At 70.9% G+C, this 55,401-nt stretch carries 55 protein-coding genes and 5 pseudogenes (2 of these 60 cut by a window edge); 27 read left to right on the top strand and 33 right to left on the bottom strand.

The window, feature by feature from the left end:
• A pseudogene (locus tag BMW85_RS52410) lies at positions 1-65 on the bottom strand (alpha/beta fold hydrolase) (its annotated part extends 190 nt beyond the left edge of the window); the annotation flags it as partial.
• 267 nt (positions 66-332) lie between these two features.
• On the bottom strand, positions 333-1,334 hold the full coding sequence (locus BMW85_RS42445) for an NADP-dependent oxidoreductase (RefSeq protein ID WP_091093024.1): 1,002 nt from the start codon (positions 1,332-1,334) through the stop codon (positions 333-335).
• 166 nt (positions 1,335-1,500) lie between these two features.
• Between BMW85_RS42445 and BMW85_RS42450 the strand changes: the two genes are divergently transcribed.
• Both BMW85_RS42450 and BMW85_RS42455 read left to right on the top strand, forming a co-directional pair.
• Positions 1,501-4,536, top strand: coding sequence for an AfsR/SARP family transcriptional regulator (locus BMW85_RS42450; RefSeq protein WP_245775391.1), 3,036 nt, complete (start codon positions 1,501-1,503; stop codon positions 4,534-4,536).
• A gap of 67 nt (positions 4,537-4,603) precedes the next feature.
• A complete protein-coding gene (locus tag BMW85_RS42455; protein WP_091093030.1) occupies positions 4,604-5,503 on the top strand; it encodes a zinc-binding dehydrogenase in 900 nt (299 codons plus the stop codon).
• Positions 5,504-5,793: 290 nt separating this feature from the next.
• On the opposite strand, the gene BMW85_RS42460 is transcribed toward BMW85_RS42455, so the two are convergent.
• Genes BMW85_RS42460 through BMW85_RS42475 form a run of 4 tightly spaced genes read right to left on the bottom strand, consistent with a single transcriptional unit; the run spans position 5,794 to position 9,274 of the window.
• Positions 5,794-6,543: an SDR family oxidoreductase gene (locus BMW85_RS42460; RefSeq protein WP_091093138.1), complete on the bottom strand. Its 750-nt coding sequence runs from the start codon at positions 6,541-6,543 to the stop codon at positions 5,794-5,796.
• 17 nt (positions 6,544-6,560) lie between these two features.
• Positions 6,561-7,148 (bottom strand): NADPH-dependent FMN reductase, encoded by a 588-nt coding sequence (locus tag BMW85_RS42465; protein WP_091093032.1) that lies wholly within the window; start codon positions 7,146-7,148, stop codon positions 6,561-6,563.
• Positions 7,138-7,770, bottom strand: a complete 633-nt coding sequence (locus tag BMW85_RS42470) for a DsbA family oxidoreductase (protein WP_177241161.1) — start codon at positions 7,768-7,770, stop codon at positions 7,138-7,140. Before BMW85_RS42470 ends, BMW85_RS42465 begins: the two co-directional genes overlap by 11 nt.
• A 10-nt stretch (positions 7,771-7,780) precedes the next feature.
• Positions 7,781-9,274, bottom strand: coding sequence for an MDR family MFS transporter (locus BMW85_RS42475; protein WP_245775392.1), 1,494 nt, complete (start codon positions 9,272-9,274; stop codon positions 7,781-7,783).
• Positions 9,275-9,357: 83 nt separating this feature from the next.
• Here BMW85_RS42475 and BMW85_RS42480 point away from each other — a divergent pair, with 83 nt between their 5' ends.
• Complete coding sequence (locus BMW85_RS42480; protein WP_177241162.1) at positions 9,358-10,134, top strand: TetR/AcrR family transcriptional regulator; 777 nt, start codon at positions 9,358-9,360, stop codon at positions 10,132-10,134.
• A 257-nt stretch (positions 10,135-10,391) separates the two neighbouring features.
• On the opposite strand, the gene BMW85_RS42490 is transcribed toward BMW85_RS42480, so the two are convergent.
• Entirely contained in the window at positions 10,392-11,072 is a 681-nt protein-coding gene (locus BMW85_RS42490) for a helix-turn-helix domain-containing protein (protein WP_091093040.1), read from the bottom strand.
• 84 nt (positions 11,073-11,156) lie between these two features.
• On the opposite strand from BMW85_RS42490, the gene BMW85_RS42495 reads away from it, so the two are divergent.
• Both BMW85_RS42495 and BMW85_RS42500 read left to right on the top strand, forming a co-directional pair.
• Positions 11,157-11,882: an SDR family oxidoreductase gene (locus tag BMW85_RS42495; protein WP_091093042.1), complete on the top strand. Its 726-nt coding sequence runs from the start codon at positions 11,157-11,159 to the stop codon at positions 11,880-11,882.
• An 8-nt stretch (positions 11,883-11,890) separates the two neighbouring features.
• Positions 11,891-12,262, top strand: a complete 372-nt coding sequence (locus BMW85_RS42500; RefSeq protein WP_091093043.1) for a hypothetical protein — start codon at positions 11,891-11,893, stop codon at positions 12,260-12,262.
• Between the two features lie 130 nt (positions 12,263-12,392).
• Here BMW85_RS42500 and BMW85_RS42505 read toward each other — a convergent pair whose 3' ends face one another.
• The 3 genes from BMW85_RS42505 to BMW85_RS42515 form a co-directional block, all read right to left on the bottom strand.
• Positions 12,393-13,013, bottom strand: a complete 621-nt coding sequence (locus BMW85_RS42505; protein WP_091093045.1) for a DsbA family oxidoreductase — start codon at positions 13,011-13,013, stop codon at positions 12,393-12,395.
• Positions 13,014-13,028: 15 nt separating this feature from the next.
• Entirely contained in the window at positions 13,029-14,540 is a 1,512-nt protein-coding gene (locus BMW85_RS42510) for an MFS transporter (RefSeq protein WP_245775393.1), read from the bottom strand.
• A 61-nt stretch (positions 14,541-14,601) separates the two neighbouring features.
• Positions 14,602-15,585 (bottom strand): zinc-binding dehydrogenase, encoded by a 984-nt coding sequence (locus BMW85_RS42515; RefSeq protein WP_091093049.1) that lies wholly within the window; start codon positions 15,583-15,585, stop codon positions 14,602-14,604.
• 83 nt (positions 15,586-15,668) lie between these two features.
• Between BMW85_RS42515 and BMW85_RS42520 the strand changes: the two genes are divergently transcribed.
• Positions 15,669-16,352: a TetR/AcrR family transcriptional regulator gene (locus tag BMW85_RS42520; protein WP_091093051.1), complete on the top strand. Its 684-nt coding sequence runs from the start codon at positions 15,669-15,671 to the stop codon at positions 16,350-16,352.
• Between the two features lie 107 nt (positions 16,353-16,459).
• Here the strand turns inward: BMW85_RS42520 and BMW85_RS52695 are convergent.
• Together BMW85_RS52695 and BMW85_RS42530 are read right to left on the bottom strand one after the other, a co-directional pair.
• A pseudogene (locus BMW85_RS52695) lies at positions 16,460-16,559 on the bottom strand (Clp protease N-terminal domain-containing protein); the annotation flags it as partial.
• Between the two features lie 12 nt (positions 16,560-16,571).
• Positions 16,572-17,036 (bottom strand): MarR family winged helix-turn-helix transcriptional regulator, encoded by a 465-nt coding sequence (locus tag BMW85_RS42530; protein ID WP_091093054.1) that lies wholly within the window; start codon positions 17,034-17,036, stop codon positions 16,572-16,574.
• A gap of 30 nt (positions 17,037-17,066) precedes the next feature.
• On the opposite strand from BMW85_RS42530, the gene BMW85_RS42535 reads away from it, so the two are divergent.
• Positions 17,067-18,188, top strand: a complete 1,122-nt coding sequence (locus BMW85_RS42535; protein ID WP_091093056.1) for a bifunctional NAD(P)H-dependent oxidoreductase/GNAT family N-acetyltransferase — start codon at positions 17,067-17,069, stop codon at positions 18,186-18,188.
• Positions 18,189-18,580: 392 nt separating this feature from the next.
• Here BMW85_RS42535 and BMW85_RS42540 read toward each other — a convergent pair whose 3' ends face one another.
• A complete protein-coding gene (locus BMW85_RS42540; RefSeq protein ID WP_091093057.1) occupies positions 18,581-18,952 on the bottom strand; it encodes a hypothetical protein in 372 nt (123 codons plus the stop codon).
• Positions 18,953-19,147: 195 nt separating this feature from the next.
• On the opposite strand from BMW85_RS42540, the gene BMW85_RS52205 reads away from it, so the two are divergent.
• Positions 19,148-19,750: an ATP-binding protein gene (locus BMW85_RS52205; protein WP_091093059.1), complete on the top strand. Its 603-nt coding sequence runs from the start codon at positions 19,148-19,150 to the stop codon at positions 19,748-19,750.
• A 99-nt stretch (positions 19,751-19,849) separates the two neighbouring features.
• On the opposite strand, the gene BMW85_RS42550 is transcribed toward BMW85_RS52205, so the two are convergent.
• On the bottom strand, positions 19,850-20,425 hold the full coding sequence (locus tag BMW85_RS42550) for a TetR/AcrR family transcriptional regulator (protein ID WP_177241163.1): 576 nt from the start codon (positions 20,423-20,425) through the stop codon (positions 19,850-19,852).
• 155 nt (positions 20,426-20,580) lie between these two features.
• Between BMW85_RS42550 and BMW85_RS42555 the strand changes: the two genes are divergently transcribed.
• Positions 20,581-21,411: an SDR family NAD(P)-dependent oxidoreductase gene (locus BMW85_RS42555; protein ID WP_091093062.1), complete on the top strand. Its 831-nt coding sequence runs from the start codon at positions 20,581-20,583 to the stop codon at positions 21,409-21,411.
• A gap of 255 nt (positions 21,412-21,666) precedes the next feature.
• Positions 21,667-23,184, top strand: coding sequence for an apolipoprotein N-acyltransferase (locus BMW85_RS42560; RefSeq protein WP_091093064.1), 1,518 nt, complete (start codon positions 21,667-21,669; stop codon positions 23,182-23,184).
• A gap of 112 nt (positions 23,185-23,296) precedes the next feature.
• Here the strand turns inward: BMW85_RS42560 and BMW85_RS42565 are convergent, their stop codons facing one another.
• From BMW85_RS42565 to BMW85_RS42585, 5 genes are all read right to left on the bottom strand, one after another.
• Entirely contained in the window at positions 23,297-23,665 is a 369-nt protein-coding gene (locus BMW85_RS42565) for a ribonuclease E inhibitor RraB (protein ID WP_177241164.1), read from the bottom strand.
• 75 nt (positions 23,666-23,740) lie between these two features.
• Positions 23,741-23,959 carry a hypothetical protein gene (locus BMW85_RS42570; protein WP_218156188.1) on the bottom strand — a complete coding sequence of 73 codons (219 nt, stop codon included), beginning with the start codon at positions 23,957-23,959 and terminating at the stop codon, positions 23,741-23,743.
• 200 nt (positions 23,960-24,159) lie between these two features.
• Entirely contained in the window at positions 24,160-25,293 is a 1,134-nt protein-coding gene (locus BMW85_RS42575) for a serine hydrolase domain-containing protein (RefSeq protein WP_091093068.1), read from the bottom strand.
• A gap of 49 nt (positions 25,294-25,342) precedes the next feature.
• On the bottom strand, positions 25,343-25,600 hold the full coding sequence (locus BMW85_RS52700) for a 2-phosphosulfolactate phosphatase (RefSeq protein WP_218156178.1): 258 nt from the start codon (positions 25,598-25,600) through the stop codon (positions 25,343-25,345).
• A 57-nt stretch (positions 25,601-25,657) separates the two neighbouring features.
• Positions 25,658-28,441 (bottom strand): ATP-binding protein, encoded by a 2,784-nt coding sequence (locus BMW85_RS42585; protein WP_245775395.1) that lies wholly within the window; start codon positions 28,439-28,441, stop codon positions 25,658-25,660.
• Positions 28,442-28,559: 118 nt separating this feature from the next.
• On the opposite strand from BMW85_RS42585, the gene BMW85_RS50060 reads away from it, so the two are divergent.
• The gene (locus tag BMW85_RS50060) at positions 28,560-28,706 is read left to right on the top strand and encodes a hypothetical protein (protein ID WP_177241165.1); all 147 of its coding nucleotides are present in this window, start codon (positions 28,560-28,562) and stop codon (positions 28,704-28,706) included.
• A gap of 332 nt (positions 28,707-29,038) precedes the next feature.
• On the opposite strand, the gene BMW85_RS42590 is transcribed toward BMW85_RS50060, so the two are convergent.
• Complete coding sequence (locus BMW85_RS42590; RefSeq protein ID WP_091093071.1) at positions 29,039-30,259, bottom strand: glycosyltransferase; 1,221 nt, start codon at positions 30,257-30,259, stop codon at positions 29,039-29,041.
• Positions 30,256-30,708, bottom strand: coding sequence for a GbsR/MarR family transcriptional regulator (locus BMW85_RS42595; RefSeq protein ID WP_091093073.1), 453 nt, complete (start codon positions 30,706-30,708; stop codon positions 30,256-30,258). Before BMW85_RS42595 ends, BMW85_RS42590 begins: the two co-directional genes overlap by 4 nt.
• Positions 30,709-30,929: 221 nt before the next feature.
• Between BMW85_RS42595 and BMW85_RS42600 the strand changes: the two genes are divergently transcribed.
• Positions 30,930-31,334, top strand: a complete 405-nt coding sequence (locus BMW85_RS42600) for a MerR family transcriptional regulator (RefSeq protein ID WP_091093074.1) — start codon at positions 30,930-30,932, stop codon at positions 31,332-31,334.
• 34 nt (positions 31,335-31,368) lie between these two features.
• On the opposite strand, the gene BMW85_RS42605 is transcribed toward BMW85_RS42600, so the two are convergent.
• Entirely contained in the window at positions 31,369-32,778 is a 1,410-nt protein-coding gene (locus BMW85_RS42605; RefSeq protein WP_281249687.1) for an MFS transporter, read from the bottom strand.
• A 98-nt stretch (positions 32,779-32,876) separates the two neighbouring features.
• Here BMW85_RS42605 and BMW85_RS42610 point away from each other — a divergent pair, with 98 nt between their 5' ends.
• A complete protein-coding gene (locus BMW85_RS42610) occupies positions 32,877-33,479 on the top strand; it encodes a TetR/AcrR family transcriptional regulator (RefSeq protein WP_091093075.1) in 603 nt (200 codons plus the stop codon).
• A 310-nt stretch (positions 33,480-33,789) separates the two neighbouring features.
• Here BMW85_RS42610 and BMW85_RS52705 read toward each other — a convergent pair.
• The 3 genes and pseudogenes from BMW85_RS52705 to BMW85_RS42625 all read right to left on the bottom strand — a co-directional run.
• Positions 33,790-34,244: pseudogene (locus BMW85_RS52705) on the bottom strand (Tn3 family transposase); the annotation flags it as partial.
• 4 nt (positions 34,245-34,248) lie between these two features.
• On the bottom strand, positions 34,249-35,289 hold the full coding sequence (locus tag BMW85_RS42620) for a zinc-dependent alcohol dehydrogenase family protein (protein ID WP_091093077.1): 1,041 nt from the start codon (positions 35,287-35,289) through the stop codon (positions 34,249-34,251).
• Positions 35,286-35,708 (bottom strand): hypothetical protein, encoded by a 423-nt coding sequence (locus BMW85_RS42625; RefSeq protein ID WP_091093078.1) that lies wholly within the window; start codon positions 35,706-35,708, stop codon positions 35,286-35,288. Before BMW85_RS42625 ends, BMW85_RS42620 begins: the two co-directional genes overlap by 4 nt.
• 209 nt (positions 35,709-35,917) lie before the next feature.
• On the opposite strand from BMW85_RS42625, the pseudogene BMW85_RS52210 reads away from it, so the two are divergent.
• Positions 35,918-36,103: pseudogene (locus BMW85_RS52210) on the top strand (MmyB family transcriptional regulator); the annotation flags it as partial.
• 14 nt (positions 36,104-36,117) lie between these two features.
• Here the strand turns inward: BMW85_RS52210 and BMW85_RS51670 are convergent.
• A complete protein-coding gene (locus BMW85_RS51670; protein WP_245775403.1) occupies positions 36,118-36,285 on the bottom strand; it encodes a hypothetical protein in 168 nt (55 codons plus the stop codon).
• A 96-nt stretch (positions 36,286-36,381) separates the two neighbouring features.
• On the opposite strand from BMW85_RS51670, the gene BMW85_RS42635 reads away from it, so the two are divergent.
• The 3 genes from BMW85_RS42635 to BMW85_RS42645 are packed head-to-tail and all read left to right on the top strand — an operon-like array spanning position 36,382 to position 38,600.
• A complete protein-coding gene (locus BMW85_RS42635) occupies positions 36,382-36,993 on the top strand; it encodes a dihydrofolate reductase family protein (RefSeq protein ID WP_091093079.1) in 612 nt (203 codons plus the stop codon).
• A 54-nt stretch (positions 36,994-37,047) separates the two neighbouring features.
• Entirely contained in the window at positions 37,048-37,371 is a 324-nt protein-coding gene (locus tag BMW85_RS42640; RefSeq protein ID WP_091093081.1) for a YciI family protein, read from the top strand.
• Positions 37,368-38,600, top strand: coding sequence for an RNA polymerase sigma factor (locus tag BMW85_RS42645; protein WP_091093082.1), 1,233 nt, complete (start codon positions 37,368-37,370; stop codon positions 38,598-38,600). The genes BMW85_RS42640 and BMW85_RS42645 overlap by 4 nt, the downstream gene beginning before the upstream one ends.
• Positions 38,601-38,800: 200 nt before the next feature.
• Here the strand turns inward: BMW85_RS42645 and BMW85_RS42650 are convergent, their stop codons facing one another.
• Positions 38,801-39,967 (bottom strand): hypothetical protein, encoded by a 1,167-nt coding sequence (locus tag BMW85_RS42650; RefSeq protein ID WP_091093084.1) that lies wholly within the window; start codon positions 39,965-39,967, stop codon positions 38,801-38,803.
• Positions 39,968-40,191: 224 nt separating this feature from the next.
• On the opposite strand from BMW85_RS42650, the gene BMW85_RS52710 reads away from it, so the two are divergent.
• The 5 genes from BMW85_RS52710 to BMW85_RS50650 all read left to right on the top strand — a co-directional run bounded on the left by BMW85_RS52710 (position 40,192) and on the right by BMW85_RS50650 (position 45,991).
• Entirely contained in the window at positions 40,192-42,309 is a 2,118-nt protein-coding gene (locus BMW85_RS52710) for an AfsR/SARP family transcriptional regulator (RefSeq protein ID WP_425434418.1), read from the top strand.
• The gene (locus BMW85_RS42660; protein WP_091093087.1) at positions 42,203-42,979 is read left to right on the top strand and encodes a tetratricopeptide repeat protein; all 777 of its coding nucleotides are present in this window, start codon (positions 42,203-42,205) and stop codon (positions 42,977-42,979) included. Before BMW85_RS52710 ends, BMW85_RS42660 begins: the two co-directional genes overlap by 107 nt.
• Positions 42,980-43,125: 146 nt before the next feature.
• The gene (locus BMW85_RS42665; RefSeq protein ID WP_177241166.1) at positions 43,126-44,361 is read left to right on the top strand and encodes an MFS transporter; all 1,236 of its coding nucleotides are present in this window, start codon (positions 43,126-43,128) and stop codon (positions 44,359-44,361) included.
• Between the two features lie 79 nt (positions 44,362-44,440).
• Entirely contained in the window at positions 44,441-44,776 is a 336-nt protein-coding gene (locus BMW85_RS42670; protein WP_091093090.1) for an ArsR/SmtB family transcription factor, read from the top strand.
• A 9-nt stretch (positions 44,777-44,785) separates the two neighbouring features.
• Positions 44,786-45,991: a GNAT family N-acetyltransferase gene (locus BMW85_RS50650; protein WP_218156180.1), complete on the top strand. Its 1,206-nt coding sequence runs from the start codon at positions 44,786-44,788 to the stop codon at positions 45,989-45,991.
• 107 nt (positions 45,992-46,098) lie between these two features.
• Here BMW85_RS50650 and BMW85_RS42685 read toward each other — a convergent pair whose 3' ends face one another.
• Together BMW85_RS42685 and BMW85_RS42690 are read right to left on the bottom strand one after the other, a co-directional pair.
• Entirely contained in the window at positions 46,099-46,725 is a 627-nt protein-coding gene (locus BMW85_RS42685) for a TetR/AcrR family transcriptional regulator (protein WP_091093092.1), read from the bottom strand.
• Positions 46,722-48,212 (bottom strand): FAD-dependent oxidoreductase, encoded by a 1,491-nt coding sequence (locus tag BMW85_RS42690; protein WP_091093093.1) that lies wholly within the window; start codon positions 48,210-48,212, stop codon positions 46,722-46,724. Before BMW85_RS42690 ends, BMW85_RS42685 begins: the two co-directional genes overlap by 4 nt.
• Positions 48,213-48,496: 284 nt before the next feature.
• Between BMW85_RS42690 and BMW85_RS42695 the strand changes: the two genes are divergently transcribed.
• On the top strand, positions 48,497-49,729 hold the full coding sequence (locus BMW85_RS42695) for a cation:proton antiporter (protein ID WP_091093095.1): 1,233 nt from the start codon (positions 48,497-48,499) through the stop codon (positions 49,727-49,729).
• 106 nt (positions 49,730-49,835) lie between these two features.
• Here the strand turns inward: BMW85_RS42695 and BMW85_RS42700 are convergent.
• A pseudogene (locus BMW85_RS42700) lies at positions 49,836-50,036 on the bottom strand (class I SAM-dependent methyltransferase); the annotation flags it as partial.
• A 98-nt stretch (positions 50,037-50,134) separates the two neighbouring features.
• On the opposite strand from BMW85_RS42700, the gene BMW85_RS42705 reads away from it, so the two are divergent.
• From BMW85_RS42705 to BMW85_RS42715, 3 genes are read left to right on the top strand one after another with little or no spacing between them, the layout of a single operon-like run.
• Positions 50,135-50,476 (top strand): ArsR/SmtB family transcription factor, encoded by a 342-nt coding sequence (locus BMW85_RS42705; RefSeq protein ID WP_091093096.1) that lies wholly within the window; start codon positions 50,135-50,137, stop codon positions 50,474-50,476.
• 12 nt (positions 50,477-50,488) lie between these two features.
• On the top strand, positions 50,489-51,559 hold the full coding sequence (arsB, locus tag BMW85_RS42710) for an ACR3 family arsenite efflux transporter (protein ID WP_091093098.1): 1,071 nt from the start codon (positions 50,489-50,491) through the stop codon (positions 51,557-51,559).
• Positions 51,552-51,953, top strand: a complete 402-nt coding sequence (locus tag BMW85_RS42715; RefSeq protein ID WP_091093099.1) for an arsenate reductase ArsC — start codon at positions 51,552-51,554, stop codon at positions 51,951-51,953. Before arsB ends, BMW85_RS42715 begins: the two co-directional genes overlap by 8 nt.
• Before the next feature lie 10 nt (positions 51,954-51,963).
• On the opposite strand, the gene BMW85_RS42720 is transcribed toward BMW85_RS42715, so the two are convergent.
• Together BMW85_RS42720 and BMW85_RS42725 are read right to left on the bottom strand one after the other, a co-directional pair.
• Positions 51,964-53,358 carry an FAD-dependent oxidoreductase gene (locus tag BMW85_RS42720; RefSeq protein WP_091093101.1) on the bottom strand — a complete coding sequence of 465 codons (1,395 nt, stop codon included), beginning with the start codon at positions 53,356-53,358 and terminating at the stop codon, positions 51,964-51,966.
• Between the two features lie 115 nt (positions 53,359-53,473).
• Positions 53,474-54,523, bottom strand: a complete 1,050-nt coding sequence (locus BMW85_RS42725; protein ID WP_245775398.1) for a flavin-containing monooxygenase — start codon at positions 54,521-54,523, stop codon at positions 53,474-53,476.
• A gap of 80 nt (positions 54,524-54,603) precedes the next feature.
• On the opposite strand from BMW85_RS42725, the gene BMW85_RS42730 reads away from it, so the two are divergent.
• Positions 54,604-54,951 (top strand): ArsR/SmtB family transcription factor, encoded by a 348-nt coding sequence (locus tag BMW85_RS42730; protein WP_091093102.1) that lies wholly within the window; start codon positions 54,604-54,606, stop codon positions 54,949-54,951.
• Between the two features lie 13 nt (positions 54,952-54,964).
• Here the strand turns inward: BMW85_RS42730 and BMW85_RS42735 are convergent, their stop codons facing one another.
• Positions 54,965-55,401: the 3' portion of an alpha/beta fold hydrolase gene (locus BMW85_RS42735; protein ID WP_091093104.1), read on the bottom strand. 1,774 nt of this gene lie beyond the right edge of the window; only the last 437 of its 2,211 coding nucleotides appear in the window; the start codon falls outside the window, past its right edge; it ends in the stop codon at positions 54,965-54,967.

The raw sequence follows: 55,401 nt of genomic DNA on the forward strand, positions 1-55,401 counted from the left end.
CCGAGCAGCGTGCTGAGCAGGAACGCCAGGCCGCCGCCGCGCTCGAGGCGGCCCCAGCTCCAGTATGACCATCTTGCCCGTGGCGTTCTGGATCAGCGCCTGGTCAACCGCAGCCCGATTTCCTCACCCGGTCGCATCTCTCCACGGCCAGGGGGAGCCGATCAATTTCCTGGTCAGATTCAACGGAGACCCACCGCCTCCGAACAGCCCGTGTCTGTCCGGGCGGGCCACGCCCGTAACCATGCTTGGTGGGCTGTTAGCGGCTGATGGGCTGGGGTAGCCGCGCTGGTAGGCACGGACATCGGAAAGCTGCTGGCGAGGCGCGATGTGTCTCAGAGCCTCACCAGCATCTTGCCGACGTTGCCGCCGCGCATCATGTCGAGAAAGGCCGAGGGCGCCCGCTCGATGCCCTCGGCCACGGTCACTTCGGTGTGCAGGGAGCCGTCGGCCAGCCAACCGGCCGCCTTCGCGATCCATTCCGGGAACAGGTGGAAGTAGGAGTTGATCAGCATTCCGCGCAGGGTGGCGTCCTTGGCGGCCAGGGTGAACAGGTTGCTCGGGCCGGGGACCGGCTCGGTCGCGTTGTAGGAGCTGATCGCGCCCACCATCGCGATCCTGCCGCCGTGACGCAGTGCGTCGATCGCCGCCACCAGGTGGTCGCCGCCGACGTGGTCGACGTAGACGTCGATGCCGTCGGGCGCGGCCTTGGCCAGTTGTCCGGCGACGGAACCGGCACGGTAGTCGATCGCGGCGTCGTAGCCGAAGTCCTGCACGAGCTTCTTCGCCTTCGGCGTCCCGCCGGCGGAACCGATCACGCGAGAGGCGCCGAGCTTGCGGGCGAGTTGCCCGGCGACGGTGCCCACCGCCCCGGCTGCCGCCGAGACGAGGACCACGTCGCCCTCCCGCACGGGGGCCACGTGTGTCAGGGCCGTGTAGGCGGTCAGCCCCGTCGTGCCCATCACGCCGAGCCATGCCTCGGCGGGGGCCAGGGTGAGGTCGGCGACGGTTGCGGCCGCGGCGTCCACCGCGGCGTACTCGCGCCACCCCAGGAAGTGCACGACGGTCGCGCCCACCGGGAGGTCGTCCGATCGCGAGGCCACGACCTCGCCGATCGCCGAGCCGTCCAGGGGCCGGCCGAGCTGGAACGGCGGCAGGTAGGACTCGGCGTCGTGCATCCGCTCGCGCATGTAGGGATCGACCGACATCCAGGTGTTGCGGACCAGGACCTGGCCCTCGGCCAGGTCGGGCAGCGCGGTGGTGACCAGTTCGAAGTTCTCTGTGCCGGGCTCGCCGAAGGGGCGGGCGGCCAGGTGGATCTCGCGGTTGACGGTCATGGGGTGCTCCTCGTTCGTGGTGCTCTCTGCTTCGGGCTCCACTCTGGAGGGGGTCGCGCACGATCGGCTGGGGGTTCGCTGCGGGTACGGTGACCGCGTGCGATTCGGTGTGCTTGGCCCCCTTTGCGTATGGACCGACGATGGGCGGCCTGTGCGAGTCCCCGAGGTGAAGGTCCGAGCACTGCTCGCCGACCTGCTGGTCCACGAGGGACGTCCGGTGTCTGCCGACCGCCTGGCCGAAGACCTGTGGGGGGACGACCCACCGGGCAACCCCGTCAACACGCTGCAGACCAAGGTGTCCCAGCTGCGCCGCGCCCTGGAGCAGGGGGAGCCGGGAGGTCGCGAGCTGGTGGTCTTCCATGCGCGGGGCTATGTCCTGCGCGCCGCCGATGTGGATGCCGCCCGTTTCGTCGCGCTGCTCGAGCGGGCCCGCGCCGCCACCGACCCGCGGGCGAAGGCGGGGCTGCTGGGGGATGCGCTGGCCCTGTGGCGGGGTCCCGCGTACGCCGACTTCGGCGATGAGGAGTTCGCCCGTGCCGCCGCCACCCGGCTGGAGGAGCAGCGCCTGACCGCGATGGAGGAGTGGGCGGAGGTACGGCTGGAGCTGGGCGAGCACAGCCTGGTGACCGACGAGCTGGGCGAGCTGGTGGCCGCGCACCCGCTGCGCGAACGCCTGCGCGCCGCGCACCTGCACGCGCTCTACCGGTCGGGACGGCAGGCTGAGGCGCTGGCCGGGTACGACGAGCTGCGGCACCGGCTGGCCGACGAGCTGGGCCTGGACCCCGGACCCGAGCTGGCCGCCCTCCACCAGGCGATGCTGCGCCAGGATCCGTCGCTCGCGCCGGCGCGCCCGCGTACGAACCTCCCCGTCCCTCTGACCGGACTGATCGGCCGCGAGCAGGCCGTGGCCGAGGTCGGCGCGCTGCTCGGCTCGGCGCGTCTGGTCACGCTGACCGGTCCGGGCGGCGTCGGCAAGACCAGGCTCGCCCTGGCGGTCGCCGGCCTCGCCATCGACGCCTTTCCCGACGGGGTGTGGTTGGTCGAGCTGTCGGGCACCTCGGGCACCTCGGGCGAGAGGGCGACCGTGGCCGAGGTGGTGGCCGCCGAGCTGGACGTCCGTGACGACACGGCGACCGGTTCGCGTCCCGGTGTGCGCCCGGCCGGCCTTGCGCGCCGGCTCGCCGACGCCTTGCGCGGCCGGCGGCTGCTGCTCGTCCTGGACAACTGCGAGCACGTGGTCGAACCGGTCGCCGAGCTGGTGGACCTGCTCCTGCGGGCCGCCCCGGACCTGCGCGTGCTGACCACGAGCCAGGAGCCGCTGGCGCTCGCTGGGGAGACGCTGTACGTGGTGCCTCCGCTCGGGCTTCCGGTGCCCGGAGCGGATCCGGCGCAGGCCGCCTCCGTGCAGCTGTTCGTGGCCCGTGCCGCGGCCGGTGCGCCCGGGTTCGTGCTGGACGAGGTCAGCGCGCCCTCAGTGGCGGCGATCTGCAGGAGGCTGGACGGCCTGCCACTCGCGCTGGAACTGGCCGCCGCCCGGGTACGCGCGCTGGGGGTGCGCGGTGTTGCCGACCGGCTGGACGACCGCTTCCACCTGCTCACCGTGTCGGGCCGGGGACGGCCCGCCCGCCAGCAGACCCTGCGCGCGATGATCGACTGGAGCTGGGAGCAGCTCACCGAGCAACAGCGGCTGATCCTGCTCCGGCTGGCCGTTCACCCAGGAGGCTGCACGCTGGAGGCGGCCGAGGTGGTGTGCGCGGGCTCCGGACTGGACCCTGCGGCGGACGTCGCCGATGTGCTGGATCAGCTGGTGGCCAGGTCGATGGTCGAGTCCTCCGGCGGGATCCGTTATCGGCTGCTGGAGTCGATCGCCGCTTACTGTCTGGAACGGCTCGCCGACGGCGACCCCGTCTTCCAGCGCCGCGACCTCTACTACACCGAGCTGGCCGAACGGGCCAGACCTCACCTCCACGGTCACGCCCAGCGCGAATGGCTGGAGCGCTTGGACATCGAGGCTCCCAACCTGCGGGCCACGCTCGAGCACATCACCGACCCCACGCTGGCGCTGCGCCTGGCCGACGCCCTGGCGTGGTACTGGTATCTGCGCGGCAGACACCGCGAGGCCCGCGCCTCCATCGCCGCGGCCTTGGCGCTGCCCGGCGCGGAGTGCTCCAGGACGGCGGCGTGGGAGACCGGGTTCGCGATGCTGACCGGCGACGGCACCGACTTGCTGCTGCGTAGCCGTGCCGCAGCGCAGACGCTGGACGCCCGCGACGCACGGTCACGCTGGTTCCTGGCACTCGCGCATCTGAGCTTCGGGGACGCCGCCACGGCCGAGGGCCTGCTGACGGAGGCACTGGCCGGATTCCGCGCCGCCGGCGACCGCTGGGGCGAGGCAGCGGCGCTGGCGGGCCGCGCCAAGCAAGCGATGTTCCAGGGTGACCACGCCCTCGCCGAACGGTCCGGCACCCAGAGTCTGACGATCTTCGGTGACCTCGGCGACGGCTGGGGGCTACTGCAGGCATCCGACATGCTCGGCTACCTCGCCGAGATCACCGGCGACTATGAGCGGGCCGCCCGCCTGCACCGCGAGGGCCTGCGCATCGCCGAGGACCTGAGGCTGTGGACCGACGCGTCCTACCGGCTTTCCAGCCTCGGGCGGCTCGCCCTGCTGACCGGGCACCTGGACGTATCACGGGAGCTGCATGAGCGGGGGATGCGCCGGGCAGCCGAGCAGTCCGACAACTTCGCCGAGGAGTTCGCCCGGGTCGGCCTCGGCCTCGTGGCCCGCCGCGCCGGCGACCTCGACACCGCCGAGCGGCTCTTCCAACAGTCGCTGGCCTGGAACCGCCGCCTGGAAGCCGACTACGGCGTGCCCTTCTACGGCATGACGCTACTGCTGGCCGAGCTCGGCTTCATCGCCGAACAGCGCGGCGACCCTGCCACGGCCAGATCGCTGCACCTGGAAGGGCTCGCCACGGCCCGCGAAGCCGGCGATCCTCGCGCCATCGCCCTGGCCCAGGAGGGGCTGGCCGGGGTCGCGGCGGCCGAGGGCGCCTACGAGGAGGCGGCGGCCCTGCTGGAGGAAGCCGCCGCGCTCAGGGCGTCGGTCGGCGCACCCCTGCCGGCCGCGGAACGCGGCGACGTCGACCGGATCGCCGCCGCCGTCCGCAAGGCGCTGGGCGGGAAGGCGTCCGTGCGCTGACCCCCAGCCGCTCGTGCGCGCGTTCCGTCAGGGTCATGCCGTCAACCACTGACGGAGGAGTAACGCGATGCGAGCCCTGACCTTCAACCCGGGCCTCTCCTTGCATGTCGTGCCCGACCCGGTGCCCACGCCCTCCGAGGCGCTGGTCCAGGTTGCGGCATTTTCGCTCAACTTCGGCGAGATCGCCTACACAAGCGCGAACGTCCGGGCCGGGCACGTCCCGGGATGGGATGCTGCCGGGGTGGTCGTCCAGGCCGCCGCCGACGGTTCGGGCCCTGCCGCCGGCACCCGTGTGGTCACGTTCGGCTGGTCGGGGGCCTGGGCGGAGATGCGCGCCGTGGACACCGCCGAGCTGGCCGTCGTTCCTGCCGCCGTCGACCTGGGGCCGGCCAGCGCCCTACCGGTCGCCGGAGTCACGGCGCTGCAGGCCCTCCGCCGGCTCGGCCCGGTGGCGGGCCGCCGGGCCCTGGTCACCGGGGCGTCCGGCGGCGTCGGCCGCTTCGCCGTACAGCTCGCCGCCCGTGCTGGAGCGCGTGTCGTGGCCTCCGCCGGCAGTCCCGCCCGCGCGCAGGGCCTGCGCGAACTGGGCGCCACGGAGATCGTCATCGGTCCGGAGAACCTGGAGGGCCGCCTGTATGGCGTGCTGGACAACGTGGGCGGGCACCAGCTCGCGCAGGCGTTCTATCGGCTTGAGGACGACGGCGTGGTGATGGCCATCGGACGGGCGGCCCGCGAGGCCACGGTCATCGACTTCGAGCTCGCGGGCACGCGATCGGCGCGGGGGCGGATCGAGAACTTCAACGTGACCACGCCGTTCGGCGCCGACCTTGCTCACCTGATCGGGCTACTGGCTGCCGGCGAGCTGGATGCGCAGATCGGCTGGCGCGGGCCGTGGAATAGGGCGATGGAGGCCGCCGACGCGCTGCTCGCTCGCCGCGTCGCCGGAAAAGCGGTCCTCGACGTATGACCGACGGAGCCGTGCCGGGCGACGCGCGCCGGCGCCGGTGCCGGCGATGGTGCCCGCCGCCAAATCGCGCTTGAACGGGGGATTTCGACAGTGTGCTTCCGAGGCCGAGTGTCGTGATGGAGGAGCGATCGGAGGCTGCTCGAGCGTGGGACGAACCATCCGCACCGGCCACGGTGATCAATGCTCCGGCGTTCAGATTCCGGTTTTCTCGAAGGTCAGCGCGACAGGCGCTCGTCTGCTCGCCGAGTCGGAGCGAGCAGACGAGCGTGGGGCCGCTCGGTGGCGTGGGTCTACATGGTCGTCCCGCCTGAGACGTCGAGCCGGTGTCCGGTGACGTAGCGGCTGTCGTCGGAGGCCAGGAAGGCGACGGTGTCGGCCACGTCCTGCGGCGTGCCGAGCCGGCCGAGGGGCGTCTGTGACGACAGCCAGGCCAGGGCTTCGCCGACCAGGCGTCCTTGGTGCATGTCGGTGTCGATGACGCCGGGGGCCACGAGGTTGACCGTGATGCCGCGCGGCCCGAGCTGCTTGGCCAGGGCGACGGTCATGACGTCGAGCGGGGCCTTGGACATGGCGTAGTCGATCGCCCTGGGCATGGCCGCCCCGCGGGTCAGCATGGTGCCCACGGTGATGATCCGCCCGCCGTCGCGCAGTCGTGGCAGGGCTTGCTGGGTGATGAGGAACGGTGCGGTGGTGTTGACCGCGAGCAGGCGCTCAAGGCCCTGCCGGGTGACGCCGTCGATCTCGCTCTGGCCGCCGAGGATGCCCGCGTTGTTGACCAGGACGTCCAGCCCGTCGGCGTGCGCGTCGAAGGCGGTCCACAGGGCTTCGGCGTCGCCGGGCGCGCCCAGCTCGGCCTGGACGGCGAAGGCCCGCCCGCCGGACGCTTCGATGGCGGCGACGGTGTCCTTGGCGGCGGCGTGGCTGCCGCCGTAGTGCACGGCGACGCGGGCGCCTTCGCGGGCCAGCCGGGTGGCGATCGCGCGGCCGATGCCCCGGCTCGCGCCGGTCACCAGCGCCGTCTTGCCGGTCAATGTCGTCATGATCATGCCTTTCTGCTTCATGCGGTGTAGGGGGTGGTGGCCTTGGCGTCGCGCAGGATGCGCGCCCACCAGGTCACCTGGTCCAGCAGGGCCTTGGCGGCCGCGGCCGGGCCGACCGGGTCCTTCGGCTGTCCGTTGCCGTCGAAGCACTCCCAGGCGCCGTGGAAGCTGACGGTGTCGCGGGTGGTGACGGCGTGCAGTTCGGCGAAGACGGCACGCAGGTGCTCCACCGCGCGCAGGCCTCCGGAGATGCCGCCGTAGGAGACGAACGCCACTGGCTTGGCGTGGAACTGCTGGTTGTGCCAGTCGATGACGTTCTTCAGGCCGGCCGGGTAGCTGTGGTTGTACTCGGGGGTCACCACCACGAACGCGTCGGCGGCCGCCAGCCGCGGGGTCAATTCGCCCAGGGCCTCCAGCACCGGCGCGGGCGCGGGCATCGACGGGGCGACCCCGCCGATCGGCACCTCGGCCAGGTCGATCACATCGATGTCGAGGTCCGGGCGGGCTGCGGCCTGGCTGGCGAACCAGCCGGCCACGGTCGGGCCGAAGCGGCCGTCGCGGACGCTGCCGATAACGACGGCCAGCCTCAGCGGGTCAGTGGTCACGGTGTTCTCCCTTCGTGCCGGCGGCCTGTCGCAGGGCTGCCAGGAGTGTTGTCTCGGTCTGGGATCCGGTGAGCGGGGGCAGGTTCTCGATGAGGAAGACCGGCACGCCGGTGATGCCGAGGCGGCGCACGCGGTCGAGCCGGGCGCGCACTTCCCGGGAAGGCACGTGGCCGGGGGTGACACCGACCTCGGCGGCCAGTCGGGCGAGCGTGGCGGGGTCGCCGATGTGCAGCCCGTCGGTGAAGTGGGCGCGAAAGAGGCGCTCTGCCATGGGCTCGGCTCTGTCCTGGTGCCCAGCGTCGGCGATGAGGCGGTGGGCGTCGAAGGTGCCGGTGGCGATCGCCTTGCCGTACTCGAACCGGATGCCTTCGCGGGCGGCGCGTTCGGCGAAGGCGAGCGCGCCGGCGGCCGCTTGCGGGCCGAAGGTCTGTTCCAGGACCACCAGGAGCGGCTGCCCGCCGGCCGGGGCGCCTGGGGCGAGCTCGAAGGGCAGGAACGTCACCGTCACCTGCACGCCCTCGGCCCTGAGCAGGTCGGCGGCACGGGCGAAGCGGGTGTAGCCGAGGTAGGAATGCGCGCAGATGACGTCCATGACGAGCTGGACTTTCACACTCTGTGGCATGGGTGCCCCCTCACGCGGCCGCGGTGGCCGGCTCGGCCGCCGGGGCGCCATCACGCAGGGGGACCTCGCGGATGAACCAGGCCAGCACGAAGGCGAGGGCGCCCAGCGCGGCGGCGCCGAGGGCCATGACGTGGATGCCGTCGGAGACGGCGGAGCGAACCGCCTCCCGTGCGGCGGGCGTGAGCCGGATTTGCGCTTCGGGCGTCAAGGCGATCCGGGTGGCGCTCTCCGCGCCGAGGCGGTCGATGAGGGTGTCCTGCATCCGGGTGGTGTACAGGGCGCCCAGGGCGGCCACTCCCAGCGAGGCGCCCATGGTGTGCCAGAGGGTGACCGAGCCGCTGGCCGCCCCCATGTCGCGGGGTTCGGCGCTGTTGACGGTGATGATCGTGGTGGACTGCATGAGCAGGCCCACCCCGAGGCCGCCGATCAGCGTCAGGGCGGAGGCGAGCGCCAGGTTGACGCCGGGGCGCAGGAGGAGCAGCGCGAGCATGCCGGCCGTCACGGTGGCGCCGCCGAGGATCGGGTAGATCCGGTAGCGGCCGTTGCGGCTGATCAGCCGTCCGGTGCCGATCAGTACGGCGACCATGCCGAGCATCGCGGGCAGGATCAGCAGGCCACTGGCGATCGGTGAGGCGCCGTGGACGAGTTGCATGTACTGGGGCAGGAAGGTGGCGGCCACCACCATGCCGACGCCGCCGAGGAAGCGGATGACCTGGGCGAGGGTGAAGTTGCGGTCGGCGAACAGCCGCAGCGGGACGATCGGCTCGCTCGCGCGCCTCTCCACGACCAGCAGGACGCCCAGCGCCGCAAGCCCGATCAGGACCAGGGCCAGGATCGCAGGCGAACTCCAGGCGTACCGGGTGCCGCCCCAGCTGGCGACCAGGCTCAGCGCGACCAGGACCACTGTCAGCAGCAGCGCCCCGAGACAGTCGATCCGGGCCCTGATCCGGCGCCGCTCCAGCCGCACGGCGGCACCGATGAGCAGCAGGGCGACCGCGCCGATCGGCAGGTTGACGAAGAACGCCCACCGCCAGCCCACGTCGGCGAACAGGCCACCGAGCAACGGCCCGGCGATGAACGCGATCGGCATCATCACCCCGAACAGCCCCATCAGCCTGCCGCTGTGCCGGGGCGGCACCAGCTCGCTGATCAGCGCCAGAGCACCGGTCATCAGCCCGCCCGCGCCCAGTCCCTGCACCATCCGGAAGCCGACGAGCTGGATCATGTCCTGCGCGGTTCCCGACAGCCCGGACCCCAGCAGGAACACCGCGATCGCGGCCATGTAGACCGCCTTGCGGCCGTACAGGTCGCCGAGTTTCCCCCAGATCGGCGTCGAGGCGGCCATGCAGATCAGGTAGGCCGTCGCCACCCAGGAGAAGTACTCCAGGCCGCCGAGGTCTTTCACGATCGCCGGCAATGCGGGCCCGAGCATCATGCCGTCCAAGGGCGCTGTGATCATGCCCAGCATCACGCCGATCACGCCCATGCGAAGAGATCGATCCACGCTTCCTCCATTTCGCGTACTTCGTACGTGAAATGGACCATAGCTATTCAGGTACCATGTACGCAAATGGAAGGGAGATACGCATGGCCGACGCGGACGCGACCAGCATCTGGATGCGGCCGGAGGGGCACGAGCGCTCCGGCCCGGGACGGCGCCCCGGCTACAGCCGTGAGCAGATCACCCGGACGGCCGTCCGGATCGCCGACGCCGAAGGAGCTGAGGCCGCCACCATGCGGCGGATCGCGGGCGAGCTGGGCACCGGCGCCATGTCGCTCTACCGCTACGTACCCCGGCGCGACGACCTGTTCGACCTCATGATCGACCTGGCGATGAGCGAGATCGAGCTCCCCGACGGCCCGTCCGGTGACTGGCGCGGCGACCTGACGCTGCTGGCCCGGCGGACCCGGGCCGCCGGCCTACGCCATCCCTGGCTGATCGCGCTGCTCACCAGCCGGCCCACGCTGGGCCCCAACCTGCTGCGCGTGCACGAGTTCGCACTCAGCGCCTTCAACGGGACCGGGCTCGACATCGACGACATCACCGGCTTCGTCGGCATGCTGAACGACTACCTACACAGCGCGATCCGCCGCGAGATCGGCTGGCTGGAGGAGGCCCGCCGCACCGGCCTGGACCCCGAACGCTGGAAGCGGGACTACATGGGGCCGTACGTCCGCCAGGTCGTCGCATCCAACGCCTTCCCCCTGTTCAACCGCTCGGTTCTCGACTCCCGCACCGCCCACCTCGCCCCCGAGGAACGCTTCCGCCAGGGACTCGACCGCATCCTCGACGCCATCGCCGTGCTCATCCCATCGCTCTGTCCTCGTTCAGCAGGAAGTCAGCAACGCTCCTGCGGAGGATGAGCAAGGCGACGACTGTCCGGTCTCAACGAAGCAGGCGGGGCAGCAGGTGGGCGGTGCCGCTGTCCCGCCAGGATCTCCGCGGCCCGGGCCGCGGTCTCCTGCAGCATCCGCCACAGGGTCTTCTCGCGCAGCGGGATGTCGCGGCGGGACAGCAGCCGGTGGATGGTGGCCTTGGCGACCGCGCGTGGTTTCGTCGGCCGGCGCATGCCGCCGTGCCTGCGATGGTGCGAGTACGGGTCAGAACCGCTGTAACCCCGTCACCCGCAAGAGATCAAGTGCCGCCGCTTCGGAGGAGCCCGGCTGCTCCCACGACGGAGTTCTTCGATCATCCGGACGAGGTCCGGGTCGCGAGGATAGCGGGCCTGAGCGGCGCGCAGGGTGCCGACCGAGGCGCGGGCCGCGGCATCGTCCTCGCCCGCGTTCAAGGCGACCTGGCAGCGGCTGCTGCCGAGAAAGCGCTGCCAGATGAGGTTGCGCCGATGGCGGGGCCAGGCGGACATGTCGCCCTGCAGCGCCGCCGCCAGCGGGTTCCAGGCCAGTACGTCGCCCTTGGCCGACAGCACCAGTACGGGCAGGTCCGACATGCGGTCCAGCAGTCGCAGAACGCTCCGCCGTACGACCATCTGGATGCGCCCGTTGTGCGGCGGCTCGTACCCGGCCAGCCGGAACACCAGGTCGCGGTCGTCGTCGTCGAGCCTCAGCGCCTGGGCCAGCGCGGCGACGACCTGACTCGACGGCCGGGGACCGCGGCCCTGCTCCAGGCGTACGACGTAGTCGACACTCAGGCCCGCGAGCATGGCCACCTCCTCCCTGCGCAGCCCCCTGACCTGGCGGCGAGACCCCGCCGGCAGCCCGATGTCCTGCGGACGCAGGCGCGATCGAGCCGTACGGAGCACTTCGGCGAGTTCGGCGCGGTTCGTATCTCGATCATGCCGCACCGTCCGGCTCGCACGGGTGGTATGGCCAGTCCCAGGCCACACCGGTCCTGGCAGGCCGTGGGCCCCGTCCCGATGATTGAGGCCATGACTGCAGACCTGAGAACGGTGGCCCTGGTGACCGGGGCGAACAAGGGGCTGGGCCTGGAGACGGTACGCCAGTTGTCGAGCCGTGGCTGGCGCGTGTTCCTGACCGCCCGGGATCGGGAACGGGGCCGGCAGGCCGCGGACTCGCTGGCGGGCCAGGGTCTCGATGTCGCGTTCGTCGAGTTGGACGTCACCTCCGACGATTCCGCCGCGACCGCCGTGAAGAAGGTGGCCGAGCAGACGGACCACCTGGACGTCCTGGTCAACAACGCGGGTGTCGGCGGCCCGCTCATGGATCCGGCCGACATGCACGCCGGCATGCTGCGGCCTTTGTACGAGGCCAACGTGTTCGGTCCGGTACGGGTGACCCACACGTTCCTGCCGCTGCTCCGCCGGTCGGAGCACCCTCGCGTCGTCATGGTCTCCAGCGCTCTGGCCTCCCTGGCCAACGCCGCCGACCCTGCCCGCCCTGAGCACGGTTTCCTGGCCCTGGACTATGCCTCGTCCAAGACCGCGCTCAACATGATCGTGTCCCAGTACGCCCGGGCGCTGCCGACGTTCAAGATCAACGCCGCGGGCCCGGGCAACTCGGCCACCGACATGAACCATCACACGGGCATCCATACGGTGGCCGAAGCAGCGGAGGTGGTCGTCGGGCTGGCTACCCTGGAGCCGGACGGGCCGACCGGCGGCTTCTTCGGCGGCGACGGCCCGATCCCCTGGTAGGAGAAGACATGACCACAATTGTCTCCATCGGTCTGCACCCGAGCGCGATCGACTACACCGCGCTTCCTGGTCTCGACGAGCAGGCCCTCACGGCGCGGATCGCGCAGGGCGACGCGGCCCTGCGTGAGGCGGGGCTCGAAGTGACGTCCTGTCTCGTCGAAGCCGACCCTGAGGCAGCGGAGAAGACTCTGCGCGACTGTCTGGAGTCCTGGCCCTCCTTCGGCGTGGCGATGATCGGGGCCGGCGTGCGGACGATTCCCGAGCACACCCTGCTCTTCGAACGGCTGATCAACGTGCTGGCCGCCGCGGCGCCGGGGATCCGGTTCTGTTTCAACACCTCGCCGGAGACGACGATCGACGCGATCCGTCGCCAGTTGTAGCTGCGGGTCGCCGGGCTCGATGTCGTCCAGAGCTGAGATAGCCGGCGGCTGCTCCGCCGCTACGGCGGCTCTCGGACCTGATCGGCGCGCCGGCCGGTTCCGCGTCCGGGGTGGCCATTCTCATCCCAGCTCAGAAGCGTGCTGCGCGTTCCAGGAGGCTTGCCAGAGCGGCAGGTTCCTGAACGGCCGACACTGGCGGGGCTCCGTCGATGACGAGTGCCGGCACGCCTCGGATTCCCCTCTGGGCGGCGCGGCGTTCATCGGCTCGGACTTCACCGGTGAACGCGTCGCCGGTCAAAAGTTCACCTATGTGGGCGAGATCAAGTCCGGCCTCGACGCCGAGCGCTTGGAGAACGTCCGGATCGGCGATGTCGCGGCCTTCGGTGTGGTAACCGCGAAGGAGACGTTCCAGGACGGCGTCGGCCAGGCCGCAGGTGGCGGCCAGGTGGATCAGGCGGTGTGCGTCGAAAGAGTTGACCGGCCGGGCCCGGTGCAGGTTGAGTTCGAGTCCCTCGGCTGCGCCGAGCGCTTGGATATGGGCTACTCGGGCGCTCGCTCGGGCTGGGTCGTTCTGGTACGTGGCGATCACCTGCGCCGCCGTCAGGCTGGGAATCCGGCTGCCGTCCGGATCCAGTTCGAAACTGCGCCAGACGACGATCGCATCGCTTCGGGCCTTCAGGGCGGCGGCCAGTCGTCTCTTGCCGATGTAGCACCAGGGGCACAGGACGTCGAAGTAGACCTCGACTTGCATGAGCGCTCGGTCCTTTCAGTCGAAGGCTGGGGTGGGCGTCGTGGCCTGTTCGGGCCGGCTCGGTGATTGTGGCGGGGTCGTGCGCCACAGGATCAGGGGCAGCAGGGCGAGCACGATGAGCAGGGGAATCGTGATGAGCGCGTGCACATGAAGGCTGTGGGCGAACGCGTCCCTGGCGGTCTGGGCCAAAGGGATGCCGAGGCTTTCGGGGAGTCGCCGGGCTGCCTGGAGTGCGGCGGGCAACGTCTCCCGGGCGGGTTCGGCGACCTGGGAAGGGACACCGGGAGGCGCATGGCCGATCATGTAGCTGCCGTAGACGCCGGTGGCGATGCTGCCGAGCACGGCGATGCCGAGCGCTCCGCCGAGTTCGGCGCCGGTCTCGGAGATCGCTGAGGCGGCCCCCGCGCGTTCGGGGGGTGCCGCGCCGACGACCAGGTTGGTTCCCAGCGACAGGAACGGGGTCAGCCCGGCGAAGAGAAGGAAGGAGCCGGACACCAGGATGACGGGGTCTGTGTCCACCTGGGTGAGCAGGATGGGACCGATGACGGCGAACGCGGCGCCGGCACTCATGAGGACGGCTGGGCGGATCCGGCCGGTGAGACTGGAGACCAGCAGGGCCACGACGGTACCGGCGACCGCGCTGGGCAACTGCCACAGGCCGGCCTCCAACGGAGACAAGCCGAGCACCAGCTGCAGGTATTGCGAGGTCAGCAGGCTGGTCCCGAACAGCACGATCCCGACCAGCACCATGCCCGTGACGGATACGGCGAAGGCGGGGATGCCGAACAATCCCAGGTCCAAGAGCGGGTCGGCCAGCCGTCGCTGGCGGCGTACGAAGACCGCGCCGATCATCAGGCCCGCGACCAGGACACCGGCGGACGGCAGGGCGAAGCCGCGGACGGCGAGATCCTTGATGCCGAATACGATCGTCAGAGGAGTCAGCAGCGACAGGACCACACTGACCGCGTCCAGCCGCCCGGAAGCCGAAGCGCGAGATTCAGGGATCAGGAAAGGGCCGGTGGCCAGCAGCAGGGCCATGGCCGGAAGGGCGAGCAGGAACACCGCGCCCCACCAGAAGTACTGCAGCAGCACACCGCCGACCAGCGGGCCGAGCGCACCGCCGCCCATGAACGCCATCATCCAGATCGTGATGGCCAGGGTGCGCTGCCGGACATCGAGGAACAGGGCGCGGATCATCGCCAGCGAGGCCGGCGCCAGCGCGGCGGCGGCCACTCCCTGGACGGCCCGTGCCGCGATGAGCGGGCCGGCGCCGGGGGCGTAGGCGGCGATGACGGATGCGCAGGTGAAGGCGACGGCGCCGCCCAGCAGGATCCGGCGGTGCCCGAGACGGTCGCCGAGCGTACCCATCGTGACCAGCGATCCGGCGACCATGAAACCGTAGATGTCGGTGATCCATAGCAGCTGGGGACCGTCGGGTTCCAGTTCGGCGCTCAGGCTCGGCAGCGCCAGATAGAGCACCGACATGTTCATCATGACCAACACGGCGGGGATGCCCAGGACCGCCAAGGCGATCCACTCCCGGACTCCGGCTCTGGGAGAGGGTTCGGGAGACATGTGGGTTCCGAGCTCAGCCACGCGTGTCGCCGGCGGGGATGAGCAAGGTCTTGCCGGTGGTGGTCCGCGACTCGATCGCTCGATGCGCGGCGGCTGCCGACTCGAGCGGGAAGGTCTGGCCGATGACCGGCCGCAATCTCCCGGCGGCCGCGAGGTTCAGCGCGTCGGCGATGAGCGCGCGGGTCTGGGCCGGGGTCGGCGCGGCGGTGAGGCCGATGACGCCGATGGAGCGTGCCCGGAGCCGGCCTTCGTCGAGCTCGGCGTCGGCGCCGCTGGCCATTCCGTAGATGCTCACGCGTCCGCCTTCACGTAGCGCCCCGATCGCCTCGGTGCCGATCCGTCCGCCGACCCCGTCGAAGACGAGATCGAGTCCGACGCCGCCGGTCGCCTTCATCACCCGATCCAGCCAGTCAGGCCGGGAGTAGTCGACGTAGGAGGCCGCGCCCAGCGAGGTGACCAGCTCGGCCTTGCCGGCGCCTCGGGCGGCGCCGATCACGTGGGCATCCGCGGCGGCGGCGAGTTGCACCAGCAGGCTGCCGACACCTCCTCCCGCGGCCTCCACGAGAACCCGCTCCGACGGCTTGATCTCCGCCTGCCGGGACAGCAGCAGCGCCGTACGCCCGTCGGCCAGCAACGCGACCGCGTCCTTCAGCTCCAGACCCTCGGGAACCGGAACCGCATCCCGCGCCCGTGCCAGCGCCAGCTCGGCGTAACCGCCCTCGCCGCCGGTGGTGGTGACCACGACCGTCCCCACCAGGGCCGGGTCCACGTCCGGTCCGGCGGCGACGATGCGACCGCCCACGCCATTGCCGGGTATGCGGGGTAGCGCGGGCCTGCCGAACGGCCCGTTGCCCGAGCGCACCTGCGTCTCGACGAACGTGATGCTCGCGTACGCCACCGCGACGAGCACCTGCCCCGGCCCTGGCACGGGATCTTCGACCTGCCGGATCCGCAAGACCTCCGGGCCGCCGAACTCTTCCATCACCACAGCTCGCATGGCTCCTCCAAACGGACAGATTCGCTTCGTTTGGGAAAGCTATAACGGAGTGAATCGCTTCGCAAGGCGACTACAGTGAGCGCATGGCACGCAAAGCTCCCCGGCACGCAGAAGCCGAACGCAACGACCACGCCCTTCTGGAGGCCGCCAAGAAGGTCCTGGCCGTGGACGGAGCGCACGCGTCGGTGGCGACGATCGCCGCACGCGCCGGAGTCGGCATCGCCAGCCTCTATCGCCGCTACCGTTCCAAGGACGAGCTGTTCCAGCACCTGTGCGCGCTGTCCCTCGACCAGTGGATCTCGGCCGCCGAACGCGGCCTGCAGCATGACGACCCCTGGGAAGGGCTCGCCCACTACATCGGCGCCTGCGTGGAGTTCAGCGGCGGCTCCCTCGGGCCGCTGGCCGGCACGATCGCCGTCACCGACGAGATGGCCGCCAAGTTCACCAGGTCCGAGGAGCTGATGCGAGACCTGGTGGACCGCGCGCATGCTGCTGGAGTGCTCCGATCGGACGCCACGGCCATGGACATCTCGCTACTGATCGAACAACTCGGCAAGTCCCCCCTGATCGAACAGCTCGACCGGCAGGGCCGCGCCGACCTGATCGAGGCAGCCCACAACGCCCGAAAGCGTACGATCGCCATCGCTCTCGACGGCCTGCGCCCCCGCCACCCCCAACTGCCCGGGACCGCGCCCTCCCCCGCCCTCCTCGCTGAACGCTGGGAGCACACCCCCACAGACTCGACGAGGCCGCCAGAACGGTCATAGATCAAGAGGGTCGGTGGACACAAAGGCATGGCCTGCGCCGTGGCGGGAGAGGCCCCACAGTTCGGCGTCAGGCTGTCCTGGACCAGGGACCAGTTTGTCTGCGGCACACCTGACATGGTCGAGGTCGGCTTCGAGCTCGACCAGCACCTGAGCCGCCGCACTCGCACCATGCCGGACGAGCCCGAGCAGGAGGTGCTCAGTGCCGATGCGGTCGAATGCTCATGCGGGTTCGTCGAGTTTGCGGGCGATGTCCTCCAGGGCGGACAGGTCGGCGGGTGAGAGCCGGTCGATGACGTGGCGGCGGACCGATTCCAGGTGGGCAGGGGCGGCGTCCTCCAGCGTCTCCAAGCCGTGCTCGGTGAGGACGAGATAGCAGCCCCGGCCGTCGTCCGGGTCGGGTTCGCGGCGCAGCAGGCCGCGGGCCTCCATGCGGGTGGCGTGGCGGGACAGGCGGCTGCGCGACCAGCCCATCTTGGTGGCCTGCTCGCCCAGCGTGCTGGTGCGGCCTGGCCGTTCGGAGAGGGTGCTGAGCACCTCGTAGTCCGGCTCGGACAGGCCGAGCGCGGCCAGGTCGTGGGCGGTGCGGGTCTGGATCGCGATCATCATGCGGCGCAGGGCGCGCCAGGCGCGTTCCTCGTCGGCGTCGAGCCAGCGCACCGCCTCATGAACTCGCTTCGTTGACATGTAAACAAGATACCAGCTACGTTCGTTTACATGTCAACGAAACCTCTGCGGATCGTGATTCTCATCTGCAGCACCCGCCCCGGCGCCCTCGGCCCGGCCATCGGCCAATGGCTCACCGACACCATCACCCCAAGGGCCGACGAACTGGGCGCGGAACTCCTGCCGGTCTCCCTCGCCGACCTCGCCCTGCCCTTCCTCGACGAGGAGGACGTACCCGCCTCCGGCCGCTACCGGCACCAGCACACCCAGCGATGGAGCGCGACGGTCGAGGCCGCGGACGGCTTCATCGCCGTCACCCCCGAGTACAACTACGGCATGCCCGCCGCCTTCAAGAACGCCCTCGACTACCTCGGCCACGAATGGGCGTGGAAGCCGATGGGGTTCGTCAGCTACGGCAACACCTCGGCGGGCACCCGATCGGTCCAGCACGCCAGGCAGGTCGTGACCACACTGCGGCTGGTGCCACTGGGCGCCACGCTCGCCCTGCGCATCGCGGACACGATCGCCGACGGACGGCTGCGCCCCGACACCGGCCGTGAGCAAGTCGCCATCGGAGTCCTCGACGAACTCGTCCGCCTCGCCCACGCCCTGCGGCCCATGCGCGAGCGATCCCACCCGGCATCACGGACAACGCCACTGCCCGGCACCTACACGAGAGCACTGACCCCCGACGACGCCGCCGACGTGCTGGTGCTCCAGCGCTGCTGCTGGGTCGAGGAGGCCCTGGCCAACGACACCCTGGCCATCCCCGCCCTTCAGGAGTCGCTCCAGCAGGTGCGCGCATGGCTGGCCACCTGGCAGGCCACCGGCCTGTGGAGGGACGGCCGCCTCCTCGGCATGGTACGCACTCGTCGCATCGACGACGACTGGCACGTGGGCCGCCTCGCCGTCGTCCCCGACCTGCGCGGCCAGGGCGTCGGACGCCGGCTGCTGCACGAGGCCGAAGCCGCACGCGACGTCGGCTGCCGCCGCATCGTGCTGTCCACCGGAGCCCGGAGCCAGCGCAACATCAGCCTCTACCACTCCCAGGGGTACCGCACCGAGTCGTCCGACGGCGCGACGGCCACTCTCGTCAAGCCCGTGCTCGCCGACGGCGCTGCCGGCGTACGGGCTCAAGCGCAGGGCCACGTACAAGCAGACGTGCAGGGATGATCGAGGCGTCGGTCGTGGTGTCGAGAGTTCGTGATCGTGGAGCCTGGCGAGGTGGTTGCTGATCACCTCGATGGGGGCGGGTCACGGTGGTGCTCGGTGACACCTCCAGCCACGGCCCGCGGCCGAGCCGGTGCTGATGACGAATCGCATCGGTCCGACAAGGTCGGGGTCAGTGGGGCCGAGCCTCGGATTCGACCTCGTCACGTGGCCGTTCGACCAGAGGAAGCAGCCAGATGGACGCCTTGCCGAGCGGCACCGCGTGATGGTTGGGCGGCGCTTGGCCCCCTGTCCGTCGAGGATGATCAGCCACGTGTGCCCCGGCTTGCTCTCAAGGATCCTGCGCATCTCGACCGTCACCCGGTCTGCTGATGATGCTCGGCGAGCATGGCCGCTCACGGTGATTCGAGAAACCGTCTGGTCTCCGGGCCTGCGAAGGCGTACCCAGGAGACTGCGCGTCCAGGTACTTGAGGACTCGGATGATCACACATTCTCGGATCATGTTCGACGGATCGTCACACGTGAGGAGCGCTTCCGTGACTGCATAGCAGCGTTCGAGCACCGGGACGTCCGCTTTGGAGACGGCAGGCTCGAACACCTCCCACCAGAAAACCTCGGACATCAACCCGTACACGTTGTCGAGGAACGGCTCACGGTCGTGATCGGCGGCGTCCGCGATCTCCCTCGCTTCCCATGCAGCCAGAACCGGCCGAGCCTCGGGCAGCTCCGACCGGAGGAACTCGCGCAGCGTCGCAACACCAACCATGGCGTGAAGCTACCTGATCAGACCTGGCCGAACTGGTACGCATGCCTGGCGGCCCGAGCCGGACGGCACCCCGTAGTCCGGTCAAAGGGCAACTTGAGTTGAGTGAGCGGGTCATCGCTCGGATCCGCACCATCGCCGCCCAGCTGGGGCTTCCTCACCTGGCCGAGCATCTGGGCGCCTTCGTCGCCCAGGCCGATGAGGCTCAGATGGAATGCGCCGTCCGGGAGGAGCTCAGTCCGAGCTGGATGCCCGAAAGGTCCGCGACCTGGCCACCCGAGGCCAGGGCCGATACTCCGCTGCTGGGCGGGCAGGCCCCACATCGCCGTCGCGCTGGCGGTCGCGGCCTGCGGGGCTGGTTTCAGCGTCTACTTCACCACGCCGGTTGACATTGGTCCGGCAGCTCAAAGCCGCCGATGCCATCAGCCGTCCGGACTCCAAGCTGCGCACCTCCTCCGCCCTCAGATCCTGGTGCTGGACGAGGTCGGATACCTCCCGCCGGCCCGCGACGAGGCCAGGTACGGCCTGCTGCAAACGCGGCTGCTGCCCTGGAAGGAAATCGAAGAGGACGGCTGGCACACCACCAGTGACCTGCTCATCCAGCAATACGTTCTCTTCCCCGACCGTGGCTGGATCCTGCTGGGCGGGGTCGTCCGGGCGCCCCGGCCGCCTGCGGCCACGGACGCGTACATGCTGACGTGGGCTGAGGACGCGCTCGGCTTGGCCGATCCTCCGGCATGGCTGCCCGGACCGGAACATGACGGCACGTGGTACGCAGCCCTGCCCGACAAGAAGCCCTAGGGCGTAGGCCGTCGCCCGGGCGGCAGAAACAGCGGAACAGCCTCTGAGAGTTCTTGCACGTCAAGGAGTACGCCGACAGGCGCCGCCGGGGTTCCCGGCTCAGGCGCGTGGGCCGGCGCCGTGCAGCAGGGTGTCGATGATACGGGCGGCGAGGGTGTCCGGGTCGGCGCCGCCCGCGTTGCCGTGCAGGGTTTCACCGATCAGCGCGTAGTAGACCCGGCGCACCCAGTCGAGGTCGGCCGCCTGGTCGATGAGCCCCGCGTCCTGGGCCCGCTTCAGCACGGCGGTGCAACTGCGGGCGATGTCCTGGTGGAGGGCGGCGGCCTCGCTGCCGGGATCCGCCGGCAGCCCCAGCGCGAACGCCCAGGCGCTCTTGACCTGAAGCACGTTGGCGGTGATCCGGTGCATCGCCACCAGCGGCGGCGCGGTGTCCGGCCGGCCGTCGTCGATCGCCTGGGCGAGCTGACGGGCCGCGGACGAGGCCAGCGCGTCGATCAGCGCCTGCCGGTTGGCGAACCGCCGGTGAATGGTCGTGCGGGCCACTCCCGCGGCTGCGGCGATCTGCTCCATGGAGGCGCCGGGCTCCTGGGCGAGCACCCGCTCGGCGGCCTCCAGGATCGCGCGCACGCTGCGCTCCGCGTCCGCCCGCAACGATCGTGCTGCCGTCTCGCCCATCACGCCTCCCGCTCGACCACTTGTCCAGCTGCACACTACATCGCTGATGCAGACATCTCATTATCTGCATCAGCTATGTTGCATTTAGACCGATTGCTGATACGTTCTCGTTCCAGTTGCCGCCGCCTCGGGCGGCCCCATCGGAGGAGAACCACGTGCACAGCACCGCCCTCATCACCGGAGCGTCGTCCGGCCTCGGCGCGGAGTTCGCCGCCCAGCTCGCCGCCCAGGGCCACGACGTGATCCTCTTGGCGCGCTCCGGCGACCGGCTCGCCGCCCTCGCCCAGCGCCTGACCGCCGAGCACGGCATCCGTGCCCATGTGCTGGTCCAGGACCTCGCCGAGCCGGACGCCGCCCTCCGCGTCGCCGACCAGCTGGCCACCCGCGGCCTGACCGTGGACCTCCTGGTCAACAACGCCGGCTTCGGCACCTGCGGCCGCTTCGAGGAGATCCCCGCAGCCCGCGACCATGACCAGCTGATGGTCAACGTCGTCGCACTCGTCGACCTCACCCACGAGGTGCTGCCCGGCATGCTGGAGCGCGGGCGCGGCGCGATCGTCAACGTCGCCTCGAACGCCGCCTTCCAGCCCTCCCCGTACTTCGCCGTCTACGGCGCGGCCAAGACCTTCGTGCTGAACTTCGGCCTCGCTCTGCGGCAGGAGTACCGCGGGCGCGGCATCCGCGTGCTCACCCTGTGCCCCGGCCCGGTCGAGACCGCCTTCTTCGACACCATCGGCACCCGCAACGCGGCCGTCACCGGCTCCATGACCACCCCGGAGCCCGTCGTCCGTGCCGCCCTGCGTGCGCTGGAGCGGGACCGCGGCTACGTCGCCCCCGGATTCGGCAACGCCCTCACCGCGCACCTGACCCCCCGCCGCCCCCGGACCCTGGTCGCCGCCATCGCCGAACGCATCACCCGCAAGGTCCTCACCCCCTCGGCCGACGCCCCTCGACGGGAGTGTCAACTTAACTTTTACAGCCCCTGAACAACCACCTAGGGCCGTTCTTGAAACGGCTGGCAGTTAGTTGACGGGATCCCGTCTGATCGTCGAGATCAGGAGGGATCTTGTTGTTTCGAGGGTTTCCGAATCGGATTCGTTCTTTGTGGAGCCGGTACCACCATCTTTGTGATCTTCCGAGTAGCAAACCGAGGGGTACGCCTTCCGCGGGGGGTGTTCCTTACCCCGGTTCGGGGGCGTGCGAGATGGGATGGTGAGGTCCGCGCTGCCTAAATTTGCCGCATGAATCGTCAGACTCGATGGGCAATGCTCGCTGCCGGAACCGCGCTCTCAGCCGTGGCCGCGCACGGTCGATGGGAAGTGGCCGGCGCGGCATGGGGCTATCTGATCCTGTTATTACGGTACTCCCGCACAAGCCGGCCTCTACCGGCAATGGGAGGCATCGCACTCGCTACCATGGTGGCCACCACATTCTGGCTCTACGAGAGCGGGCTGCCAGTATTCAGCCCAGTCTTGGCGCTCTCCCTGGTCATGGCGCTGGCGGGCGTGGTGCCGTACGTTCTGGACCGTCTGATCGCGGCGCGCTTGCCCGGCGCGTGGGCCACGCTGGTCTTCCCCGCGGGGGTGGTCAGCGTGGAGTACGCGCTCGCGAGCCTCAGCCCGGTCGGCAACATCCTGAGTTCGCTGGCCGCCACTCAGCACGACAACCTCCCGTTGCTGCAGGTCGTCTCGGTGACCGGTGGCTACGGGGTCAGCTTCCTCATCGCATGGTTCGCCGCCGTCTGCAATCACCTCTGGCAGGACGGCTTCGCCTGGCGGCGGGTGGCACCCTTCGGAGCCGTGCTCGCGCTGGTGCTTGCCGGAGGAAGCCTGCGGTTGGCATTCGCGGCGCCCGCTGGTGAAACCGTACGGGTGGCTGGGGTCAGCCCTGCGCGATCGGTCCTGGAGACGTCCAACAGGGCCTTGAACGGTTACCCCTCGCCAGAACAGCTTGCCGGCGCCGACCCCGACATGGTTCGGCGGGTATTCGCTCCTGTCAATGACTCCCTGCTGGCTGCCACCGAACGGGAGGCCAAAGCCGGAGCCAAGATCGTGGTCTGGCCGGAGGCGGGTGGTGCGGCACGCGAGGCCGACAGGCAGCGGCTGATCGACGAGATCGCCGCGATCGCCGCCAGGACAGGCAGCTATGTGAACGCGGGATTGATCGTGATCACGGGCGCGCCGCCGTACATGCGCAACGAGACTGTCCTCGTCGATCCGAGGGGGCAGGCCCGATGGACGTATGAGAAGGCCCGCCCGGTGCCGGGCCTGGATCCGTTCAACCCCGGCGACGGCAGGGTGCCGACCGCGGACACGCCGTTCGGCCGCCTGGCCAACGTCATCTGTTTCGACGCCGACTTCCCCGCGCTGATGAGGCAGGCCGGGGATGTGGATGTGATGTTGGTGCCGTCGAACGACTGGTACGGCTTCGGCGCCGCGCATACGGAGAAGGCAGGCATCCGGGCGGTGGAGAACGGGTACTCGCTGGTTCGTCAGGCGAGCAACGGCCTGGCCGCGGTCTTCGATCCCCACGGCCGAACGCTCACCTCGGCGGACTACTTCACGACCACGCAGCAGACGATGATCGCGCATGTGCCTGTTGCCGGTAGTCCGACGGTATATGCGCGGGTCGGTGATGTGTTCGCCTGGCTCTGTCTCGCGGCAATGGCCGCCCTCGGGGTCGCGGCCATGCGCGCCAAGCGGCTGACCGTCTCCCCATCCGGGAAACGATCAGAGCGAACTCGGGAAGCGATCTTCTAAGCACCTCCTTCCTCCCAGGATGGACCCACTCGTGAACACCCCACCCAGGTCAAAGGCCGCTTCCAGGGCTTTGGAAGCGGCCTCTTGCATTGCTGAGTGACAAACTGAGTGACTACGCCTTACGCGGAGTGGCTGCGGCTTCCCAGCCGTCGTATTCGGCGTCGTGCTGAGCCGCGAGGGTGTCGAAGAGGTTGCCCGTGTCGCGCACGAAGTCCGGTGAGATCACCGCGTTTGCTTCACAGGTCACCGGCCAACTGTCCGGCGACTTCGGAGATGGCTTTCCGACCTCGGCGCGTAAGCCGTAGCCGGCGGTGCCGGCGCCCTTGGCGACGCTCTGAGCGGCGTCGAGCGTGGGAGCGTACAGGTAGAAGATGACATGGCGAGGTTGTTCAAGATCGGCCCCTGCCTTGACGAGCTGATCCAACACCATCAAGTCCTTGTACTTGATCCCAAGCTGGGGTGACCGCTCTTCGAGATCCACGTGCTCGCGCTTCTTTCTCCGAAACGGCCACATGTGACATTTTTCGTATTCTTGTTCGGCTTGGCGATCAGGACTTTACTCGGGGAAGAGCTCATCCGTGGCCTCCGCTCCTTCGAGGAGTACCGGGCGCAGCTGCTTGCGGTAGACGGTCTCAGTCACCGAGGTGTTGCGGTGGCCGACCAGGCGTGAGATGGCTTCGATCGGCATGCCGGAGTCCGAGAGCAGCGAGACGAGCCGACCCGGGCCGGACGGCTGGGTGGCGTACGGGCGCGCGACCGTCCGGTCGGCCGTCACTTGTATCTCACCCAGCCGGAACTGCCCCGCTCTCGTAGGCTGCGCCGATCGTCTCGAAAGGAACGCCCCCGGATCTTGGAGCCGCTCCGCTGCTGACGTGCGTGAAAGGCCCTCTCGGTTATCCGGCGTCGCAGAGCCGTGCCGCGTATGTGCCACGGGCGATCATGGTCTGATCACGCTCGCCTTTGCGGCTGGAGTGATCACTTCGCGGGGCAGAACAGCGATTTGAGGGCGTTGGTGATGCGCGACGGTACGGTGCTGCGCTCGTCGTTGTCCATGGCCAGGGTCAGGGATACGGCGAACTGCAGACGGCCGTCGGAGGAGGTAATGGTCGCGGCGGTGAAGCCGGGGGCGCTGCCTCCGCCCCCGGCGGCGAACTCGGGGTTGCCGGCGCACGGGGTGCCCGCAGGCGGCGGCGTCTGGCCGGGCGGCGGGTCGGTGATCAGCTTGCTCAGGGACGCCGGCAGGAGCTTGTTCTGGCGGAAGGCGCGCTGGAAGACGCTCATCTCGCGCGTGGTGGAGATCACGCCGCCGGCACCGAGCATGCTGGTGGCGTTCATCATCTTGTCGACATCGCGCATCGTGCCCGTCTCGTCCGGGGCGTAGCCGTGCCCGTGCGGGCCCTTGATACCCTGGCCCGCCTTCGTGGGCAGGTAGGTATGGCGCATGCCGAGCGGGGCGAAGAGCCTGCGGTTGAGTTCGGCCGCCAGTGACCTTCCGGACAATTTCTCGATGATCATGCCGAGCAGGATGTAGTTGCTGTTGGAGTAGTTGAAGGTCCCGACTTCCACGGGCCGGGCGTTCTTGCGTGCGGCCGCCAGCAGGTCGGTCGGGCGATAGTTACGCGTGGGGTCGGAGGTGTCCGGGCCGATGTAGTCGGGGATGCCCGAGGTCAGCTGGATCAGGTTGCGGACCGTGATCTCGTCGGCCCGCTCCACCAGGTCCTTCTCCGCCACTTCGGGCAGGACCTCGCTAAGTTTGTCGTCCACGCTCAGCTTGCCTTCCCTGACCAGTTGCAGGACCGCGGTGGCGGTCATGGCCTTGGTCTGCGAGCCGATCCAGTAGCGGGCGCTCGCAGGGATCGCGCCGCCCTTGCCGTCGAGCAGGCGGGAGCCGGCTGAGCCCTTCCCGACCCGCTTGCCGTCCACGTACACCTCGCCGATGGCTCCCACCACGTGGCCCGTCTTCACCAAGTCTTCCATCGCCTTCTGCACATTCCCGACCTTGACGGGGGCGGCAGCTGTCGAGGCGGTGGCGGGCGGGGCCCCGCTCAAGACCAGCGCCGCGCAGGCCAGCGAGGCTGCGCCAGTGAACGTCGCTTGACGCAGAATCATGAAGTCTCCCGCTTCCAGGTTCGAATACTCGGCTGTCGAGCCACAAGTTCTAACGAGGGCGGTGTTTCCTCGGCGTTTCCGTGCAGGGCCAGGTGGCTCTGCCGACCGTCCCCGCCGTGGTCTTCTGCACGACGGTCCGTCCGCCGAAGCCGGCTGACCGCAGCAGGGCCGGCGAGTTCACGGCGTCGAACCCGGGCGCAGGCGGACCGTCCTTGAGCGCCACCCATTCCGGGTGGCGACCCTTGAGCGCGAGGGCTTCGTCCAGAGACTCAGCGAGAACGATGGAAGCGAGCGTCCATCCGGCCATGATCGCGCATGACCGACAGGGACCGCCTGCCCGGCGCAATGTCCGCGCCGGCCACTGTCACTCCGCGGTCGTCGTCGGTGGCGGAGCCATCGGGGCGAGGCCGAGGCCGGCGAGCGCCGCCGCGCCGCGCTCGGCATGCTCCCCGCCGGCGAGCACCATGGTCCGTGCGGACTGGTAGCGGCAGCCGGCGGCGTCGAACGCGTTCGCGGTGGCGAGCAGCGCCTCCTGGTCGCCGTACAGCAGGGCTTCGGCTCGCTCCACGATGGCGGCGCAGACCGGGTTGCCGGCCACGACGGCCCGCGCCTCGGCCACCCGGTCGCGAGCGGCGGGGCTCCCGTCGAGCACGGCGGCCTCGGCACGCAACGCGACATACCAGTGGTGCCAGATCCAGGTCACCCACTTCCACACCTGCCTGGGCTCGGGGCCCATCCGCCGCAGAGCCTCCCCTGCCTGCCCGCGGTGCAGGAGGAGCATCGCGTCGAAGACCGCCCCGTAGCCGTGGAAATACTCCGGCGGGGCGCCGAGCTGGCTCAGGACCTGCTGCCATTCGCGCCGGGCCTCATGGTCGCCGCGAAGGCCGTGGATCATCGCCACACCGGCCACCGCCGGGCCGAGCCCCGATCGGGCGGGGCTGCCCGCACCCCGCCACGCGCTGAGGAGCAGGATGCTGCCGGTGAGCACCTCACCGGCGTCGCCCGCCAGCGCGTCGACCATCAGCGGCGCGCGGTGGCCGACCTCCGCCAGCGACGGATGTCCGGCGAGCCGACGGGCCCAGCGTCGGGCGCCCGGCAGGTCGCCCACGCCGAGTTCGGCCTCGGTGACCATGCCGAGCGCGTCGATCAGCTCCAGGGTGCCGGTCGGCGAGACGGGCACCGACGACAGGAGCTCGATCCGGCGCCGGGCGGTGGCCGCGGCGGCGAACGTCTCGCCGGCCCAGCTCTGAGCGGAGGCGAGCGCGTCGAGCGCGGCCGACTCGGCGAGCGGGTCGCCGGTCCGGCGGGCGAGCTCGACCGCCCGCCCGGCGTAGGCCATCGTCTCCTGTACGGCATTGCCGGGCGGCCCCTGGACGGCGCCGAACGCGTCGGCGAGCACCGCGGCCTCGGCCAGGGCGACCGCGGCCTGCGCGGCCGGATCGCCGCCCGCCAGTCCCCGTGCCTCGACGATCAGCGCGAGTGCCTCCTCCCCCGAAGGGTGCCGTACGAACTTGGGCGAGAACCGGAACGCGACGGTGGCGGCGGTCGCCAGGTCGGCGGCGGCGCCGACGGTGTCGCCGGCCCTGCGGGCGGCCTCCGCGGCCGCGCGGTGAAGGCGGTACATGTCATCGCCGACCGTCCGGCAGCCGGCGACGGCCGCGGCGTGCCGGAGCATCGACGCGCTGTCGGCGGGGTCGATCGCGAGTTCGGCCGCCTGCTCGTAGTGCCGCTGCGACTCCCCGACCAGATGACGGGTGAAGGTCAGCTCCGCCAGGTGCCGGGCCAGCTCGTAGGCGTCCTCGCGCAGCTCCGGCCGGCCGGCCGCCCACGCCAGGGCCGCGCGGAGGTCGTCGGCCACCAGGTCGAACCGGGCCCGCCAGTCCGGTCGTGCCGACGTCAGGGCGGCGGCCTTGGCCAGGCACCAGCGAAGGTGCCGGGACCGGACCTCGGCCAGCTCACCGGCCTCGGCGAGCCGTTCGGTCCCGTACTGGCGGATGGTCTCCAGCGCCCGGTACTCCGTACCGCCGGGGGAGGGCGTCACCACCAGCAGGCTCTGCTCGGCGAGCCGGGCCAGCAGGTCGACGACCAGACCTTCCTCCGTCCCGGTCACCTCCGCCGCCGCGGCCGCGGTGAACGGCGCCGCGAACACCGACACCCGGCGCAGCAGCGCCCGGTCGGCCGGATCCAGCAGGGCATGGCTCCAGTCCAGCGCCGCCCGCACCGAACGGTGCCGCTCGTCGGCACGGGAGCCGCCGGTGAGCATCCGCAGCGGGTGGGACAGGGCGGCGGTGATGCCGTCCAGCCCGAGCATGGGATATCGGGCGGCGGCCAGCTCGATCGCCAGCGCCATCCCGTCCAGCCGCTCACAGATCGCGGCGACCTGCCCGCGCAGCGGAGGGTCGAGCGGCCATCCGACGGCCGCCGCCCGCTCCATGAACAACGCGACCGCGTCGGAGTCGCCGCCGGCGGCCAGCGACAGCGGCGGAACCGGGTACACCCGCTCGAACGGCACCATCAGCCGGGCCCTGCTGGTCGCCAGCACCGTCACCGCGGGACAGGCCGCCAGCAGCCGCTCAAGGAACGGCGCCACACCGTCCACCACGTGCTCACAGTTGTCCAGCACCAGCAGGACGTGCCGGTCGGCCAGCGCGGCGACCACGGACGCGGTCATGTCGCGGCCGGGCCGTTCGCCGAGGCCGAGCGCCCCGGCGACGGCGGTCGCGACCAGGTCGGGATCGGTGACCGGGACCAGGTCGACGAACCACACCCCGTCGGCGTACTCGCCGGCCGCCCGCGCGGCCACCGCCAGCGCGAGCCGGGTCTTGCCCACTCCGCCGGGGCCGGTCGCGGTCACCTGGCGGTGCGCCCTGATCTTCTCGGCCAGCTCGGCCCGCTCGCTCACCCGGCCGACGAACGAGGTCAGCGTGGCCGGCAGCACCAGCGCGGAACGAGACGTACCCGCGCCGGCCAGCTCGGGGGCGCGCCGGGCCAGGGCACGCCGGTCCGGCACTTCCAGCTTGCGCAGCAGCGAGGAGACATGGCTCTCCACGGTACGTATCGAGATGACCAGACGGGCCGCGATCTCGGCGTTGCTGAGATGGGCTCCGACCAGTTCCAGCACCTCGGCTTCCCGAGGTGAGATCTCCACCGCTGTCCCCACTGCGCCAGTTTGCCGCATTCCTGCCGCACCCCCGTCCGTGCCGCCGACCAGTGGCCGCGTTCCGTGGTCGCCACGGATGCGGCCGGACCAGGCCGGGAGAAGGGCTGTGAGCATGAACATGGACATCAACGTGCACGTCAGCGACGACCGGCGGACCAGGAGGCGCGGAATCAGGTTCACGCTCAACGGCGTGCTCTGGTCGCTCCAAGCGCTGTTCGGCTTCTTGGGGAAGTACGAGAGAAAGGGGCAGTGAGCCGCTGAGCCCCGTAGCCAGACACTCGGCTGACCGCTAGTTTCCGCCAGCGATGCGATTTCTCGCACAGAACCAGTGGCGCAGGGCGATGATCGTGGCCGCTGCGTGCGCGCAGCCTGCGCGAGCGCGGTGTGCCGGTGCCGGAGATCGCAGCCAGGCTGGTCATCCCCACGGGAAAGAACAAGGGCAGCCACCCGTCCCTGGCCAGCGTCTACCGGGCGCTCGCCATCGAGGGCGAGGCAGCGCCATAAGACACGGCTGCCACGCCCAAGAAGCGGGCGCGGCAGCGGCGAGTGCGCTGTCGCCACTGGCCGCTCCGATGCGGGTGGGGCTCACGTACGGGAGCCGGCACAGTCGGCGATGCGAGCCACGGCGGCGGTGACACCGTCTTCAGCGCCAACGTGTCCGGCCAGCATGCGGGCGGTCGGCGCCAGCTCTGCCGCGTTCTCAAGGGCGGCGGCCAGCCGGGCGGCGGTGAGACGGCCCCGCAACGGTTCCGGGGCGACGCCGAGGTGGTGCAGGCGGTCGGCCCAGAACGGCTGATCGCCGAGGAGCGGGCGGACGACCTGCGGCACCCCCGCACGCAGGGCCGCCGCGACCGTGCCGACGCCGCCGTGATGGACGGCGACGGCGACGCGTGGCAGCAGCCAGTCGTGCGGGGCCTCCTCTATCACCAGGACATCGTCCGCGACCGCACCTGGCCGCAGCGCTCCCCATCCGGTGGCCAGTACGGCCCGCCGCCCGGCCAGCCGGGCCCCTTCCAGGACGGCGGCGGTCAACAACTCAGGGTCGCCGGTGCTCGAGCTGCCGAAGCCCACGTAGACGGGCGGTTCGCCCTGATCCAGGAAGTGAGCCAGCCGCTCGGGCGGATTCCAGGTGTCGTTCGCGGGCATCGTCCAGAACCCGATGGGGCGAGCGGAGGGGGGCCAGCCGGCGGGCGCGGGCAGCAGGTGCGGGCTCCATGCGTGCAGCACGCTGCCCGTCTTGACCAGGTCGGCCAAAGGCGTGAAGCCGTCCTGCAGGCCGAGTGCCTCAGTCCGCCACCTGCGGATCGTGCTCCGGTATGGGGCCTCGACCGCGGCGGCGACCCGCCAGCTCGCCCGGTTGAGCGGGCCTGGCGGCCGCACCGGGAAGATGGGAGAAGGAAAGGCGGACGTCGGCACGTACAGAGGGATCAGCAGACCGGCGAGGGCCGGGACGCCGAGCTTCTCCGCGACGTAGGGCCCGCCGAGGGACTTGGGGTGATACACGACGACGTCGGCCGGTCGTGCAGCGAGCGCCGCCTGGTCGTCCAGGAGGCGGCGCAGCATCGGCCGGACCGATCGTGCGGCGGTGATGGCCGCGCGCACGCCCTGCCCTTTGACGGAGTCCTGCAGCGTGAACATCTCGTCGCTGAGCGGCACGAATTCCACCCCGTACCCGGCCGCGAGCGGCTGGAACCGGCGGGGCGCGGCCAGGACCGGCCGGTGCCCGGCGGCCAGCAGCCCGCGCGCCAGCGCCAGGAACGGCTGGACGTCTCCGCGGCTGCCCACGCTGATCAGCAACGGTCTCATCGCTTGTCCCTCAGTTCATCCCACTCGTCCAGCAGGGCGGGGAAGCGGTCCATCATGAACGCGTACATGTCTCGCATCAGCTCCAGACGTCGCCGACGCGCAGGGTCGTCACCTACCGCCTTCAGGCCCTGCTCGGCCAAGGCCCGGAAGCTCTCGAACTCGGCCATCTTGGCGCGGAAAGCGCGGGCGAAGACGTCCTCGGCCAGCCGGTAGTGGTCCCGCCGCGCGCCCCGCACCCGAAACCGCTCGACCAGCCCCGCCTGCTCCAGTTGCCGTAGCGCGATACTCATGCTGCTCTTGGCCACGGCCAGCCCCTCGGCCAGCTCGGGCGCGTCCGCGCTGCCCGATTCCGCAGTCAGGAGCCAGCCCATCACCCGCCCAGCCGTCCGGCTCAGTCCCAACCGCGCGTAGAAGAGCCCGGCGTCCTCCACGAACTGATCCACATCCATGGAAGCGAATGTATCGGATCGTTCGGATATGTGCGAACAATTCGACTGACGGCAGCGCGGGCCGCTGTCCCTTCGACACCGCTCACCACCACTGGTGGCCTTCTTGCGCCGCTCGATCCGGTCTGCCTTGACATCCCGCCACCCAGGGCGAAGTCCCGGCTCCGGCGAGCAGTGGCAGAGATCCCAGCGAGGATCACAGCGGGGATCACAGCGGGGATCACATGCACATCGGGCAGGTGGCGGCGCGGACCGAGCTGTCACTGCGAACCATCCGGCACTACGACGAGGTCGGCCTGGTGCGGCCCTCTGCGCGCAGTCAGGGTGGCTTCCGCCTGTACACCGAGGCCGACGTGGCCCGGCTGATGGTGATCCGCCGGATGAAGCCGCTCGGCTTCACGCTGGAGGAGATGGGCGAGCTGCTGTCCATCACCGACCAGCTCGACAACATCGGCGCGGCGGCCGAGCTGGAGGCGGCCGAGCGCGAGCAACTGCTGGCCCGGCTGGGCCGCTTCGAGCAGGCCACCCGTGAACGCTGCCAGGCGCTACGTACCCAGCTGAGCCGGGCCGAGGAGTTCGCCGCCGACCTACGGCGGCGCGCCGGCCAGCTGACCGACGGCCCTGCCTGACCGCTGGCCGGGCTCGCCTGCCCCACCTTGACCTCTACTTCGGCGGAGGGGACGGCCCGATCAGCGGGTGGGCTGCCGGCTCCCCCGACGCGGCCGGGGAGGCGTCGCGCCGTCTCGGCAGCGCGGCCGCCAGGAGAGCGACGGCGGCCAGCACCACGGCGATGGTGGCGAAGGCCTGCCCGTAGCCGGTCGCCAGCTCCGGCGCCCGGGCCGGGCCGGCGCGTTCGCCGTCCTGTCCCGCCGTCAGCGCGACCAAGGCGGCCAGGCCGAGGGCGCCGCCGATCTGCTTGGCGGTGTTCATCAGCCCGGAGGCCGCTCCCGCGTCGGCTGCGGCGACGCCCGAGGTGACCGTGACGGTCAGCGGCGTGTTCAGCAGGCCGCCGCCGAGCGAGATCAGCACGGCCGGGCCGGCGATGGCCGTCAGGTAGTCCTGGCCCGGGGCGATGCGGCTCTGCCACCAGAAGCCGGCCGCGCCGATCAGCGCCCCGGCGACGATGAGCACGCGATCGTCGGCGCGGCGCATCAGCCACGGCGTCAGGCGCAGGCCGACCAGCATGGTCAGCAGGGTGTGCGGCAGGAACGCCAGCCCGGCCTGCAGCGGCCCGTAGCCCAGGACGTGCTGCAGGGACAGGGTCAGGAAGTACCACATCGGGTTCAGGCACGCCCCGGCCAGCAGCATCGCGATGTTGCCCAGCCAGATCGGCCGCGCCCGCACCAGGCGCGGCGGGATCAGCGGCGCCCGCGCCACGCGTACCTCGACCAGCGCGAACAGCCCCAGCAGGACGAGCCCGGCGCACGTGACGGCGGGCGCGCCGGACAGGCCATAGGCCAGTGCGGCCAGTCCGGCGGTGGCCAGCACCGCGCCGAGCACGTCCAGCCGCCTCCCACCGCGCCGGTCGGTACCGGGGGCGAGCCGGCGGATCACGGCCAGGCAGACCAGGCCGATCGGCACGTTGATCAGCAGAATCGCCCGCCAGGACAGGTATTCGGTCAGCGCCCCGCCGATCAGGTTGCCCGCCGTGCCGCCGGCCAGGCTCACCGCCGTCCAGATCGCGATGGCGCGGGTGCGGCGCGGCCCCTCGGGAAAGACAGAGGTCAAGATCGTGAGCGTGGCCGGGGCCAGCACCGCCGCCCCCACCCCCTGACCGGCCCGGGCCGCGATCAGCCAGCCCGGCGCATCGGCCAGCCCGCCGGCCAGGCTCGCGGCGGTGAACACCGCAAGGCCGGCGGCGAAGACGCGCCGGTGCCCGTACAGGTCGGCCAGCCGCCCGCCGAGCAGCAGCAGAGCGCCGAAACTCAGCGCGTAGGCGTTGCCCACCCACGCCAGGTGCCGGGCGTCGAAGCCGAGCGCGTGCTGGATGGACGGCAGCGCGACGTTCACCACCGACACGTCCAGCACCACCATGAACTGCGCGGCACACAGCAGCGCCAACACGACCGGCACCCGCCCTCCCCTCTCATATGACGATGCGATCACATTGCTTTACCGTGACGTCAGCATATAATCCGATGCGGACACATCGGAAAACTGTGGGAGGGGTCATGGGGCGGGGACCGGGAGCGCACCACGCGCAGCGGCGCGCCGAGATCGCCGACGCGGTGCTCGCCATCGTCGCCGACCGCGGGCTGGCCGCCGTCTCGCTGACCGAGGTCGCCGCCCAGGCCGGCATCTCACCCGGCCGCGTACAGCACTACTTCCCGGCCAAGCGGCAACTCGTGGAGGCCGCCTTCGAACGCGGCAACGAGCTGTCCAGCGCCCGCATCCGCGCCAAGACCGGCGCCGACCCGCAGGCCGCCGAGCCGCGTCTGGTGCTCACCACGGTGCTGGGCGAGCTCATCCCGTACGACACCGCCACCGAGGCGCACATGCGCGTACGGCAGTCCTTCCACGCCTTCGCCTTCGCCGAGGAGGCCATCGCGGCCCGGCTGCGCGTCCTGTACGCCGACTTCCACCGCCAGATGGCCGACCTCATCGCCCGCGACCAGCAGGCCGGACACATCCCCGCCGCCCTCGACCCACACGCCACGGCGCTGGCCCTGGTGGCGCTGGCCGAAGGGCTCGCCGCCTACGTGCTCACCGGCGTCACCACCGCGAGCACCGCCCGCCGGCAGGTACTGGCGGCCGTCGCCGACCTCTACCGCTGAGTGTCGAGCCCATCAAGCGGTTGGTCCCGCCAGCGCCGCTCACCACGGCCCGCCGGCCAGGGTGGGCAGGCATCGCGCGTTCATTTCCCGCCCACCGTGGACGCGCGCCTGCGCGTCGGCCTACCGGCGAAGTCTTCCTCGGCCAGGTCCGCCCAACACCGCTCCTCCTCAGGCCACGATCCAGCGACCACGCCCCCGGCCTGCCGGCCGTTTTCTGGCCCATGCCGCCGCGCACCGGGCCGATGCAGGCGCGATCAGAAGGCTGCTGCGGGATGCCCTCCCGCGCAGCCTGAGCAGCAGCCTCAGCAGCGCCGCCGAGCGGCAGCCGCTTGGCCACATCCAGCCGCAGCTCGCCATGGGGCTGGACATGCTGCCAGAACAGGGGAGTCAGCCCGCGCCGGTCCGGGGGCTTGAGCAGCTCAGCCCACTCCGGCTCGGCCAGGACGTCCTGCAGCATCAAAGTGTTGATGTACACGAGCGCGGCCTGCAGGATGCGCAGGCACAGCACGCTCATCTCCAGCTCCTCGCGCCGGCTGGTGGCGATGTCGCCGCCCTTGCCGTAGAAAATGGCGCTGTTGGAGGACTCCACCACGTTGAGCCCTTCCGGCGGGCGGCGAAGATGGTCTTCTGCGGGCGGCCGACCTCCAGCATGGCCTGGTAGGTCGGGTGAGAGGCGGACGCGGTGAAGCGGCGCAAGATGGCCTCGGTGGAGGCGGTGCCCTGCTTGATCGCGGTGGCGTATTTGATCATCTGGTCGTAGTTCTGCCGGCTATCTGATCTTGATGATCACCTTTCCGAACGGGCTGGCCGATTCGTAGTACCTGTACGCTGCCACGGCCTCTTCGAACGAGAACACCCGGTCGAGGACTGGCCTGAGCCGGTGCGCGGTGATGACGTCGTTCATGGAGACGAACTGGGCGCGACTGCCAACGGCCAAGGCGCGGACCGTAGCGGCGACGCCGAACAGCAGACGAGGGTCGACCGGTGGCCAGTTGCCGGAGACGGACCCGACGAAGGCGATGTGCCCGTCGACGGCGACTGACCGCAGCGACTGCTCCAGCGTTCCGGCGGTGTCGACGACGCGGTCAACCCCTCGCCCGGCGGTGAGTTCACGGGTAGCGGTGTGCCAGTCCGGGATGTCGTGGTAGTTGATCACCTCGTCGGCTCCCAGATCGCGAAGGCGCTGCTCCTTGTCCGCGCGGCTTGTCGTGGCGATCACTGTCGCGCCCAGGAGCTTGGCGAACTGCACCGCGAACAGCGACACGCCGCCCGAGCCGGTGACCAGCATGCTCTGTCCGCGCTGAATTCCGCGGCCGTCGCCGGTCAGGGCGTTCCATGCCGTGACGGCGGCGCAGGGAAGAGTCGCCGCCTCGGCGTAGGAGAGGTGGTCGGGGATGTGCACGAGCGCGTCCTCGGGGAGGATGGCCAGCTCGGTCAGCATTCCGTCGAGCGAGCCACCCAACTGCGGCAGGTATGCCGGTTCCAGCGGGCCGTCCAGCCACCGCGGGAACAGTGCGGCGGTGACGCGGTCGCCTGGGCGCACCCGCCGCACATCCGGCCCGACGGCGACGACCTCGCCGGCACCGTCCGAGACCGGTATGACGTCCGGTTTGACGGGCAGCACGTACTGCCCTCGGAGCACCAGAAGTTCGCGGAAGCTGAGTGAGGTGGCGTGGACCGCGACCGCGACCTCCCCCTGCCGGGGTGTGCGCGGTTTGTGCGTGCGCAGCGCCAGGCCGTCGGTACCGCCGCCGGCGGTGACGTGGTAGCTGCGCACCATCGATGGGCGTATCGCCATCACCGCGGTCACCCCTCGATGAACTGGTAGTCGCTGACGATGCGGCCGTCGGGGCCGAGGATGAGGATCTCCAGCCCGACACCGGCGACCTCACCACCGGCCCGGGGCGCCATCTCCCAGTTGAACTTGACGACGTTGTGGAGCCGGACGGTGTTGCCGCGCGACCGGAAGACGAAGGTGCCCGGCGCGACGAACTCCTCGTGGGCGCGAGTCACTCGGAACTCCAACGCGTGGTGCCCGCGTGCTTCCAGAAAGTGACGGTCGAAGCCCAGCCCTTCAGCGGTCCGCAGCATCTCCTTGGGAGGCTGGAGCACATGGACCGCATCGGCGGACCACAGCTCGCCGACCGCGGTGCGGCGGCGCTCGGCGTCGGGTTCGTTCCATACGGCGACGTAGCGGTCGGTGAGGTCGTGGATGTCAATGTCAGCCATGGTTGATCTCCTTGGTTGCGCATGGTCGGCGTGCGGCAACGACCTTGCTGCGCCGGCCGTCGCGCGGCAATTCCTCGCGGGGAATGGCGGATCAGCAGCCGATCGGATTACACAAGAGGAGTGATCAGCGAATCGACCAGAGGCGGGCTCGCCGGAGGGCTGCGTGAGTGGCCGATCGATGATCATCCGGCTGGCCGACCGCCCTCGAACGGATCCTGGACGGCCACCTGCCCTACCCGGCGGTGGTCGTCGACCGGCACGGTGACCTCGTCTCGGCCGACGCGGCCTTTCACGCCCTCACCTCGGGTGTTGCTGCATCATCCAGGCCGAGAGCGTGCGCAACCCGGACGACCGGCTCCAGCGCCTGGCCTCCGGACTCACCGACCTGGCACCGCCACGTCCGCGCGAGTCACCGCACCACCTCGGCTCCGCCGTACCGCTGCGCCTGCGGGCACCTGACCCAGCCGGAGGAATGGATCACCTGGTCAGCAGCGCCCAGCGGAAGGCCACCCAGCGAGCCGGTGCCGGCCACGGCCCCGGCGATCTCGGCAGTGGCCTGGGCGCGGATGCCCTCCAAAGAAATCCGGGAGGCGGTGTCGGATCGGGGCGGTGGTGTTCGTAGCAGGGGTGAGGCCGCCCCCAAGGGGCGGCGCCAAGGCAAAGGAACCGCGATATGAAGCTGACGACCATGACTCAGGTCACCATCGACGGAGTGATGCAGGGAAACGGCGCCGCGTCGGACGACCGCAGGAACGGATCCGAGCGCGGCGGCTGGGCCCGGGGGAAGGGCGACGACGAGACCAGGACGTTCATCACGCAGACCTATCAGCGCGCCGAGGCGTTCCTGTTCGGCCGGCACACCTACGAGCTGTTCGCCGGCTCTTGGGGATCCATCGACCAGATGCGCGCCCATCCCATCGGCGTGGCCTTGAACGAGGCCCCCAAGTACGTTGCCTCGACCACGCTCACCGCCCCGCGTTGGCAGGACACGACCGTTCTCCGCGGTGACCTCGCGACGGCCATCAGTGAACTGAAGGCCAAGCCCGGGGGTGAGCTGCAGGTGCACGGCAGTGGCATCCTGGTCCAGTGGCTGCTGGAGAACGACCTGGTCGACGAGATGATTCTGATCACCGTCCCGGTGGTCGTAGGCCAGGGCGCGCGGCTGTTCCCCGACGCGGGCCCGGATCTTGCGCTCGACCTGGTCGAATCCCACGTCGACTCCAAGGGTGTGTCGATCCAGGTCTACCGGCCGGCGGGGCGCCCGCAGTATGCGCCAACGGCTTGAAATCCCTGACCACCGAACCACGCTGTCTTTGACACCACAGGAGTTGATCTCCAGATGCAGTACCTGGTTTCCGTGATCGACGACAAGAGCAATCCTGGCAGCACGGACAGACGGCCTGCCATCAGCGCGTTCAACGAACGACTGATCGCCGAGGGCTACTGGGTTTTCGCGGGCGGACTCGCGGACACCGACGCGGCCACGGTCATCGACAACCGGGGCGAGCAGGCGGTGTTCAGCGACGGGCCTTTCGTGGAGTCGAAGGAGTACCTCGCCGGCGTCTGGGTGTGGGAGGCCCCCGATCTGGATGTGGCGCTCAAGCTCGCCGCCGAGGCGTCGAAGGTCTGCGACCGGAAGATCGAGGTGCGGCCGTTCCAGTGAGCGACGTCCGTGAGGCGATCGCCCGGGCCCACCACGACGAGTGGGCGCGGGTGATCGCCTCCCTGACCAGGCGTTTCGGTGACCTCGACATCGCCGAGGAGGCGGCCGCCGAGGCGTTCGCGGCCGCCGTCGAGCGGTGGCCGGCCGACGGCGTGCCGCCCAACCCCGGCGCCTGGCTGACCACCACCGCCAACCGCAAGGCCATCGACCGGATCCGCCGCGAGAACAAACGCGACGACAAACACAAGGAGGCCCGGATGGTGTACGACGACCCGCCCGAGCCTGTCGGCGCCATCGACGACGACCGGCTCCGGCTGATCTTCACCTGCTGCCACCCGGCGCTGGCGATGCAAACCCGCGTAGCGCTGACGCTGCGCATGGTCGGCGGCCTGACCGTGCCCGAGATCGCCCGCGCCTACCTGGTGGCCGAGAGTGCCATGGGACAGCGGATCACCCGCGCCAAGGCCAAGATCAAGGCGGCCCGCATCCCCTACCGGGTGCCATCCGCCGAGGATTTGCCGGCCCGCGTCTCCGGCGTCCTCGCCGTCCTGTACCTCGTGTTCAACGAAGGCTACCTGGCGACCGGCCCCGACACCGATCCCCTACGTCCCGACCTGACCATCGAGGCGATCCGGCTCACCCGCCTGATCCGTGCCCTCATGCCCGGCGACGGCGAGGTGGCCGGGCTGCTGGCGCTGATGCTCCTCACCGAGGCCCGGCGCACCGCCCGGGTCTCGGCCGGCGGCGAACTGGTCCCTCCCACCGAGCAGAACCGCGGGGCCTGGGACACAGGCCTGATCGCCGAGGGCCACCGGCTGGTGCGCGAGCGTCTCGCCGCTGCCGCCGCCGGCGTGGCTCCGGGCCGCTATCAGATCCTCGCTGCGATCAACGCCGTGCACACCTCCGCCCGCGACATCCGCGACACCGACTGGTCACAGGTCCTGGCCCTCTACGACCAGCTCGTCCGCCTCGATTCCTCGCCGATCATCGCCCTCAACCGGGCCGTCGCGGTCGCCGAACTCGACGGCCCGCAGGTGGCCTTGGCGGCCGTCGACCGCCTTGAGGACACGCTGACCGGCTATCACGCCTACCACGCCACCCGCGCCGACCTGCTGCGCCGGCTGGGCCAAAGCCGGCAGGCGTGCGCGGCCTACGACAAAGCCATCGAACTGGCGGGCAACACCGCCGAGACCGCCTACCTCACCCGCCGCCGCGACCAACTGCGATAGCGCCCACAGATCCCGATCAGACGTCTACGTCGACCACGTCGGCGGCGACCACCTGGCGGCGGCCATCGACCTGTTCCCGCGCCTCACCAGCCGCTTTTCCGGTGAGAGCCGACCATCAGCACCTGGTACGGCTTGCCTGGCAAGCCGCGCCCCCGCAGCCGGCGGAGCCGTGCCTTGCCAGGCAGACAGTCCGATCCCGATCAGATGACGCGGACCTGGAAATCGTCCCCGTCCAGCACCCGGGACTTGTAGTAGAAGGCGCCCAGATCGGCCCCGCCGAGACTGTTCTCAGCCAAGGGGATGATGCAGACGCTGTAGCCGCCGGAGTCGGTGGCGGCGCGCGACGGCAACCACGAGGCGTTGCAGTTGAACTCGTACGCGCTGTTCCAGCTGAAGAGGAAGATGTTGCGGCCGTACGGCTGGGAGTACGCACCGTTGTAGGTCGACTTGAACGGATACTCGTCACACGACCAGGTCCCCGGAGTCGTGGGCTTGGGATACCCCGGAGGGCAGGCCGTCTTGTAGTTGTTGTCGATGAGCGTCTCGTTCTGGGTCCTGGTCAGGACGCTCCTCATCTTGAAATGGTTGATGGCGAGCTGGAGATGGCGGGCGTACGCCGGATAGCGATACGTCAGGACGTCGTGCACCGGGCGGACCGAGTCGTAGACGCAGCCCTTCGGGTAACCGGGCAGCGCGTCGTCGCAGCGGTGCACGGCCGGCGCCGTGATCGACGGGTTCGTCGTCGGATTGACCCACGCCGCGTTGGCGAACCAGTACCTCATCCCGGCGTGCGCGTTCCACTTGTAGCCGCCCGGCGGGCTGGAGAAGTACGCGGTGGTGGAGAGGACGCGGCCGGGAAGCGCCGACGCGCCGACCGACCCGATCCTGGACACCGTGCAACTGGCCAGGCACTGCGGCTCGGCGTAGACGGCACTGTCGAGCACCGCCGGGATCGCCGGGCCGGCCACCGTGTTGGCCTGGTAGTGCCACGACTGGCTCCAGTCCAGGCTGCTGTAGTCGAGGACCGTGAGACTGGAGACGGTGTACTGGATCGAGCCGATGACGACCCCGTTGGGCACCGTGAAGATGAGCAGGATTCCGTCCTCGATCACGCAGTTCGCCGTCCGGCTCAGGGTGGGGCTCCCGCCGCAGATGTCGGCGGCGATCCCGGCCTCGCCCTCGGAGGTCTTCGACGCGCCGGCTTTCCTCGTCTGCTTACGGACGCAGGTGGCGGTCCCGGACTTGCCGTCCGCGGCGAGCGCCGCCGCCTCCTGCTTGAGGTCGGTGCCGCACGCCTGCGCGACGGCGGGTTCGGGGGTGGGCTTGTCCGGCGCCGCCGCCGTCGCCGAGGCGGCGGGGACGAACACGGATAACAGTCCTAAAGCGACACTTGCCATCCCCGCTTTCCATCTGACCACGGGTTACTCCCTTCGTAAAAAAGAGACGTCAGGCGAAGGAGAACCCCGGCCTCTGGACAGGCTCTGGAGGTTTGATGAACACTGTGGCGGTGCTGGTCGTCCAGGTGCTCGGCCGCCTGCGGGTGTGGCACGACGACCGCGAGGTCGACGCCGGGCCACCCGCCCGCCGCCTGATGCTGGGAGTCCTGGCGCTCAACGCCGGACGGCTCACTACCCGCCGGGAGCTGATCGAGTCGCTGTGGGGCCAACGGCCCCCGTCAAGCGCCGTCAACGTCCTGCACACCCACACCAAACACCTGCGCCGCCTGCTCGACCCCCGCCACAGCCCACGCGGCCAGGACGGCGTGCTCTCCACCGTCGGCGACGGCTACCTGCTGCGCCTGCCGGACGACGCCCTCGACCTGCTGCGCTTCCGGCGTACCGTGACCGCCGCACGGCAGGCCGAAAGCTGCGGCGACCCGGCGCGAGCCGCCGCGCTCTACCGCGAGGCACTGCGGCTGTGGGAGGACGACGACCCCCTCTGCGACGTGCCGGCGCTCGAAGACCACCCCAAGGTGTGGGGCCTCAAGACCGAACGCCGCCGCGCCCAACTGTCCTACTGGGACCTGATGCTACGGACCGGCAACGCCGCCGAGATCATCGCCGCACTGGCCGTACAGGGCGCCGCCAACCCGCTCGACGAAGCCGTACAGGCCACCCTGATCCGCGCCTACCAGGCGACAGGCCAGCGCGCGATCGCCTTCGACCGGTACGAGACCACCCGCCGCGCCCTGGCCGACGAACTGGGCGTGGAACCCAGCGACGAGCTCCGCCGGGCACACCGGCACCTGCTCCAGGAGCAGGAAAGCCGCACCACGCAGATGATCCCGCGGCAACTCCCGGCGCCGGTTCCGGACTTCACCGGACGCGCCGACGAACTCGCCCAGCTCGACGCCGCCCACGCCCACCGCCCACCTGGGATCGCGATCATCTGCGGCACCGCCGGCGTGGGCAAGACCGCACTCGCCGTCCACTGGGGCCACCACCACCGCCAACTGTTCCCCCACGGACGCATCCACCTCGACCTGCGCGGCGACGACACCGAACACGCACTGCCCCCGCACGAGGCGCTCGGCCGCCTGCTGACCGCCGTCGGCGTACCCGACCAGGACATCCCGGCCGACACCCAGTCCCGGGCCGCCCGCTGGCGCACCGAGACCGACGGCCGCAGACTCCTCGTACTGCTGGACAACGCGGCCTCGGCCGACCAGGTACGCCCCCTGCTGCCCGGCACCCACGACACCCTCGTCCTGATCACCAGCCGCGACCGACTCGCCGCCCTGGCCGCCCTGCACGGCGCCCACCGCGTCGAACTCGACCTGCTGCCCCGCACCGACGCCGTCCACCTGCTGCGCCGACTGCTGGGCGAACGGGCCGGCACCGACCCCGGCAGCCTCGACTCGCTCGCCGCCATCTGCGCCCGCCTGCCCCTGGCGCTGCGCCTGGCCGCAGAATACGCCGGAGCCCAGGCCCACCTGCCGCTCGCCGGCGTGGTGACACGCCTGCACCGGACCGCTGAACCTGCTCGACTGGGGCGGCGGAGCAGCCATCCGGCGCGTCTTCGGCTGCTCCTACCGGCTGCTCGACGCCGACGCGCAACGCCTGTTCCGGCTGCTGAGCCTGAACCCGGCACCGTACTCCACCCTGGCCTGCGCGGCGGCGCTGGCCGACGTCGGCGAGATCGACGCGGCCCGGCTCCTGCACCGGCTCGCCTCGGCACACCTGCTGCGATGCGACGCCCTCGGACGCTACGGATTCCACGACCTGCTGCGCGCCTACGCCGCCGAGACGAGCCTCGCCACCGACCGCGAGACCGAACGGCAGGCCGCCTCCGACAGGCTGCTGGACCACTACTGCGAGACCGCCGTCGAAGCCGGCGACACCCTCTACCCCGGCTGGAGCGGGAGCAGACGGCACGCCGGACTCGCACTCAAGCCCAGCGGCGTCACCCTCTCACCCGACGCCGCACTGTCCTGGCTGGACAGCGAACTCGCGTCGTTCGGCACGATCTGCCAGTTCGCGGTCAGACAGGGACGACCCGAACGGGCCGTCACCCTCGCCGCCGCCCTGCACCGCTACCTGGAAGCGGGCCACGGCACCGAAGCCCTGTCCATCTACGACTGCGCCATCGACGCCGCACGACAGATGGCAGACCCGCAGGGCGAGGCGCATCTGCGCACCAACGCCGGAGTCATCCTGCGCCTCCTCGGCCGGTACGCCCCCGCCGTAGAGGAACTGAGCCGAGCCCTTGAGCTGTGCCGGCGCACCGGCAACCGCCACGGCCAGGCCCGCGCCCTGTCCAACCTGGGCATCATCGAAGAACGCCTCGGCGAGTTCACCTCCTCGGCCGCCCGGCACAGCGAGGCCATCGCGCTCTACCGCGACATCGACGACCCCTTCGGCCAGGCCGCGGCGCTCACCAACCTCGGCAACCTGGAGGAGTCGATCGGCGAGCACACCGAGGCGGCCCGGCACCTCCTGGCCGCGCACGACATCTTCGCCACGCTCGGTGAACGTTCCGGACAGGCCATCGCCCTGTGCAACCTCGGCCAGATCTACACCGCGCTCGGCGAGGACACGCTCGCCGTCACGAAACTGCGCGAAGCGCTGACCCTCTTCCGCGAGATCGAGCACCGTGACGGTGAAGCGACCGCGCTGAGCAACCTCGGCACGGCCCTGTGCCGCCAGGCCAGCTTCGACGAGTCCCTGTGGCACCTGGAGCAGGCACTGGAGATCTTCCGGTCCACCAGCCACAGGTACGGCGAGGCGAGCGTACTCAACGCCCTCGGCGAGACGCTGCGCACCATGGGCCGCGACGGCGAGGCGGCGCAGCGGCACCGGCTGGCGCTGGCGATCGCCGCCGAGACCGGCGACGAGGACGAGCGGGGGCGCGCCGCCGCCGCGCTCGAAAGCCTCGGCTGAGACCCGGTTTTGGAAGACGTACGGGCGAAGCCCGTGCCTTTTTGGTGTTGGTCGTGGTGATGTGCTGAACGATACGCCTGCCTTTACATTGTAGATTTATACTCCGGGGAACCTTGCGCCTTGGGCGAAGATGGGGGTCTGACATCGTGCGATTCGCGCCGCCGAGCGTCGATCTGACGGCACTGCGCAGCCCTGCCTTCCGGCTGATCGCGCTGGCGCAGCTCGGGTTCGTCCTGGGCGAGCAGGTCCTGGTGGTCGCCGTCACCGTTTCGGTGCTCGGTGCCGGAGGCGATGCGGCCACGGTCGGCGTCGTGCTGGCCGCCAAGGGCATCGCGTCGTTGTGCCTGCTCCTGCCCGGGGGAGTCTGGTCGGATCGGCTGCCCCGGCGGCGGATCCTGACCGTCATGCTCGTGGTCGACGCGATCACGGCGGGGGTCCCCCTGCTGGTGACCGGGAGCTTATGGCCGGCCGCCGTCATGTTCGTGCTCGGCGCGGCGGAGGCGTTCATCCGGCCCGCGCTCAACGCCGTCCTGGCCGGTGTGCTGGAGGAGGGCCAGCGGGTCTCCGGCCGGGCCCTGGTCAACATCTGCACCCGGCTCGGGGTCGTCACCGGTCCGGTGGCGGGCACACTGCTCGCCGGTGGGAGCATGGCCTTTCCCTTCGTGCTGGCGGCGCTGGTGTTCGCCGCGAGCGCGTTCGCTTTCCGGCGACTCGCCGAGCCGTCGTGGACGCCGGTGGCCCGCCGTTCCCTGCTCAAGGAGGCGATGGCGGGATTCGCCGACGCCGGGCGGCGGCCGTGGCTGACGGCGCTCCTGCTGTTCTCCCCGATCAGCCTCATGTTCGTGATCGCGCCCAGCCAGGTGCTGCTGCCCGTGCTGAGCCGGGACACGTTCGGCTCCTTCACGGCGTACGGCACGGCCCTGGCGTGCTACGGCGCCGGCGGGCTGATCAGCAGCGTCACGATGATGGCCTGGCGGCCACGGCGCCCGGGAGTCGTGGCCATGTGCGCGATGGCGTCGTATGCCCTCGTCCCTCTCGGCCTGCTGTACGCCCCTTCGGTGTGGATCCTGTTCTGCTGCTACCTCGTGGCCGGGTTCGGCGTCGAGACCTATGCCTTGTGCTGGGACGTTGCGATGTACCGCGAGGTGCCTGACCATCTGATCGGCCGGATCACCTCGCTGGCCTGGCTCAGCACCTTCGGCCTCATGCCGTTCGGCCAGGCCCTGACCGGGCCGCTGACGGACCTGGCCGGCGACGGTGCCGTCCTCCTGACCGCGGCGGGGCTCGTGCTGGTGATCCCGCCGTGTCTGCTCCTCGTCGCCGGCATGCCTCACCTGCGCGGCACCCGTACGCCGCGGACGACGTCAGGACCCCCCGCGTGATCTCCACCGACCCGGTCTTCTGTGTAGGGGAAGCCTGGGGCTTTCGCATTCCTCATTCATCTACTATCGTCGATTGACGATGGATGAGTCGAAGGAGCCGCTGCCGCGTGCGGAGGCCGAGGAGTACGCGAGCTGGTTCAAGGCGCTGGCCGACGCCACCCGGATCCAGATCGTGTCGCTGCTGGCCCGGCGGCGCGCGCCGATGAGCGTGGGCGAGATCGTGGCCGAGTCCGGGGTGGGTCAGTCCACCGTCTCGCACCACCTGAAGATCCTGGCCGAGGTGCGATTCGTCCTGGTGGAGCGGCAGGGCACGTCCAGCCTGTACCGGATCAACGACAACTGCGTGAGCTGTTTCCCCACCGCCGCCGACGTGGTGATGGGCAAACCCGTGCCGGACGCGCCGGTCTGCGACTGAGGAGATCTCATGGCCCATGACGAGATCGTCGACCACTACTCCGCCCTGGCCCGTACCGCGCTGGCCGGGCAGCGCATCACCGACGGCGGCTTCGGGCCGGCCTGCTACGACGACACCGCGGCGCTTCCCGACGGGGCGGTCCTGGCCAGTCTGGGGTGTGGCAACCCGGTCGCCGTCGCCGACCTGCGCGCCGGTGAGACGGTGCTCGACCTCGGCTCCGGTGGCGGCATCGACGTGCTGCTGTCGGCCCGCCGCGTCGGCCCGCACGGCACCGTCTTCGGCCTGGACGCCAGCCCGGCCATGGTGGACCTGGCCCGGCGCAACGCCGAACAGGCGGGCACGTCCAACGTGCGATTCCTGCACGGCACGATCGAGGCGATCCCACTGCCCGGCCACGCGGTCGACGTGGTCATCTCCAACTGCGTGATCAATCTGTCCGACGACAAGGCGGCCGTGCTGGCCGAGGCGTTCCGGGTGCTGCGACCCGGTGGCCGGTTCGGTGTGAGCGACGTCGTCACCGCGCAGGTGCTCGACGAGCAGGCTCGCCAGCGGGCCGAGCAGCGCATCGGCTGCGTCGCCGGATCGCTCACCGTGCAGGAGTACCGGGACCTGCTCGCCGCGGCCGGCTTCATCGCCGTCACGATCACGTTGACCGCCGATCACGGCGACGGGGTGCACTCGGCCATCGTCCAGGCCGTCAAGCCCGCCATCGGGCCCGGCCTGGAGATCCGGCCGATGCGCGAAGGCGACGCCGAGCAGGTGCTGGCGATCTACCAGGCCGGGCTGGACACCGGTCAGGCCAGCTTTGAGACCACCGCGCCCAGCTGGGATGCCTTCACCGCGAGCCGGCTGCCGCACCTGCGGTACGTGGCGGTGGATGTCGATTCCGGCGAGGTGCTCGGCTGGGTGGCCGCAGCGGCGGTCTCGGCCCGCCCGGTGTATGCGGGCGTGGTGGAGCACAGCATCTACGTCCACCCCGGCTGCCAGGCCCACGGCATCGGCCGCGCGCTGCTGAGCGCGTTCATCGCGGCCGCCGAGGACGCCGGCGTGTGGACGATCCAGTCGGGCGTCTTCGGCGAGAACACCGCGAGCCTGAGCCTGCACCAGGCGCTCGGCTTCCGCGTCGTGGGCACCCGCGAGCGCGTCGGCCGCCACCACGGCGTCTGGCGCGACGTGATGCTGATCGAACGCCGTAGCGCTGTGATCGGCGCCTGAGCGACCGCAAGGGCCTGCTCATGCCGCCGCGAGGGACAGCGGCGCTTCGCGGCGCGGCACCGAGGAGCGGACCGCCGGCGGCGCGCCGGTCTTGGCCGCTGCCCGGATCACTTCTCTTCGGGCGGCGGGTACAGGCCCGCCTGGCGGTAGACGGCCCTCAGGTAGCGGAGCATCTCGGTGGCGTCCGGCGGGTCGGGCTGCAGGACGCGGTAGGTCACCGCACCGGCCATCATGTCGATGAGCACGTCCAGGTCGGCGTCGACGGCCACCAGGCCGTCCTGCTGGGCGCGGCGCAGCATCGCGGCGGCCAGTTCGCGGCGCGGCAGGATGTAGTGCCGCCAGTAGACCTCCATCAGCGCCGGATGGCTGACCGCCGAACCCATGATCCGGGCCACCAGCGCCCGGAAGCCGGTGCTCGCGGCCATCTCCGCCGCCGCGGGCAGGACGCGCTCGATCAGGTCGCGCGGCTCCAGCGCGTACACCTCGGCCGCGGACGGGGTGACCTCGGCGCGGACCCACTGCTCGATGGCCTGGGCGAGCAGGTCCTCCTTGCTGCTCCAGCGGCGATACAGGGTCAGCTTGCCCACCCCCGCGCGTTTGGCCACCTGTTCCATGCTGGTGCCCTCGACGCCCCGCTCGACGAACAGCTCCAGCGCCGCGGCCAGGATCGCGGCGTCGGTCTCCGGGTCGCGCGGGCGGCCCCGTCCCCGGGGGGATCCCTGAGGGACGGTCATCGCAGGGCTCCATCCAGCCACCGGACGAGGTCCGCGGGGCTGCCCTTGCCGGCCAGGTGGCCGTCCGGGCGAATCAGCAGGACGGGCCGCGGCCCATCCGCGGGTATCAGGTGCACCACGTGCTCGCCTAGCCGAGCGCGGACCGCCTCGAAGGCTTCCTCGTCGCCGAGCACGGCCCAGCGGCCGCGCAGCTCGGCATGCAGCCGGGTGACACCGCCGTCGGGGCGATGGCAGGGCAGGTCGCCGACGCGGTCGCCGGGGCGTGGCTTGCCGCCCCGCCCACCCGACCGCCCGCCGAGTTGGGTGCCGAGCGGGCCGCGCCGATAGCTGACCCACAGCTGGGAGGTCGTGTAGGTGGTCCACCGCTGGATCCAGGGCAGGCTGAAGACCCGCATCAGCACCTGGTCGCGCAGCAGCCGGCCCAGCGGGCTGCCCGCGATGTTGACCTTGGTGGCCGCGGTGCTGCCGCGCAGCACCGTGGTGGCGAGCGGGCGGCGTTCGGCCTGGTAGGTGTCGAGCAGCGGCTCCCCGGCCAGCCCCCGCACGATGAGGGCGAGCTTCCAGGCCAGGTTCTCGGCGTCGCCGAGCCCGGTCAGCATGCCTTGCCCGCCGAACGGCGCGTGCACGTGGGCGGCGTCGCCGGCCAGCAGGACGCGCCCGGCCCGGTAGGTGTCGGCGAGCCTGCGGTGCACGCTGAACAGCGACGCCCAGGTGACCTCTTCCAGGCGCAGGCCGGGCAGGCCGGTGCGCTGGGGCAGGATGCGCCGCATGCGGTCGGCGATCTGCTCTTCGCCGGGCTTGTCGCCGGTGAAGGCGGCGTCGTAGGCGAGCAGCCGCCACTGGTCGCCCGGCATCGGCATCGCGCCAAGCACGCCGTCCGGATGCGCCCAGCCGCTGGTGCCCGACCTGTCCAGCGGAGGCTGACCGCTCAGACGGCCGTCCACCAGCAGAAACCGTTCGCTGATCTTCACGCCCGGGAAGCCGATGCCGGCCAGCTTACGAACCGTGCTGCCGGTGCCGTCGCAGCCCACCAGCCACGCGGCCCGTAGGGTGCGGCCGTCGCCGAGCGTCGCGGTGACGGCGGTGCCGTCCTGCTCCAAGCCGACCAGCGGCGAGCCCCACTCCGGAGCGCCGCCCAACTCGGCCAGCCGCTCGCGCAGCCGCGCCTCGACGCGCGCCTGCGAGATGACCATCGGCGGCGCGGCGGTGCCCAGACCGGGGTCGCCGAACCGGATGCGCATCATCGGGCGGTCGCCCGCGTACGTGGTGATGGTCATCGCCCGTACCGATTCCTGCGGGAGGTCGCCGAGGGCATCAAGGCGGTCGAGAACCTCCGAGCCGCGGGCGTGCACGAAGTTCGCCCGCGAGGTGGTGGCCGGGCCGGCGGCCTTGTCCACCACGCGTACGGAGACACCGTGCTGGAGCAGCGCACAGGCCAGGGCCAGGCCGACCGGGCCGGCCCCGATCACCAGGACGTCAGCGTCCATGGCGGTCCCTTCCTTTTTTATTTACGGGACGGTATCGAAAACCAAATAATCATGACGGTTCTCCCGTGTCCAGAGGGCCATCGCACGATCGGCGCGTAGCACGTTTCACGCGGCGAGACCCGGCCTGCGGCGTCACCGCGTTCAGGAACCGGCCCAGCGTTGGCCGCTCCGGCTGCCTCGCTGTTAGGGTGGGCCTCGGTGCGCCGGGAAGTCTGGTCGGCAAGATCGCGCAAACGGATCCGACCGGAAGGCGTTCCCCCGATGACACTCACGCGGCGCCCCTGATGGGCGGCACGCTGCTCCTCGCGTTCGCGGCCGTGCTGCTGCTGGCGGTGCTGCTGTCCAGCCTGGCCCACCGCACCATCCTGTCCACCGCCGCGCTGTTCCTCGTCGCCGGGTTCGTGCTGGGCGACGGCGTGCTCGGGGTGCTCGCGCTGCGGCCCGGCGACGACCTGGTCGCCACGCTGGCCGAGTTGGCGCTGTTCACCGTGCTGTTCACCGACGGCATGCGGGTCGGCTGGGCTGAGCTGCGCGGCGCGTGGCGGCTGCCCGGCCGGGCGCTCGGCTGGGGGCTGCCGCTCACCCTGGCCATCACCGCCGCCGGCGCGCACTACCTGCTCGGCCTGGGCTGGATCGAGGCGCTACTGATCGGCGCGATCCTCGCCCCCACCGACCCCGTCTTCGCCGCCGCGCTGGTCGGCAACGAGAAGGTGCCGCCCCGGCTGCGGCAGCTCCTCAACGTCGAGTCCGGCGTCAACGACGGTCTGGCGCTGCCGTTCGTCATCGTCTTCCTGGCCGTCGCGGCCGGCTCGGCCGACCTGCACCTCGGCGGGCTGGCGCTGGAGCTCGGCCTCGGCGTCGTCATCGGGGTCGCCGTCCCGTGGGCGGCGATCAAGCTGGAGCAGACCCGCTGGTTCTCCGCCTCCACCGCCTACGAGCCGCTCAACGCCCTGGCCATCGGCCTGCTCGTACTGGCCGCGGGCAAGGCCACGCACGGTAATTTGTTCCTCGCCGCGTTCTCGGCCGGCATCACCGTGGCCACCTTCGGCCCCCGGCAGCGGGAGTCGTTCGAGCACTTCGGCGAGCTGATCGCCGAAGTGTTCAAGCTGGCCGCGCTGCTGGTGTTCGGCGCGCTCATCACGCCGGAGCTGCTCGGCTCGGTCGGCTGGACCGGCTGGCTGTTCGCGGTGCTCGCGCTGGTGGTGGCGCGGCCGGTGGCGATCTGGGTGTCGTTCCTGCGCTCGGGGCTGGGCGTGCGCGAGCAGGCGGCGGTGGCGTGGTTCGGGCCGAAGGGGTTCGCCTCGGTGGTGTACGGACTGCTGGTGCTGGGCTCCGGCATCGCCGCCGCCGTGCCGGTGTTCCAGCTCGTCGCCGTGACGATCGTGCTGTCGATCCTGCTGCACTCCTCGACCGACATCGTGGTGGCCCGCTGGTTCGACGAGGAGCGCGAGGTCCCCGCCTGGCACGGCAGCAGGTGGCTTCCCCGGCGGTCCCGTGAGGGGAAGGGCATTCCATGATCGGCAGGTCCCGGCCCGCCGGCTCCAGGTAGCGGGCCCGGTACTCGGCGGCGCCCACCTTCTCGCGCTCGTCCCAGCCGTGGCGTTCGAGCAGCGGCAGGTCCAGCTCGTAGGCGCGCCCGCCGGGCGGCGTCAGCCGGCACGCCCGGGTGTCCAGCCCCGCCCCGAGCACCACGAGCTGCTCGATCCCGGCGTCGAAGGCTTCGGCGACCTGGTCGTCGGCGTACCGCTTGCAGCACAGCACTGCTCGGCGGCGGCGATCACCATGGGGCCGAGCGTGCCATGCCTCATCCCTCCGCTCGAACATGGTGTGCCTCCGCCGCCCCCGCGTTCGGAGCACACATCGGCTGATGTCAATATAGACGTATATCTATTTCGATGGCCGTCTATACGGAAGGGCAGTCGATGGAACTGCTGGAGATCCTGGAGTGCAGCCCGCCGCTGGCCCGCGAGCCGCTGGACGCCGAGCAGGCGGCCGGGGTGGCGCGGGTGTTCAAGGCGCTGGGCGACCCGGTACGGCTGCGCATCGTGTCGATCGTGGCCAGCCGCGCCGGCGGCGAGGTGTGCGTGTGCGACATCACCGGCGCGTTCGAGCTGTCCCAGCCGACCATCAGCCACCACCTGAAGGTGCTCAAGGAGGTCGGGCTGCTGACCTCCGAGCGGCGCGCCTCGTGGGTGTACTACCGGCTGGTGCCCGAGACGCTGGGTGAGCTGTCGGCCCTGCTCGACGTGCCCGCCACCGTCTGAGGAGCGCGCGTCATGTCCTCCTCCCCGCCGCAGGGCGTCATCGCCGGGCTGTCCGCCCTCGACCGGTACCTGCCGGTGTGGATCATCGCGGCCATGGCCGCCGGGCTGCTGCTCGGACGGCTCGTACCCGGGCTGAACACCGCGCTGGAGGCGGTGAAGGTCGGCGAGATCTCGTTGCCGATCGCGCTCGGACTGCTGCTGATGATGTACCCGGTGCTGGCCAAGGTCCGCTACGACCGTCTGGGCACCGTCACCGGCGACCGCCGCCTGCTGATGTCCTCCCTGGTGCTGAACTGGGTCCTCGGCCCGGCCGTCATGTTCGCCCTGGCCTGGAGCCTCCTGCCGGATCTGCCCGAGTACCGCACCGGGCTGATCATTGTCGGGCTGGCCCGGTGCATCGCCATGGTGCTCATCTGGAACGACCTGGCCTGCGGCGACCGCGAGGCCGCGGCCGTCCTGGTCGCGCTCAACTCGATCTTCCAGGTGGTCGCGTTCGGCGCGCTGGGCTGGTTCTACCTGCAGGTGCTGCCCGGCTGGCTCGGCCTGCCGCAGGCCGCGTTGCAGGTGTCGGCCTGGGACATCGCCTTCTACGTGCTCATCTTCCTCGGCATCCCGCTCGCCGCCGGATACGCCTCGCGCAAGCTCGGCGAACGCGCCCGCGGCCGCACCTGGTACGAGAGCCGTTTCCTGCCCAAGATCGGGCCGCTGGCCCTGTACGGGCTCTTGTTCACCATCGTCATCCTGTTCGCCCTGCAGGGCGGCATGATCACCTCGCGGCCCGGCGACGTGGCCCGCATCGCGCTGCCGCTGCTGGCCTACTTCGCGTTCATGTGGGGCGGCTCGTTCCTGGCCGGCAAGCTGATCGGCCTGGGCTACGAACGCGCCACCACGCTGGCCTTCACCGCCGCCGGCAACAACTTCGAGCTGGCCATCGCGGTCGCGGTCGGCGTCTTCGGCGTCACCTCCGGCCAGGCCCTGGCCGGCGTGGTCGGCCCGCTCATCGAGGTCCCCGTCCTGGTCGCCCTGGTCTACGTCAGCCTGGCCGGCCGCCGCCTGTTCATCAAGGAGCCCGTACGTGCGTGACAAGCCCAGCGTCCTGTTCGTGTGCGTGCACAATGCCGGACGCTCCCAGATGGCCGCCGGCTGGCTCACCCACCTGGCCGCGGGCCGGATCGAGGTCCGCTCCGCCGGGTCCGCGCCCGCCGACCAGGTCAACCCCATCGCCGTCGAGGCCATGCGCGAGGAGGGCATCGACATCACCGGCGAGCAGCCCAAGGTGCTCACCATGGACGCGGTCGAGTCCTCCGACGCCGTGATCACCATGGGCTGCGGCGACGCCTGCCCCGTCTTCCCCGGCAAACGCTACGAGGACTGGCAGCTTGACGACCCCGCCGGCCAGGGCATCGAGATGGTGCGGCAGGTCCGCGATGAGATCCGTACGCGGGTGGAGAGGCTGCTCACCGAGCTCACTTCGTAATGGGTGCGGGTCAGCCGCAGCAGCCGCCCTGGGACGCTCCGGCGGTGGCGAGCGGCAGCGGGGTGCCGAGCAGGCCGCCGCTGATTCCGGTGGCCAGGCCGACTCGCTGCTCCTGGGCCTCGGCCAGGCCGGAGGAGCACACGCCGGTCTCCGGCAGGTCCAGCCGCACGTCCCGGGCTGCCTCCCAGTCGCCGGCCAGCGCGGCGACGACGGAGCGGGCCTGCTCGTAGCCGGTGGCCAGCAGGAAGGTCGGGGCGCGGCCGTAGCTCTTGACGCCGATGGCGTAGTAGCCGTCCTCGGGGTGGGCGAGTTCGGCGGCGCCGTGCGCCGGGACGGTGCCGCAGGAGTGCGCGTTGGGGTCGATCAGCGGCGCCAGCGCGCGGGTGGAGCCCAGGATCGGGTCCAGGTCGAGGCGCAGCTCGCCGGCGATGGTGTGGTCGGGGCGGTAGCCGGTGGCCGCCACGATGCGGTCGGCGGAGACGCTCTGCTCCGCGCCGGACGGGTCGCGGCTGATCACCCGTACCTGTTCGACGTCGCGTTCGAGGGCGTGGGTGAAGAAGCCGGTGATCAGGCGGATGCGGCCGGAGGTGACGTGGGCGTGCAGGCGGGTGCCGAGCGCGCCGCGGGCGGGCAGCGCGTCGGCCTCGCCGCCGCCGTAGGCGCGGGCGGCGCTGCCGGCGCGAATCGCCCAGGTGATCGGGGTGTCCTCCAACTGGGCGAGGGCGAGCAGCGTGGTGGCGGCCGAGTGGCCGGCGCCGACGACCAGGACGTGCTTGCCGGCGTAGCGGTCGCGGTCGGCGCCGAGCACGTCGGGCAGCGCGTGGTCGACCAGTTCGCCCGCGTCGGCCTCGCCGTGGGCGGGCAGGCCGGAGGCGCCGAGCACGCTCGGGGTGGCGTACGTGCCGGAGGCGTCGATGACGGCGCGGGCGTGCAGCTCGCCGCCGTCGGCCAGGCGGATCAGGAACGGCGCCTGCTCGCGGCCGGCGGTGCGGACCCGGTCGTAGCCGAGCCTGCTGATCGCGGACACCTTGGCGCCGGTGCGGACCCGGTCGCCGAACAGCTCGGCCAGCGGGGCCAGGTAGTCGTCGATCAGCTCGGCGCCGGTCGGCAGCCACTCGGCATCCGGCGCGTTCCAGCCGCCGGCCTCCAGGAGGCGGCGGGCGGCGGCGTCGATGTCGTACTTCCACGGGCTGAACACCCGTACGTGGCTCCACCGGGCCACCGACGCGCCCGCCTGCTCGCCGGCCTCCAGCACGACGAAGTCGAGCCCACGCTCGGCCAGATGAGCCGCCGCCGCCAGCCCGACCGGCCCGGCGCCGATGACCACGATGGGCAGGTCTCCAGGCTGGGCGGCCTGGCGGCTGGGCTCCAGCTCGACGGCGGTCGGACCGCAGCATCCGCTCATGGTGCAGCTCCTCTGGTTCTCGCGGACCCCGAAGGCCCGCGCTGTTTTGAAGATTGTCTAAGTACGCTCGTCCGGCAGGATGCCCGACGACTTAGAGAGATGTCAAATTAGAGTTTCATCGAAGCAGGCGGCGGGCGAGCGCGGCGACGACGCGCCGGGCGTCGGCGCCGACCCCGCGCAGCGTGTTGGAGGAGGGGGTGCGCTGCCACTCCAGGCCCAGGTAGCCCAGTCCGGGACGGGTCAGGGACAGGCCGCGGCGCTGGCGCGGGCGCCCGTCGGCGGTCAGCGCGCCCAGGTCGGCGAGGTAGGGCAGGTTCGGCCGGTAGCCGGTGGCCAGCAGCACCGCGTCGACGCGTTCGCGCCCGCCGTCAGGCCAGACCACGTGCTCACCGTCCAGGCGCGTGAACATCGCGCGGCGCCGGTAGCGGCCGTCGTCCAGCACCGGCGAGGCGGGCGGCTGCTCGGCGCGGGCCAGCGGCAGCCGGTCGAACCCGGTCACGCGGAACCAGAAGTGCAGGTCCCGCCCGAGCGGGCGCTGCTCGACGAAGCGAATCGGCGTCCGACTGGCCAGCGTGACCCGGCGCCGGTCGGCCAGCTCGTACGCGACCTGGACCGCCGAGTTGCCCGATCCCACCACGACGACGTGCTCGCCCGGCAGCGAGGCCGGCGAGCGGTAGTCGGCGACGTGCAGCACCGGGCCGGCGAAGGCGTCCAGGCCCGGCAGGGCAGGCCGGTACGGGCGGTCGAAGGAGCCGCTGGCCGCGATGACGGCGGGGGCGGTCAGCTCCTGCCCGTCGGCCAGACGCACGAGGAAGCCTCTCCTGCCGGGCGCACCGGCGTCGTGGACGGCCTCGACCCGGGCGAGGGTGCGCAGCTCGGCGCCGCGCCTGGTCAGGGCGGCGGCGTAGCGCTCCAGATAGGCGACGACCTCGTCGCGGCGCGGGTAGCGCTCGGGGTCTCCGGCGAAGGCCAGGCCGGGCAGGCTGCTGTAGCGGGCGGGCGAGAACAGGGCGAGGCTGTCGTAGTAACGCGACCAGGACCCGGCCGCCCGGTCGGACGCCTCCAGCAGCACGGGCCGTAGCCCCTGCTCAAGTGCGGCGTGCGCGGCGGCCAGGCCGGATTGCCCGGCCCCGACGATCAGGATGCGGTCGTTGTCGATGGGCATGTCGGAGAACGTACCGTCATATTTTAATATGTCAATAAGTTGGTATGAGGGTAGGGTGCGGGGGACAGGAGGGAGCAGGCATGGCCGAGACCACGACATCATCAGTCGCGCCGACGGACGAGGCGGCGGATGCCGCGTGCGCGCCGCAGCTGCCGCAGGCCGCCCAGGACTTCCTCAAGGCCCTGTCCAACCCCGGGCGCCAGCAGATCATGCTGCTGTTCGCCCAAGGCAGCGAGCTGTCGGTCAACCAGGTCGCCGAACGCGCCGGCATCAGCCAGTCCGCCGCCTCCCAGCAACTCGCCCTCCTCCGCCGCGGCGGCATCGTCACCTCCCGCCGCGACGGCAAGGAAGTGCTGTATCGCGGCGATCGCGACGGCGTCGCCCGCATCCTCGGCGACCTGCAGAACTATCTGAACTTCTGCTGCTGACCGACCTGCGACCTCAGCTCTCCGCGCGGCAGACGGTGTTCCTGGGCGGGACGCGGAGGTCGATGAAGTAGCGGTTGGCGTACGCGATCGTGCACGGGTCACCCGAGTGGTACAGCCCGTGCCCATGCCCCTCGAAGCGGATCGTGCCCGATCCCGGCACCCGGAGGGCGAGGTCGGCGGTGTCCGCGTAGTCGGTCCACGTTCCCGCGCCGACGAACGGCGGCAGCCGGTCCACGGGAAGCGGAGCGGTGAGGGTGCGTACCGGTTCCGGCCAGCCCACACAGCCCAGCGGGTGCCACAGCTCGTTGCCGGACAGGTGCGGCGCGATCCGGTCGCCCAGGGCTCGCAGGCGGCGGTACTCCGCGTAGTCGCGATAGCCGATCCCGTCCAGGCAATGGGTCATGTTCATCCCGACGAACGAGGGTGGCTTCAGGCTGCCCAGCGTTCCCG

It is taken from the genome of Nonomuraea wenchangensis (assembly GCF_900111685.1).
Lineage (GTDB): Bacteria > Actinomycetota > Actinomycetes > Streptosporangiales > Streptosporangiaceae > Nonomuraea > Nonomuraea wenchangensis.

Coding starts and splice junctions, on each gene's coding strand:
- BMW85_RS42670 (WP_091093090.1), top strand. CDS start 44,441: ATGGATGAGTCGAAGGAGCCGCTGCCGCGTGCGGAGGCCGAGGAGTAC.
- BMW85_RS42460 (WP_091093138.1), bottom strand. CDS start 6,543: ATGACGACATTGACCGGCAAGACGGCGCTGGTGACCGGCGCGAGCCGG.
- BMW85_RS42445 (WP_091093024.1), bottom strand. CDS start 1,334: ATGACCGTCAACCGCGAGATCCACCTGGCCGCCCGCCCCTTCGGCGAG.
- BMW85_RS42520 (WP_091093051.1), top strand. CDS start 15,669: ATGGCACGCAAAGCTCCCCGGCACGCAGAAGCCGAACGCAACGACCAC.
- BMW85_RS42695 (WP_091093095.1), top strand. CDS start 48,497: ATGGGCGGCACGCTGCTCCTCGCGTTCGCGGCCGTGCTGCTGCTGGCG.
- BMW85_RS42535 (WP_091093056.1), top strand. CDS start 17,067: ATGTCAACGAAACCTCTGCGGATCGTGATTCTCATCTGCAGCACCCGC.
- BMW85_RS42660 (WP_091093087.1), top strand. CDS start 42,203: ATGGCAGACCCGCAGGGCGAGGCGCATCTGCGCACCAACGCCGGAGTC.
- BMW85_RS42530 (WP_091093054.1), bottom strand. CDS start 17,036: ATGTCAACGAAGCGAGTTCATGAGGCGGTGCGCTGGCTCGACGCCGAC.
- BMW85_RS42685 (WP_091093092.1), bottom strand. CDS start 46,725: ATGACCGTCCCTCAGGGATCCCCCCGGGGACGGGGCCGCCCGCGCGAC.
- BMW85_RS42640 (WP_091093081.1), top strand. CDS start 37,048: ATGCAGTACCTGGTTTCCGTGATCGACGACAAGAGCAATCCTGGCAGC.
- BMW85_RS42635 (WP_091093079.1), top strand. CDS start 36,382: ATGAAGCTGACGACCATGACTCAGGTCACCATCGACGGAGTGATGCAG.
- BMW85_RS42480 (WP_177241162.1), top strand. CDS start 9,358: ATGGCCGACGCGGACGCGACCAGCATCTGGATGCGGCCGGAGGGGCAC.
- BMW85_RS42595 (WP_091093073.1), bottom strand. CDS start 30,708: ATGGATGTGGATCAGTTCGTGGAGGACGCCGGGCTCTTCTACGCGCGG.
- BMW85_RS42470 (WP_177241161.1), bottom strand. CDS start 7,770: ATGCCACAGAGTGTGAAAGTCCAGCTCGTCATGGACGTCATCTGCGCG.
- BMW85_RS42600 (WP_091093074.1), top strand. CDS start 30,930: ATGCACATCGGGCAGGTGGCGGCGCGGACCGAGCTGTCACTGCGAACC.
- BMW85_RS52710 (WP_425434418.1), top strand. CDS start 40,192: ATGCTGGGAGTCCTGGCGCTCAACGCCGGACGGCTCACTACCCGCCGG.
- BMW85_RS42495 (WP_091093042.1), top strand. CDS start 11,157: ATGACTGCAGACCTGAGAACGGTGGCCCTGGTGACCGGGGCGAACAAG.
- BMW85_RS50650 (WP_218156180.1), top strand. CDS start 44,786: ATGGCCCATGACGAGATCGTCGACCACTACTCCGCCCTGGCCCGTACC.
- BMW85_RS42575 (WP_091093068.1), bottom strand. CDS start 25,293: ATGATTCTGCGTCAAGCGACGTTCACTGGCGCAGCCTCGCTGGCCTGC.
- BMW85_RS42560 (WP_091093064.1), top strand. CDS start 21,667: ATGAATCGTCAGACTCGATGGGCAATGCTCGCTGCCGGAACCGCGCTC.
- BMW85_RS42720 (WP_091093101.1), bottom strand. CDS start 53,358: ATGAGCGGATGCTGCGGTCCGACCGCCGTCGAGCTGGAGCCCAGCCGC.
- BMW85_RS42705 (WP_091093096.1), top strand. CDS start 50,135: ATGGAACTGCTGGAGATCCTGGAGTGCAGCCCGCCGCTGGCCCGCGAG.
- BMW85_RS42515 (WP_091093049.1), bottom strand. CDS start 15,585: ATGCGAGCTGTGGTGATGGAAGAGTTCGGCGGCCCGGAGGTCTTGCGG.
- BMW85_RS42500 (WP_091093043.1), top strand. CDS start 11,891: ATGACCACAATTGTCTCCATCGGTCTGCACCCGAGCGCGATCGACTAC.
- BMW85_RS42590 (WP_091093071.1), bottom strand. CDS start 30,259: ATGAGACCGTTGCTGATCAGCGTGGGCAGCCGCGGAGACGTCCAGCCG.
- BMW85_RS42505 (WP_091093045.1), bottom strand. CDS start 13,013: ATGCAAGTCGAGGTCTACTTCGACGTCCTGTGCCCCTGGTGCTACATC.
- BMW85_RS42540 (WP_091093057.1), bottom strand. CDS start 18,952: ATGGTTGGTGTTGCGACGCTGCGCGAGTTCCTCCGGTCGGAGCTGCCC.
- BMW85_RS42730 (WP_091093102.1), top strand. CDS start 54,604: ATGGCCGAGACCACGACATCATCAGTCGCGCCGACGGACGAGGCGGCG.
- BMW85_RS42625 (WP_091093078.1), bottom strand. CDS start 35,708: ATGGCTGACATTGACATCCACGACCTCACCGACCGCTACGTCGCCGTA.
- BMW85_RS52205 (WP_091093059.1), top strand. CDS start 19,148: ATGAGGCTCAGATGGAATGCGCCGTCCGGGAGGAGCTCAGTCCGAGCT.
- BMW85_RS42455 (WP_091093030.1), top strand. CDS start 4,604: ATGCGAGCCCTGACCTTCAACCCGGGCCTCTCCTTGCATGTCGTGCCC.
- BMW85_RS52700 (WP_218156178.1), bottom strand. CDS start 25,600: ATGGCCGGATGGACGCTCGCTTCCATCGTTCTCGCTGAGTCTCTGGAC.
- BMW85_RS42550 (WP_177241163.1), bottom strand. CDS start 20,425: ATGGGCGAGACGGCAGCACGATCGTTGCGGGCGGACGCGGAGCGCAGC.
- BMW85_RS42725 (WP_245775398.1), bottom strand. CDS start 54,523: ATGCCCATCGACAACGACCGCATCCTGATCGTCGGGGCCGGGCAATCC.
- BMW85_RS42610 (WP_091093075.1), top strand. CDS start 32,877: ATGGGGCGGGGACCGGGAGCGCACCACGCGCAGCGGCGCGCCGAGATC.
- arsB (WP_091093098.1), top strand. CDS start 50,489: ATGTCCTCCTCCCCGCCGCAGGGCGTCATCGCCGGGCTGTCCGCCCTC.
- BMW85_RS42690 (WP_091093093.1), bottom strand. CDS start 48,212: ATGGACGCTGACGTCCTGGTGATCGGGGCCGGCCCGGTCGGCCTGGCC.